At 74.0% G+C, this 57,671-nt stretch carries 45 protein-coding genes and 1 pseudogene (1 of these 46 cut by a window edge); 16 read left to right on the top strand and 30 right to left on the bottom strand.

Annotated elements, in window-relative coordinates; all coding sequences use genetic code 11:
* The 4 genes from ACGF5U_RS17605 to ACGF5U_RS17590 form a co-directional block, all read right to left on the bottom strand.
* On the bottom strand, positions 1-434 hold the 5' portion of the coding sequence (locus tag ACGF5U_RS17605; RefSeq protein WP_392818713.1) for a GNAT family N-acetyltransferase. 46 nt of this gene lie to the left of the window's left edge; only the first 434 of its 480 coding nucleotides appear in the window; it begins with the start codon at positions 432-434; its stop codon lies off the left edge, out of view.
* Between the two features lie 114 nt (positions 435-548).
* Positions 549-1,115: a DinB family protein gene (locus tag ACGF5U_RS17600; protein ID WP_392818711.1), complete on the bottom strand. Its 567-nt coding sequence runs from the start codon at positions 1,113-1,115 to the stop codon at positions 549-551.
* A 293-nt stretch (positions 1,116-1,408) separates the two neighbouring features.
* On the bottom strand, positions 1,409-2,026 hold the full coding sequence (locus ACGF5U_RS17595; RefSeq protein WP_392818709.1) for a hypothetical protein: 618 nt from the start codon (positions 2,024-2,026) through the stop codon (positions 1,409-1,411).
* Positions 2,027-2,295: 269 nt separating this feature from the next.
* A complete protein-coding gene (locus ACGF5U_RS17590) occupies positions 2,296-3,024 on the bottom strand; it encodes a hypothetical protein (RefSeq protein WP_392818708.1) in 729 nt (242 codons plus the stop codon).
* A 338-nt stretch (positions 3,025-3,362) separates the two neighbouring features.
* Between ACGF5U_RS17590 and ACGF5U_RS17585 the strand changes: the two genes are divergently transcribed.
* Together ACGF5U_RS17585 and ACGF5U_RS17580 are read left to right on the top strand one after the other, a co-directional pair.
* Positions 3,363-3,803: a hypothetical protein gene (locus tag ACGF5U_RS17585; RefSeq protein ID WP_392818706.1), complete on the top strand. Its 441-nt coding sequence runs from the start codon at positions 3,363-3,365 to the stop codon at positions 3,801-3,803.
* A 1-nt stretch (position 3,804) separates the two neighbouring features.
* Positions 3,805-4,833 (top strand): hypothetical protein, encoded by a 1,029-nt coding sequence (locus ACGF5U_RS17580; protein WP_392818705.1) that lies wholly within the window; start codon positions 3,805-3,807, stop codon positions 4,831-4,833.
* 101 nt (positions 4,834-4,934) lie between these two features.
* On the opposite strand, the gene ACGF5U_RS17575 is transcribed toward ACGF5U_RS17580, so the two are convergent.
* Entirely contained in the window at positions 4,935-8,045 is a 3,111-nt protein-coding gene (locus ACGF5U_RS17575) for a CHAT domain-containing protein (RefSeq protein WP_392818703.1), read from the bottom strand.
* 217 nt (positions 8,046-8,262) lie between these two features.
* Here ACGF5U_RS17575 and ACGF5U_RS17570 point away from each other — a divergent pair, with 217 nt between their 5' ends.
* A complete protein-coding gene (locus tag ACGF5U_RS17570) occupies positions 8,263-8,808 on the top strand; it encodes a hypothetical protein (protein WP_392818701.1) in 546 nt (181 codons plus the stop codon).
* A 249-nt stretch (positions 8,809-9,057) separates the two neighbouring features.
* Here ACGF5U_RS17570 and ACGF5U_RS17565 read toward each other — a convergent pair whose 3' ends face one another.
* Entirely contained in the window at positions 9,058-9,354 is a 297-nt protein-coding gene (locus ACGF5U_RS17565) for a hypothetical protein (RefSeq protein ID WP_392818700.1), read from the bottom strand.
* A gap of 81 nt (positions 9,355-9,435) precedes the next feature.
* A complete protein-coding gene (locus ACGF5U_RS17560; RefSeq protein ID WP_392818698.1) occupies positions 9,436-12,786 on the bottom strand; it encodes a BTAD domain-containing putative transcriptional regulator in 3,351 nt (1,116 codons plus the stop codon).
* Between the two features lie 121 nt (positions 12,787-12,907).
* Here ACGF5U_RS17560 and ACGF5U_RS17555 point away from each other — a divergent pair, with 121 nt between their 5' ends.
* Both ACGF5U_RS17555 and ACGF5U_RS17550 read left to right on the top strand, forming a co-directional pair.
* A complete protein-coding gene (locus tag ACGF5U_RS17555; protein ID WP_392818696.1) occupies positions 12,908-13,816 on the top strand; it encodes an NAD(P)-dependent oxidoreductase in 909 nt (302 codons plus the stop codon).
* Between the two features lie 207 nt (positions 13,817-14,023).
* On the top strand, positions 14,024-15,082 hold the full coding sequence (locus ACGF5U_RS17550) for a lactonase family protein (protein WP_392818694.1): 1,059 nt from the start codon (positions 14,024-14,026) through the stop codon (positions 15,080-15,082).
* A gap of 50 nt (positions 15,083-15,132) precedes the next feature.
* On the opposite strand, the gene ACGF5U_RS17545 is transcribed toward ACGF5U_RS17550, so the two are convergent.
* Positions 15,133-15,735, bottom strand: coding sequence for a GNAT family N-acetyltransferase (locus tag ACGF5U_RS17545; RefSeq protein ID WP_392818692.1), 603 nt, complete (start codon positions 15,733-15,735; stop codon positions 15,133-15,135).
* A gap of 191 nt (positions 15,736-15,926) precedes the next feature.
* Between ACGF5U_RS17545 and ACGF5U_RS17540 the strand changes: the two genes are divergently transcribed.
* The gene (locus ACGF5U_RS17540; RefSeq protein ID WP_392818691.1) at positions 15,927-17,213 is read left to right on the top strand and encodes a serine hydrolase domain-containing protein; all 1,287 of its coding nucleotides are present in this window, start codon (positions 15,927-15,929) and stop codon (positions 17,211-17,213) included.
* An 84-nt stretch (positions 17,214-17,297) separates the two neighbouring features.
* On the opposite strand, the gene ACGF5U_RS17535 is transcribed toward ACGF5U_RS17540, so the two are convergent.
* The 3 genes from ACGF5U_RS17535 to ACGF5U_RS17525 form a co-directional block, all read right to left on the bottom strand.
* Positions 17,298-19,295 carry a hypothetical protein gene (locus ACGF5U_RS17535; protein WP_392818690.1) on the bottom strand — a complete coding sequence of 666 codons (1,998 nt, stop codon included), beginning with the start codon at positions 19,293-19,295 and terminating at the stop codon, positions 17,298-17,300.
* Between the two features lie 567 nt (positions 19,296-19,862).
* Entirely contained in the window at positions 19,863-22,274 is a 2,412-nt protein-coding gene (locus ACGF5U_RS17530) for an ATP-binding cassette domain-containing protein (protein ID WP_392818689.1), read from the bottom strand.
* 196 nt (positions 22,275-22,470) lie between these two features.
* The gene (locus ACGF5U_RS17525; RefSeq protein ID WP_392818688.1) at positions 22,471-22,602 is read right to left on the bottom strand and encodes a VOC family protein; all 132 of its coding nucleotides are present in this window, start codon (positions 22,600-22,602) and stop codon (positions 22,471-22,473) included.
* Between the two features lie 452 nt (positions 22,603-23,054).
* Between ACGF5U_RS17525 and ACGF5U_RS17520 the strand changes: the two genes are divergently transcribed.
* The 3 genes from ACGF5U_RS17520 to ACGF5U_RS17510 are packed head-to-tail and all read left to right on the top strand — an operon-like array spanning position 23,055 to position 25,947.
* Positions 23,055-24,287: a Gfo/Idh/MocA family protein gene (locus tag ACGF5U_RS17520; protein WP_392818687.1), complete on the top strand. Its 1,233-nt coding sequence runs from the start codon at positions 23,055-23,057 to the stop codon at positions 24,285-24,287.
* Positions 24,284-25,210, top strand: coding sequence for a PmoA family protein (locus ACGF5U_RS17515; protein ID WP_392818685.1), 927 nt, complete (start codon positions 24,284-24,286; stop codon positions 25,208-25,210). The genes ACGF5U_RS17520 and ACGF5U_RS17515 overlap by 4 nt, the downstream gene beginning before the upstream one ends.
* Positions 25,207-25,947, top strand: coding sequence for a cupin domain-containing protein (locus ACGF5U_RS17510; RefSeq protein WP_392818683.1), 741 nt, complete (start codon positions 25,207-25,209; stop codon positions 25,945-25,947). The genes ACGF5U_RS17515 and ACGF5U_RS17510 overlap by 4 nt, the downstream gene beginning before the upstream one ends.
* 19 nt (positions 25,948-25,966) lie before the next feature.
* On the opposite strand, the gene ACGF5U_RS17505 is transcribed toward ACGF5U_RS17510, so the two are convergent.
* Positions 25,967-27,520 (bottom strand): alpha/beta hydrolase, encoded by a 1,554-nt coding sequence (locus ACGF5U_RS17505; protein ID WP_392818681.1) that lies wholly within the window; start codon positions 27,518-27,520, stop codon positions 25,967-25,969.
* 203 nt (positions 27,521-27,723) lie between these two features.
* Here ACGF5U_RS17505 and ACGF5U_RS17500 point away from each other — a divergent pair, with 203 nt between their 5' ends.
* Positions 27,724-29,121: a family 43 glycosylhydrolase gene (locus ACGF5U_RS17500; RefSeq protein WP_392818679.1), complete on the top strand. Its 1,398-nt coding sequence runs from the start codon at positions 27,724-27,726 to the stop codon at positions 29,119-29,121.
* 26 nt (positions 29,122-29,147) lie between these two features.
* Here ACGF5U_RS17500 and ACGF5U_RS17495 read toward each other — a convergent pair whose 3' ends face one another.
* Together ACGF5U_RS17495 and ACGF5U_RS17490 are read right to left on the bottom strand one after the other, a co-directional pair.
* A complete protein-coding gene (locus tag ACGF5U_RS17495; RefSeq protein WP_392818676.1) occupies positions 29,148-30,104 on the bottom strand; it encodes a helix-turn-helix domain-containing protein in 957 nt (318 codons plus the stop codon).
* 223 nt (positions 30,105-30,327) lie between these two features.
* The gene (locus ACGF5U_RS17490; RefSeq protein WP_392818674.1) at positions 30,328-30,735 is read right to left on the bottom strand and encodes a DUF5997 family protein; all 408 of its coding nucleotides are present in this window, start codon (positions 30,733-30,735) and stop codon (positions 30,328-30,330) included.
* Between the two features lie 57 nt (positions 30,736-30,792).
* Here ACGF5U_RS17490 and ACGF5U_RS17485 point away from each other — a divergent pair, with 57 nt between their 5' ends.
* Both ACGF5U_RS17485 and ACGF5U_RS17480 read left to right on the top strand, forming a co-directional pair.
* On the top strand, positions 30,793-31,602 hold the full coding sequence (locus tag ACGF5U_RS17485; protein WP_392818672.1) for a LysR family substrate-binding domain-containing protein: 810 nt from the start codon (positions 30,793-30,795) through the stop codon (positions 31,600-31,602).
* A 35-nt stretch (positions 31,603-31,637) separates the two neighbouring features.
* On the top strand, positions 31,638-33,173 hold the full coding sequence (locus ACGF5U_RS17480) for a bifunctional phosphatase PAP2/diacylglycerol kinase family protein (protein WP_392818670.1): 1,536 nt from the start codon (positions 31,638-31,640) through the stop codon (positions 33,171-33,173).
* A 9-nt stretch (positions 33,174-33,182) separates the two neighbouring features.
* Here ACGF5U_RS17480 and ACGF5U_RS17475 read toward each other — a convergent pair whose 3' ends face one another.
* The 3 genes from ACGF5U_RS17475 to ACGF5U_RS17465 form a co-directional block, all read right to left on the bottom strand.
* Entirely contained in the window at positions 33,183-33,989 is an 807-nt protein-coding gene (locus tag ACGF5U_RS17475; protein ID WP_392818669.1) for a hypothetical protein, read from the bottom strand.
* Between the two features lie 272 nt (positions 33,990-34,261).
* Positions 34,262-34,681, bottom strand: coding sequence for a hypothetical protein (locus ACGF5U_RS17470; RefSeq protein WP_392818667.1), 420 nt, complete (start codon positions 34,679-34,681; stop codon positions 34,262-34,264).
* On the bottom strand, positions 34,668-36,461 hold the full coding sequence (locus ACGF5U_RS17465; protein WP_392818665.1) for a hypothetical protein: 1,794 nt from the start codon (positions 36,459-36,461) through the stop codon (positions 34,668-34,670). Before ACGF5U_RS17465 ends, ACGF5U_RS17470 begins: the two co-directional genes overlap by 14 nt.
* Before the next feature lie 192 nt (positions 36,462-36,653).
* Between ACGF5U_RS17465 and ACGF5U_RS17460 the strand changes: the two genes are divergently transcribed.
* Positions 36,654-37,097 (top strand): nuclear transport factor 2 family protein, encoded by a 444-nt coding sequence (locus ACGF5U_RS17460; protein WP_392818663.1) that lies wholly within the window; start codon positions 36,654-36,656, stop codon positions 37,095-37,097.
* A 106-nt stretch (positions 37,098-37,203) separates the two neighbouring features.
* Here the strand turns inward: ACGF5U_RS17460 and ACGF5U_RS17455 are convergent, their stop codons facing one another.
* Positions 37,204-37,644, bottom strand: a complete 441-nt coding sequence (locus ACGF5U_RS17455; protein ID WP_392818823.1) for a GNAT family N-acetyltransferase — start codon at positions 37,642-37,644, stop codon at positions 37,204-37,206.
* 226 nt (positions 37,645-37,870) lie between these two features.
* On the opposite strand from ACGF5U_RS17455, the gene ACGF5U_RS17450 reads away from it, so the two are divergent.
* A complete protein-coding gene (locus ACGF5U_RS17450; protein WP_392818661.1) occupies positions 37,871-40,087 on the top strand; it encodes a WD40/YVTN/BNR-like repeat-containing protein in 2,217 nt (738 codons plus the stop codon).
* Positions 40,088-40,250: 163 nt separating this feature from the next.
* On the opposite strand, the gene ACGF5U_RS17445 is transcribed toward ACGF5U_RS17450, so the two are convergent.
* The 4 genes and pseudogenes from ACGF5U_RS17445 to ACGF5U_RS17430 form a co-directional block, all read right to left on the bottom strand.
* A complete protein-coding gene (locus tag ACGF5U_RS17445) occupies positions 40,251-41,840 on the bottom strand; it encodes an alpha-amylase family glycosyl hydrolase (RefSeq protein ID WP_392818660.1) in 1,590 nt (529 codons plus the stop codon).
* A 20-nt stretch (positions 41,841-41,860) separates the two neighbouring features.
* Positions 41,861-42,007: pseudogene (locus tag ACGF5U_RS17440) on the bottom strand (diadenosine tetraphosphate hydrolase); the annotation flags it as partial.
* A 34-nt stretch (positions 42,008-42,041) separates the two neighbouring features.
* A complete protein-coding gene (locus ACGF5U_RS17435; protein WP_392818658.1) occupies positions 42,042-42,854 on the bottom strand; it encodes a hypothetical protein in 813 nt (270 codons plus the stop codon).
* A 124-nt stretch (positions 42,855-42,978) separates the two neighbouring features.
* Positions 42,979-43,371, bottom strand: a complete 393-nt coding sequence (locus ACGF5U_RS17430) for a hypothetical protein (RefSeq protein ID WP_392818656.1) — start codon at positions 43,369-43,371, stop codon at positions 42,979-42,981.
* A gap of 184 nt (positions 43,372-43,555) precedes the next feature.
* On the opposite strand from ACGF5U_RS17430, the gene ACGF5U_RS17425 reads away from it, so the two are divergent.
* The gene (locus tag ACGF5U_RS17425; protein ID WP_392818654.1) at positions 43,556-48,241 is read left to right on the top strand and encodes a CHAT domain-containing protein; all 4,686 of its coding nucleotides are present in this window, start codon (positions 43,556-43,558) and stop codon (positions 48,239-48,241) included.
* Positions 48,242-48,283: 42 nt separating this feature from the next.
* On the opposite strand, the gene ACGF5U_RS17420 is transcribed toward ACGF5U_RS17425, so the two are convergent.
* On the bottom strand, positions 48,284-49,276 hold the full coding sequence (locus tag ACGF5U_RS17420; RefSeq protein WP_392818652.1) for a helix-turn-helix domain-containing protein: 993 nt from the start codon (positions 49,274-49,276) through the stop codon (positions 48,284-48,286).
* 53 nt (positions 49,277-49,329) lie between these two features.
* Between ACGF5U_RS17420 and ACGF5U_RS17415 the strand changes: the two genes are divergently transcribed.
* Positions 49,330-49,725 carry a cupin domain-containing protein gene (locus ACGF5U_RS17415; protein ID WP_392818650.1) on the top strand — a complete coding sequence of 132 codons (396 nt, stop codon included), beginning with the start codon at positions 49,330-49,332 and terminating at the stop codon, positions 49,723-49,725.
* Between the two features lie 86 nt (positions 49,726-49,811).
* Here ACGF5U_RS17415 and ACGF5U_RS17410 read toward each other — a convergent pair whose 3' ends face one another.
* The 7 genes from ACGF5U_RS17410 to ACGF5U_RS17380 form a co-directional block, all read right to left on the bottom strand.
* Positions 49,812-50,312 carry a hypothetical protein gene (locus tag ACGF5U_RS17410; RefSeq protein WP_392818648.1) on the bottom strand — a complete coding sequence of 167 codons (501 nt, stop codon included), beginning with the start codon at positions 50,310-50,312 and terminating at the stop codon, positions 49,812-49,814.
* 169 nt (positions 50,313-50,481) lie between these two features.
* Entirely contained in the window at positions 50,482-51,663 is a 1,182-nt protein-coding gene (locus tag ACGF5U_RS17405) for an ABC transporter permease (protein ID WP_392818646.1), read from the bottom strand.
* Positions 51,660-52,829, bottom strand: coding sequence for an ABC transporter permease (locus ACGF5U_RS17400; protein WP_392818644.1), 1,170 nt, complete (start codon positions 52,827-52,829; stop codon positions 51,660-51,662). Before ACGF5U_RS17400 ends, ACGF5U_RS17405 begins: the two co-directional genes overlap by 4 nt.
* Positions 52,830-52,835: 6 nt before the next feature.
* Complete coding sequence (locus tag ACGF5U_RS17395) at positions 52,836-53,909, bottom strand: ABC transporter ATP-binding protein (RefSeq protein WP_392818642.1); 1,074 nt, start codon at positions 53,907-53,909, stop codon at positions 52,836-52,838.
* Positions 53,910-54,049: 140 nt separating this feature from the next.
* On the bottom strand, positions 54,050-54,772 hold the full coding sequence (locus ACGF5U_RS17390; RefSeq protein WP_392818640.1) for a carbonic anhydrase: 723 nt from the start codon (positions 54,770-54,772) through the stop codon (positions 54,050-54,052).
* 254 nt (positions 54,773-55,026) lie between these two features.
* Positions 55,027-56,604, bottom strand: a complete 1,578-nt coding sequence (locus ACGF5U_RS17385) for a protein kinase (RefSeq protein ID WP_392818638.1) — start codon at positions 56,602-56,604, stop codon at positions 55,027-55,029.
* A 19-nt stretch (positions 56,605-56,623) separates the two neighbouring features.
* Entirely contained in the window at positions 56,624-57,388 is a 765-nt protein-coding gene (locus ACGF5U_RS17380) for a serine/threonine protein kinase (protein ID WP_392818637.1), read from the bottom strand.
* Between the last annotated feature and the right edge of the window lie 283 nt (positions 57,389-57,671).

Here is a 57,671-nt window from a genome sequence, read left to right as displayed (position 1 = left end):
ACGGCCGCCGTCGGCCGGAACCCCACAGAGGCGTACAGCGCCGCGGCCACCGTGTTGTCCGGGTGGTGGGACAGGCGGATCACCTGGCAGTCCGCGCGATCCGCCAGCCATCCCATGAGGGTTCGGACCGCCGCCCGCCCGAGTCCCCTGCCCTGCTCGCCACCGTCGATCACCATGCCGCCAATCCAGTACGAGCCGTCTTCGTCGCGGCCCCACATCATGTGCCCCACCACCGTGTCGTCGGCGCACACGGCGAACGAGTTCCATACGCCTTCGCGCAGCGAGAGCAGGAGGTAGCGAGCCGCCAGGGCGGGTACGTAACGGCGTTGGTCATCCAGTGGAGCGACATCTGCGACAGCGCGCCAGTTGTCGTCGCTCACCTCATGCAGAGCGACGCGTCGCCCGGCTCCGTCCACGAATCCACGACTGATCACGGGGTCAGGCTACGAACCGCTCACTCGACCCGCGAACCGTTCACCGCACGATGCGGCGGACCCGGGCCGGCCCGGCCCGGCAGGTCGCGCACCAGCCGGCGCGGCCGGTTCTCCTCACTGGCCCACCCTGCCGTCGACACACTCGCGCAGCAGGTCGGCGTGTCCGCAGTGACGGGCGTACTCCTCGATCCTGTGCACCATCAGCTCCCGCACGGAGATCCTGTCCTTCCCGATCCGCTCGCCCAGGTAGCGGTGCCCGGCCAGGGCGGCGTCGGTCGCGGCCTGCTCGCGCTCCAGATCGGCGTACGCGGCGTCGACCACGGCCTGTTCGGCGACGGCCCCGTCGAAGTCCCCGTCCTTCTCGCCGTACAGCTTCGGCAGCGGGTCACCGTCGGTGATCCAGTTGCGCCAGTCGCGTTCCACCTCGGCGAGGTGCCGGACCAGGCCGAGCAACGACATCGTGGACGGCGGGACCGACCGCCGGGCCAGTTGCCGCGGATCCAGGCCGTCGCACTTCATCCGCAGGGTGATGCGGTAGTTCGTGAGGAAGTCCAGCAGTGTCGCGAGTTCGCCATCGGGGCTGGAGTCGTTGTTGCGCGGGTCGTCCGCCGGATCGGCCCACATGTCGGGGTAGACGGTTGCCTGAGTCCATCGCGCAGGTTGATCGCTCATGCGTCGCATGGTGATGTGCGCAGCCCGAGTCCGCCACCGAGTTATCGATGCGAGGTGACGCCGTGGCGCCGCTGAGGCGCCGGATGGCGGCCGCGTGAGACAGGCGGTCGGCGACGTCAGATCACCACGCTGCCTTCCTCCGGCGCGCACACGCGCGCGCACGCACACGCGCACGTGCACCTGCGGGCCGGTGGGCCGGAACCTGAGTCCCGGGCTCGTATCCACACCGCGTGAGCGCCGCCCTGCCGGGCAGGAACGGGGCAGGGCGGCGCTCGCACCGGGACCGGCGGGCCGGCGGCCGGTCAGTTCGCGACCGGCCACTCCAGGGGCTCCTTGTAGAAGCCCTGCGTCAGCTCCACGGCGGCGGCCTTCTGGCCCTCCGGGATCAGGAACGCCGTGCAGATCCTCTCCGACTGCCCCGCGCTCAGCTTCTTGTCGCGGTCCGGCGCCGGGCAGTCGGGCCACGTGGCCTCACCGAGAATGACGATCAGGGCCCGCGTCCTCTGCCCCCGGTCCGTCCTGACGACCAGGTCGTCGTCCATGTCGCCGACTTCCATGATCTTGCCGCTCTTGTGCGTGAGCGTCGACCACACGTACACGGGTACCTGCGGGCCGTCCTTCTCGTCGGGCTTCAGGCCGGAGTTCTTCATGTCCGCCGGGGTGCCCGTCACCACCTTGGTCGGTGTGACCGTGTACATGGCCCCGGAGGAGGCCTTCATGTCGCTCTCCTTCGGCGGGCTGGCCTCACCCAGCCGGAAGGTCTGCTTGTCCTCCGCCCCCGACGCCCCCGCCGCACCCGAGTCGGACGAGCCGGAACCCCGGCTCTTCTTGCCCGCACCCGAGTCACCGCAGCCCGTCAGCACCACGGCCAGCGCCACGGCACCCGCCACCGCCGGAACGGCACGAGTCCACCTACGCATCGCATCCTCACTTTCCCCGTTGCATGTCCCCGGCGGCGGCAACCCCCGCACAGCCAGGCCCTCCAGGCCTCAAGTCCTCCAGGCCCCAAGGTCTCAAGGCGGCCCTCAGGTGGCGTTCCCGACAGTCCCTTCACGGCCGGGCGCCGGTGACCGGCCCCCGTGCCGTCAGCGGGCGGACCCGCTGACCGCAGGGGTCACGTCGCGGACGATGGTAGCGATCAACGGGGGTGGTGAGGGGCGCGGCCCCGCCCCCGCGGGTACGCGCGAGCTCAGCCGACCCCGTCGCCCGGCGCCACCCGGTGGGCCTCCAGTTCCCGGGCGTCCAGCAGTTCGGCGATCAGCTCGGCTGAGCCTCCGATGTAGGTGCTCACCAGGTCCACGTCGCCGCCCAGGCACCAAGCACGGTCCTGCGGCCACCACAGGTCGGGCAGCTCGGCGAACTCGTCCATGTCCACCGGCGAGACGGCCTCGGCCAGGGTGCCGGTGAGCAGCACCTCGTCACGGCCGGGCGTACGGAACGTGGGCACCCGGTCGAAGTCCCAGCGCCCGTAGCCGTTCCACAGACCGAACCAGCAGCGTTCGGCGGTCCGGGTGTGCCGGGCCAGGAGGGGGATCAGGGCTCGCGCGACACCGGGCGGTGTGGGGCCCTCCGCCGGATGTTCGTCCCACACACCGGGCAGACCGTACTCGGAGGCGTTGTGGTAGTCGCGGTCCATCCCGATCGCCTCGTGCCAGCCGGTGCCCGGCGCCACGACGTGCCCGTAGGCGGCGGCCACCGCCGACCACCGCACCGGCCGTTCCCTCAGGGACGCCGGATGCAGCACCCGCGCGTAGGCGGCGAACCCGGGCGCGGCGACACCTGCCACGGTCCCGAAGGCCCCGTACCCGGCGTCCTGCTCGGCCAGCCAGCGTGCCGGGCCGAGGTCGGCGGTCTGCACCCGCAGGCTTCCGTACCGTTCGGGCGCGGGATCGCGATACACCAGGTCGAAGTCGTCCACCCGCCGAGTGTGCCCCATCCGCCCCGGGCGTGCCCGGCGGCCGCGTCTGGTACCAGGCAGAGGGAGCCGGCCGGGCCTTTCCGGCAGGCTCACGGTCAGGCCCGTCGTTCCGCCGCCGGCGTGTCCGGGACAGGCCGCCGGGCATGGCGCGAGGCGGCCGGGCAGCCCGGAAGGCACCCATCACAGGCGTGACCAGGGGCGTCAGCCGGGGGCGGGCCGTGGACGCGACGGTCGCGGTCGACTCGGCGCCTGACGTGCGTGGTCGGCCCTGGTCCCGCCATGGCGGAGACGGTAACGTCCCGTTGATCGACTGGACGACGCCGTGGGGGTAGGCCGCGATGGCCGACGAGAGCGCAGCGGACCGGCAGGTGCGGATCAAGGACGCGCTGGCCCGGGTGTGCACCGGACTGGAGGATCTGCGAGCGCTCCTCGGCGGGATGGGGGAGGAGGCAGGAGGGGGGAATGGAGGAGGGACCGGAGGGGACGCCGTCCTGGACCGGCTCCTCACCGCCGTACGGTCCGGGGGCGATGTGGAGCGGGAGTTGGACGAGCTCCACCACACGCTGCTCCGCTGCGGTGACGCGATGGGCGCGTACGGGGACGGTTCCCGCGCGGCGGTGCCCCGCGCCGACGTGCTGCCGCCGGCCGAGCCGCTGGACGTCGTGTTCCTCTGCCCCGACGGCCGCTGCTCCCGGCTGTGGTGGCCGGACGACGACTCCCGTGCGGAGCCGCCGGCGTGTTCGCTCTCCGGAGAGGCGCTGCGCTGGGTGAGGACCTGACGTGGGCGGGCTGCTGTCCGAGATCGGCAAGCGCCTGGCCGAGCGCTGGGTGTCCGTCCTGGTGCTGCCCGGAGCCCTCTATCTGGCGGTCCTGGCCGGGGGGCGGGCCCTGGGCCACGGGCACGCGCTCGACGTCACGCGCCTGATCCAGCGCATCGACACCTGGGCGGCCTCGCCGCGCGTGGGCTCGACCGGCGGCCTGGTGGTGCTGCTGATCGCCGGGCTGCTGGGCGCGGCGGCGGTGGGCGTGGTCGCGCAGGCGCTGGGATCCGGTATCGAACGGACCTGGGTGGCGGTGGACTCGGACGCCTGGCCGGTTCCGCTGCGCGGGCTGGCTCGCCGGAGGTCGGCCGTTCGCCGCCACCGCTGGGACGAGTTGACCCGTCGGCGCAGGGCCGACGTCGAGCGGCGCGCGCGGCAACGGGCGCTCGCCCCGCACGACGGCACCGCCGCCGCACCCGCCGCTCCATCGTCAGCGACGGCGTCAACGACGGCGTCGGCGTCGGCGGATCAGCAGCGCCGTATCGAGCGTGTCGCCCTCGAACGGCCCACCTGCCCCACCTGGATGGGCGACCGTGTCGCCGCTGTGGCGGTCCGGCTGCGGCGCGAGTACGACCTCGATCCCGCCACGGTGTGGCCGCACCTGCGGCTCTGCCTGTCGGACACGACACGCGCCGAGGTCACCGACGCCCGTGCCGAGCTCAGCCGGACGACGACCCTCGCCGGATGGGGCGTGCTGTACGTGGGCGTGGGCGTCCTGTGGTGGCCGGGCCTCGTGGCGGCGGCGGTCCTCGTCCTCACCGGCTGGCGGCGCTCCCGGGCCGCGACGGAGCGCTACGCCCAGGTCCTGGAGGCGGCGACACGGCTGCACGCGGTGGAACTCGCGCGGCTGCACGGCCTGGTACGGAGCGAGGAGCCGCAACCGCTCGACCGGCGCGTCGGCCGCGACCTCACCTTCCTGTTCCAGGGACGGGGCCACTTGATCCGGCTGACGGCACCGCGCGGCGAGGCAGTGCCCGACGAGCTGTGAAGTCCGGCCGCCGTCAGACGCGCCTGTGCGTCCCCGGTGGGCCGTTCCGATCCGGGTACGCCGTTCTTCCGATCCGGGTACGCCGTTTCTCCCCGGTACGTCTACGCGCCGGAGTGGAGGTGGGCCGCCCACAGGGACGGGGTCGCCGGGTAGCGGTCGCGCACCGCCCGGACGGCATGGTGCAGGGCCAGGGCGGCCCGGTCGGGGTCGATACTCCCCGGCGCAACGGGGGACGCGCCGCACGCACCCGGCGTACCCGGTGTGCCGGTGCTCAGGTGCCGGTAGAAGGACTCGGCGATCTCGGCGGCCACGCGGTCGTCGATAGGCCACAGGGTTCCGACGACGTGGCGGAACCCGGCGACCTGGAAGCCGCTGGTGAGGTGGATGGCCTCGTCGAGCAGCTCGGCGTTGCCGGGGTCCGCGGTGCTGCAGGCGGACAGATAGGCCAGCCGCGCCCGTTCGAGATCGACACGGGCGAGCGCGGACACCGTCAGCGGCGGCGAGGTGGCGTTGTCGTGGAGGAACAGCCGGCTCCGCGAGGGATCCGTGCGATCGGTGGCCCCGTGGCAGGCGAAGTGGGCGATGGAGCATTCCGGCAGGCGGGCGAGGACGGTGGCCGTGGTCGGGATGTCGTCGCCCGGTACGTGGTGGGCGCCGTCGGCGTCGGCTTCCGGCGCGGTGAGCTGAAGCGGCTGCGGGAGGAGGGCTCGTATCCGGCGTGCCTCCTCGGGGACGTACCGCAGCCGGTCGAGGCCGGGCGCCGCGGGTACGGCGACGATCAGGGACCGGGCGTCGTCCCGCGTCGCGGGCCGGGGGCGCCGGGCGTGACGGAGCATGCGGACGGTGGGGGTGTAGGAGGAGACCACCCGGTCCATGACGGTACGGCGGCGCGGTGACGTCCCGGTGTCGGTGTGGAAGCCCGCCGCGTGCAGGGGCAGAAGGCCGAGGAGTCCGCCCGGCGACCACCACACCCGGGGCAGGGGTTCCCCGTCGTGCGCCGGAGGGATGGCGTGGCCGAGGTCCGTCAGGGCGGAGAGTGCCGGTTGCGCGGCGGCGTCCCAGAGCCATTCCAGCACGCCGCGCAGGGTCCGCTGGGCGGCCACGCGGTCACGGTCGGGTGCTGTCGCCGCCTCCAGCGCCTGGTAGAAGGTCTCGGCCTGGTGGACGACGGCGTCCTGGGTGAGCCGGGGCAGCGGGCAGGAGGTGACGCCGTCCGGGGTGAGGAGGAGCGCGTCACCGCGGTAGCGGCTGACGTTGAACGTCACCACCGGGCCCAGGGCCGCCTCCGCCAGGAGTTCGTCGAGGGTCGGCGGCAGACCGAACCCGGCGAACCCCTCGCAGTTCCTGATGCGTTTCAGCAACGCCGCGAACTCCGCTGCCAGGCGGTGCCGTTCCCGTTGTCCGCCGCTCCCCCTGGTGCCGCCGACGGCGGGCGGCGCCGTGGCGACGTCCTGGTCCAGCGATGCGCGCAGCTCCAGGAAGCGGGCGGCGAGGTCGGGGTGCCGGTCACGCAGGTCGGTCAGATCGCTCCGGGTGTCCAGGGCCTGGGACAGGAGTACGGTGCGTCCCGCCTCCGCCAGGCGCAGCGCGCGCACGGCCCGGTCCGGCGCTTCGTGCGTGGTGTCGGCCAGGGCGAGGGCGGCGGCGTCGGCGGCGAGACCCGCGGCCAGACCGGCGAGCGCGTGCTGCTGGTCGCCGCGCTCGAGGCGGCGTGAGGCCACCTCGGGGAGCGCCTGCACGGCCCGCTCCAGGAGGGCGGCCGCCTGGGCCGGATCGGAGACGGCGATCATCTGTGCGACCGTGCGGGCCGTGGCGATACGGAAGCGTGGGGGTGTCGTCGCGTCCTCGGCCACCTGCCGCACCACGACCAGTGCCCTCTCCCGGTCCTCCGCCGTGCCGGAGTGCTCGGACCGCAGGATCAGGGCGCGACCGAGGTGGGTGAGGTAGACGGTCCTGTGGAGGTGGTCGCCCGAGGTGGCGTCGAGGGCGGCCTCGAGCAGCTCGACCGCTTCGTCCAGGTCCGCCTGTGCCGGGGCGTGTTCTGCCCGCGTCAGCAGGGTGCCGGCGAGGCTGAACCGGTACAGGGCGTGATCGCCGGGAGGGTAGTGGCCGGGGAGGATCCGCACGGCGGCGCGGCTCAGTTCCACCGCCTCGTCGAGGTCCGCCGACGCCTCGGTGTGCGCGAAGCGCGCCCGCAGGGCGGCGGCGAGGCTGGAGAGGTGCGGGGCCGCGTGGGGCCAGCCGTCGGGGAGGGCCCGGAGGGCGGCGCGGCCTCGCTCCACCGCCTCCTCGAGATCCCGCACCGCCCCTGTGCGTTCGTACCGCATCATCAGCGCGCCCCCGAGCTGGGCCAGGTGGTCGGCCAGGTGGGGAGGTTCGTCCGATGCGATACGGAGGGCGGTGCGGGAGGTCTCGACGGCTTCGTCCAGATCCGTCAGCGCCTCCGTGCTCTCGTACCGCACCTCCAGGGCGCGGGCGAGCTGGAGGAGGAAGTTCATCCGGGCGGGGGCGTCCTCGGGCACGGTGCGGACGGCACCGCGCAGGGCGTCCACCGCGTCGTCCAGATCAGCCGGCGCCCAGGTGTGCTCGAAGCGCATCCGCAGGGCGAGGCCCAGATTGTTCAGGGCGGCGGCCCGCACCCGCGGGTCGTCGGACGGGGCGCGTACCGCGGCGCGCGCCACCTCCACCGCCTCGTCGGCGTCCGCCAGGCGGAGCGTGCCTCCGTAGCGGGTCATCAGGGCGATACCGAGGTGGGACAGACAGGGGGCGCGGTCCGGGTGGTGTTCCGGCAGGATGACTGCGATACGTCGGTGCAGGCTCTCCGCCAGTGCCAGGGCCGGAGGATCCAGGGTGTCCCGGGCACGGTTCAGCGTGTCCGCAGCGAACGGAAGCACTCCTTCGGCGATGGGGACGAGCAGCGGCTGCGGCACGTCGTCGAACTCCCTGATGAAGCACCAGGCGAGCAACCGGACGGCCAGTCGGCGGTCGGGGCCGGACCGCTCAGGATCGAGGTATTCGGCACGGTAGTGGTGCAGCCGGCCCAGAGCGTGCTCCGCCGCCAGATCGGCCCCGCTGCCCGCGTCGCACAGGTCCGCGAGACGCCGTGAGAGCGCCAACGCGGCCTGGTCGAGCACCGCGCTGCCGTCCCGCGTGGCGGCCACCCGGTCCACCCGGTCCCGGACCGCCGCGATCAGATCCTCTCGCTCCCCCACGCGCCCCTCCCCCGTGAGTGCCGGGCCTCCATCATGGCGCCACGGGCACCGCCGGGCCGCGTGTTTCCGGCGATGTGGGGCGTGGACGCCACTCGTGGGCGGTGACAGGTGCCGTGACGGGCCGCGGGATCTCCTTCCACACGAGCGGGGCCCGTTCCTCCACGTGCTGCTCGCGCCCGGTCGGCGGCATGGAGGTCGCTCGTGGGAAGATCGGGTGGTGATCGAAGACATCGGCGGCCGGAGCCGCGAGCTCATACTCGTGGACGGGCTGCGCCCCGTGGACGTCGCGCTCGTCCATCGCGAAGCCCTGCGCGTGATGCGGTCGGGCATCGACACGGCCCACCTCGACGCGTACAGCGACGATCCCTGGCCGGAGCCGGTTCTGCCCTCGTACGAGCGCGCGCTGTCGCTCGGACGAGGGCGGGCCGCGGATGGGACCCGTTCCCCGCGCGACGACTCTGGGATGGGCATCGACATCGACGTCCGCGACGACGCGCAGTTCGAGGTGCTGGTGGATCTGGCTCCCTACACGATCAACGCGGAGGGCCGACGGGGGGATCGGCTGGTCTTCAGCGCCAGCGACACCGGAACGTCCCTGTGGATCGCGGTCACCGCAGTACAGGAGACCGTGTTGCTGGCGCGGCTGGACACGCTCGGCATCCCGCGCACCGTGCTGGCCACCAGGGTGCCCGGCGCCCCCGGCCGCTGGGCCGTGCTCAAGAAGAGGTTTCGGCGGGGCCCCCGCGGCGATGGGGCGAGGTGAGAGGGAGCCCTGCTGCGCGGGGGCGGCCGGCCGCTGACGGCCCGTCGGCTGGGCCGCCCGCGTCCGGCCCGGCCGAAGACCGCGAGCCGCCCCCACCCCGCCCCCGCGCCCGGCCTGCGACGACCGGGCACGGGGTGCCGTCGGTGCGGTGGACTGGGGTGAGTCGGGCTCGCTCGGTTCGGCCGGTTCGACCGGAAGGGTCGGGCAGGGCCCGGGACAGAGGTATGGGGTACGGGGTACGGGGGGTACCTAGTGCACGCCGGGTACCAGTCCCAGCAGGGGTGCGACCGGGGTGACGAGCTGGCGGAGTTCACCCAGGCGCTGGACCCCGGAGAGTCCGCCGAACTGCTGGGTGATCCTGGGTACCTGCGAGCGGTATTCGGGAGCGACGGCGATCGCGGACAGGTCCTCGACCTGGTTGAGGAGAGACGGTCCCCGCGCCCCGCGGTCGGCGGGGACGACGGCCGCGTCCGCGGTGGGGGCGGCCAGTGCGGCAGTCCCTGCGGCGACGGCGATGGCGGCGAGAACGCGCTGAGTCTTGGTCATACCCGGACCAACGCCCCAACTCGACCCAGGTCACGGCCTGGGCACATCGAGGACGTGCGTACCGCCAAGGCTGCGACGCCGTCAGAGGCACACCGTCGCATCGGTGTACGCCACGGCGTGGACGCCCTCCCGGTCCAGCGTCGCGCCCTCGGCGTGGGCGGCCGCGTACTCTCGCGGTCCGAGCCCCACGCGGGCGGCGGTCATGACGCGGTCCACGTCACCGCGTTCCGCAGGCGGTAGCGGAGCTCCGACGGACGTGCGGGCGGCCTCGGCGGCGCCCAGCAGCAGTGCCGCCTCCCGATGGCGACCGGCCAGGGCGAAGGCACCGGCCAGGCCCTCCAGCGCGAGGGCACGCGCGCGCGGATCGCCCAGGTCGGTCGCCGCCTCCAGGCCCTGGAGGTGGAGGGCGCGGGCCGCATCGGCGTCGCCCCGGTGTTCGGCGACGAAGCCCAGCTCGGCCGTCACCAGCGTGATGCCAGGCCCGTACCCGACCTTGGTGAACCAGGCGAGCAGGGAGCGCAGACGCGACTCGGCCAGGGCATGGTCGCCCTCCCGGCGCGCGCCGAGCGCGAGACCGAGCTCCGCGTCGACCTCGCCGGACCTGAAGTGGTGCTCCCGGGCCAGCTCACGGGCCCGCTCGTGGTACGTACGGGCCTGGGCGTGGCACCCCGTCAGGAGGGCGAGCCGGCCCAGACCGCACAGGCGCTTCGCGGCCTCCCGCGCCAGGCCGAGTTCCTCCGCGACGGCCAGCCCCTCGCGCTGCAGCCGGCCGGCGGCCTCGTAGTCGCCGCCGATCTCGCTGAGCGCCGCCAGCGGGAAAACGGTCTGGAGCCACCCCCAGCGGTCGCCGGCCGCGCGGAACAGTTTCGCGCTCTCCTCGCCGTCGCGCCGGACGGCCGCGAGATCGCCGCGTGCCATGGCGTGCCGCGCCCGCACACTCAACGCCGCGGCCGTCCCCCAGTCGTCGCCGAGCGCCGTGAAGCCGTCCAGGGCACGGTTCACGAGGGTCTCACCCGCTGTGACGGCTCCGGCGCCCATCTGGGCCGACCCGAGGAACCACAGCGCGGTGGCGTGCCCCTCGGGGTCGGCGACCTCGTCGTAGGCCGCCAGGACCGCCTCGATCCGCGCGGCCGTGTCCCCGTCCCCCTCCGCATCGGCCATCACGGCGATCCCTGTCCGCCAGGCCATGGCCAGGGCCCGTTCGGGTGTCGGCCGGTCGGGCAGGGAACCGAGCACGGTGTCCAGAGCCCGCGACGCCTCGGTGAGCCTGCCGCGCAGCACCCAGTACCAGGCCAGCGCGTTCACCATGCGCGCTGCCCGCTGCCCCGCGTTCGCCGCCACGGTGTGGTCGAGCGCCCGGCGGAGGTCGGCGCCCGCACCGTCCAGCCGCTCCAGCCACCGCCGCTGCTCGGGGCCGCGCAGCAGGGGCGCGGCGCGCAGGGCGAGACTGCTGTGGTACCGGCTGTGCCGCTCGCGTACGGCGCCGCTCTCGCCGGCCTCGGCGAGCCGTTCGCGCCCGTACGCCCTGACGGTCTCCAGCAGGTGGTACACGGTCGTGTCGGGACGGTCCGAGAGGACGACGAGCGACCGGTCGACCAGGCTCTCCAGCAGGCCCCGCACCTCGGCGGCCGGGACACCGTCTCCGGCGCAGACCGCTTCGGCCGCCTCCAGGGCGCAGCCTTCCGCGTGGACGGAAAGGCGTCGCAGTACGGTGCGTTCGGCGGTCGTGAGCAGGTCCCAGCTCCAGTCGAGCACGGCCCGCAGGGTGCGCTGGCGCTCGGGGGCGTCCCGTGCCCCGCCGGTCAGCACTCCGAACCGGTCGCCGAGCCGGTTCAGCAGCCCGTGCACGCCCGCCGTTCGCACGCGGGAGGCGGCGAGTTCCAGCGCCAGCGGGATGCCGTCGAGGCGTCGGCAGAGGAGGGCGACGGCTTCCGCGTCGGGTCCGCCGGGGGCGAGCACGGGCGCGGTGGCACGTGAGGTGAACAGCTGGATGGCGTCCGGGAGGGAGAGGGGCGGCACCTGCCACACCGCCTCGCCGGTGATGCGCAGGGGTTCCTGACTGGTCGCCAGGACCGTCAGTCCGGGGGCTTCGCGCAGCAGTGCCACGACCACGGCGGTCACCGGCCGCACCACGTGCTCGCAGTTGTCCAGTACGAGCAGGATGCGGCGGCCGCCGAGGGCGCCGACCAGCCGCTGTACGGGAGACAGCGTCGCCTCGCCGTCGTCGTCGTGCTCCTCGCGGACGCCCAGCACCTTCAGCACGGCCTCGGCGACCGCCGATGTCGCCGCCGCGCCGCCGCCACCCGGCGGGGCCGTGGACACGGCCGAGGTCTGAGTCGGGGTCTGGGCCGGGGCCGTGGAGGTGGACGTGGACGTGGCCACGCTCGGGGGTGGGGGCGGGGTCGCTCCGCCCGTCGCCGGTGTGGCATCCGGCCCTGTGCGGGCCCCCGGCTCGGGGTCGAGCGACGCCAGTTCCACCAGCCACACGCCGTCGGGGAACTCGTCCGCCGACCGCCGCGCGCTCTCCACGGCCAGCCGCGTCTTACCGACCCCGCCCGGGCCGGTGAGGGTGACCAGACGGGAGGCCGTCATCGTGCGGGCGATGCCGTCGAGGTCGTCGTCACGCCCGACGAGGCGGGTGACGGGCGCAGGGAGGCGAGTGCCGTTGGTGCGGGCCGGTGCGTCCAGTGCGGGATCCTGCCGCAGGATCGCCTGCCGCAGGGAGGCCAGTGCGGCGCCGGGCACCAGTCCAAGCTCCTCGTCCAGGTGGCGGCGCAACGTGTCGTAGCTGTCCAGCGCTTCGGTCTGCCGGCCCGCTCTGTACAGGGCGCGCATGTGCGCGGCGCGGAGCCGTTCACGGAGCGGGTGCGCGGCGACCAGGGCCTCCAGTTCGGCGATGAGCGTACGCCCCTCGTCCAACTCCAGCCGGGTCTCCGCCAGTTCCTCCAGAGCCGTGAGCCTCTCCTCGGACAGCCGGGTGATCTCGGCTCGGGCGAAGGGCTCTTCGGCGAATCCGGAGAACGGCTCGCCCCGCCACAGGCCGAGCGCCTCGGACAGCGCCGCCGCCCTGGCTCGGGGCGCGGCACCCTCCCGCTTCCGTCCCGCGAGCGCGCTGAACCGCCCCGCGTCGACGGCGTCGGCGGTGATCCGCAGCGCATAACCTCCGGCCTCGGCCACCAGCAGCTCCGGCCCGTCCGGCGCCGCGCGCCGCAGCACCCGGCGGAGCTGGGATGCCTTGCCCTGCAGCGTGTTGCGCGGGTGGTCGGGCAGCGCGTCCCCCCACAGGTCGTCCACCAGCCGGTCCGCGGACACCGGGCGCCCGGGATCCACCAGCAGCCGGGCCAGCAGGGTCCGTACCTTCGCACCGGGTACCGGTACCGGGCGGCCGTCCGTCCCCCACACCGTCAGCGGTCCCAGCACCCCGAACAGCACCGCACCCCTCCCTCTCGCACCCGTGTCGCGGTCCTGTCGGCGGACCCGACAGCGCACCGACAGCCAGTCAACAGCGCTCTCGGCGACGCTGTTCCCACACCGACCACCACGGAGGAAGACCATGACCGGGAACGAAGCCACCACCGCGCACGACACCCGCCCCACCGTCACGGTGATCGGCCTGGGCAACCTGGGCCGCGCCCTCGCCCGTACGCTCCTGCGGGCGGGCCACCGCACCACCGTGTGGAACCGGTCGCCCGGCAGGGCCGACGCCCTGGTCGCCGCCGGAGCGGTACGGGCTGACACCGTGGATCAGGCCGTCGCGGCCGCCGACCTCGTCATCGTATGCGTACTGGATCACGACACCGTACGCCGGCTCCTCGGCCCGGCCGCCGGCGCCCTGGCCGGCCGCGTCGTGGTGAACCTGACATCCGGGACTCCCCAGTCCGCCCGGGAGCTGGGTGCGTGGGTCACCGAGCAGGGTGCCGCGTACCTGTCCGGCGCGGTGTACGGGGTGCCTGAGACCATCGGCACGCCCGAGACGTTCGTCCTCTACAGCGGCCCGTCCCACGCCTTCGACACGCACAGCGAGCAGCTCGAACTGCTCGGCGCGAGTACGTTCGTGGGCACCGACGCCGGTCTGGCATCCGTCTACGACATCGCCCTCCTGGGCGGGATGTACGGCATGTTCGCCGGGTTCTTCCACGCGGTGGCGCTGGCCGACTCCGCCGGGATCAAGGCCGAGGAACTCACCGAGCTGCTGGTGCGCTGGCTCACGGGCGCCGCCGGCGCGCTGCCCGGCTTCGCGCGGGAGATCGACTCCGGCGACTACGCCACCGAGACGTCCAACCTGGCCATCAACGCCGCCGGACTGGGCAACATCCTCAGCGCGTCACGCGCCCAGGGCGTGAGCACCGATCTCCTGGCACCGCTGCACGTCCTCTTCCGACAGCAGATCGACCAGGGCCACGCGGCTTCCAGCCTGTCCCGTGCGATCGAGTCCCTGCGCGCCGCGTCCCGTCCGGCGTAACCCGGTCGCCGCCCCGGGCGGGCGCCGGAGGGCGGCGCGGGTGAAGGTGAGGTGACGGCCACCGGTCGCGGCCACCGGCCGCGGTGGGCCGTCACGGTGACCCGTCACGGTGACCGCGGGGCCGGCCGAGCGCCGGCCCCCGTACCCCGTACGGATCGGGAACGACGGAGAGGGCAGGCTGTGGGCGGCGCGCGGCATGGTGACGCAGTGGGCGGACCGGACGGCGACGGGGAGTACCGGGCGTACATCGGCTCGTTCACCTCGGGAGGCGGCCGCGGCATCACCGTCGCGGCCGTGGACCGGGTGACGGGAGGGCTGAGCCCGCTCGCGGCCGTCGATCCGTTCGCGAACCCCTCGTGCCTCACCCTCGCCCCGGACACAGGGGTGCTGTACGCGGTGAGCGAGTCGGAGCGGGGAGCGGCCGGCGCCTTCCGTCCCGGCGCCGACGGTCTGACCCCTCTCGGCCCCCCGGTCGCGGTGGGCGCTTCCGGGCCCACCCACCTCAGCCTGGCGGGGCGCCGCCTGCTGACCGCCAACTACGCCTCGGGGAGCGTCAGCAGTCTCGCGGTGGCCGCCGACGGCGGCCTGTCAGGGCCCCCGGCCGTCCTCACCCACCGGGGCTCCGGACCGGACGCGGACAGGCAGGAAGGGCCGCACGCGCACCAGGTGCTGCCCGACCCCGGCGGCCGCTGGGTGCTCAGCGTGGACCTCGGCACCGATTCCGTACGTGTCTGCGCACTGGACCAGGCCACCGGTGAGCTGCGGGCGCACTCCGACACCGTGCTGCGCGCCGGCTCCGGGCCGCGGCACCTCGCCTTCCACCCGGGCGGTGACGTGGTCTACGTACTGCACGAGCTGGAGCCGCAGCTGACCGTGTGCCGGTGGGACCCGGTGTCCGGTTCCCTGGACGCCCTCTCGGAGGTCCCGGTCGGCCTCGACGACGTCCCGGAGGGTGTGAGGCCCTGCCCCTCGGTCGTCGCGGTCTCCGCCGACGGGCGGTTCGCCTGGGCGGCTGTGCGCGGCACGAACACGCTGGTGACGTTCTCCCTGGCCGACGGGGCCGAGAAGCCCCGGCCCGCGGACACGGTGGACTGCGGCGGGATCTGGCCCCGGGACCTCGTGCCGGATCCGTCGGGGCGCAGGATGTACGTCGCCAACGAGTGGTCGGGAGACGTCACCTGGTTCTCCGTGGACCGGGCGAGCGGAGAACTGCGCCGCACCGGCTCGCTGGCGGTGCCGGCGGCGGCCTGCGTGGTCTTCGGCTGACGGGTCCTACCGGCCTGAGGACTCAGGCCTGAGGACTCAGGACTCAGGACTCAGGACTCGGCGCTCTGTGGCTTGCGGAGTTCCATGATGTGACCGGTGGCGGGGAACGTCTCGTTGCCCGCCAGGCGGCCCTCCTTGGTCTCGACAATGACGAAGCCCTCACGGAGATAGAGGTCGAGGGCACGCCGGTTCCCCGCCAGCACCGTCGTCTCCACCCGTGGCCCGCCGTGGTCCACGGCGTGGCGCAGCAGGGCGGTTCCGGCCCCCTGGCCGTAGCGGGCGGGCTCCACGTACAGCCAGGTGACCTCGTCGTCGGCCAGGGCGACGAAGCCGACGACGCCGTGGTGCGGGCGGGCGGCGGGGTCCTCGGCGACCCAGACGTGGCCGTCGAACAGGCCCTCCTCCTCGAACGTCTCCTCCAGGGTCAGGAACGCCTCCACTCCGGCCGAGTCGCGCAGCTCGTCGAGCCGGGCGGCGTCGTGGATCCGGCAGAGGGCTGCCCAGTCGCCGGAGCGGTAGGGGCGGATCCGCCATCCGGATATCACCGGTCCGGTCTCGGCGTCGGCCTCGGTGCGGCGGCGGGTGCCGGTGGCGACGCCGATATCGGAGTCGGAGTCGGGGACGGGGACGGCGGTTGCGGAGTCGTCGGTCATGCACCGCACTCTGAGGCGACAGCAGCTCCCCTCGCAACACCATTCCCGGCGGTCGATGGCCGCCGTGGTACTCGGCCGGACGGAGCACGCTTCGCTGGCGGAACGCCGGTCCCGCGTCAGGCTTGACTGGCGTCGCCCGCGTCCGGGCGCACACCCCTGAGCGAGCCTGCGCCACCAACGAGGAGCCGACCGTGTCACAGCCTCCACACCCGGGCCGTCATCGGGCCCACGACCACACCCCTCCGGCCCGTCCGCCCCGTCCCGCCCGTCCCGCCCGTCCCGCCGGGAGGGGGCGTCGCGAGCGTCGAGCCGTCGCCCTGCTCACCTCGGCCACCGCCGTCCTGTGCGGACTGATCGCCGCGCCCGCGACGGCGACGACGACGACGGCGACGGCGACGGCGACGGGAGGGGACGGTCACACCGCCGGCGAGCTGCGGGAGCGGCTCGAACGGCTGGTGCGTACGGCCGGAGGGCCCCCGGGCGCGATCGCGGTGCTCCAGCGGGGCGGAAAGCGGCACGTCGTACGGGCCGGTGTGGCGGAGCTGGGGACGGAGCGGCAGCCCCGGCCGACGGACCACATACGGCTCGCGAGCACGGCCAAGATGTTCAGCGGCGCCGTCTCGCTGCGCCTCGTCGACCAGGGGAGGCTGCGTCTGGACGCCACGATCGGGGAGGTGCTCCCCCATCTGCCCGCAGCCTGGCACGAGGTGACACTGCGGCAGTTGCTCAGCCATACGAGCGGTCTGCCCGACTTCTCGCAGAGCCCGGAGTTCGTGGAGTTCGTGACGAGCGACCCGCGACGTGTCGTCGATTCCCGTCGCCTGCTCGACTTCGTCGCCGACGAGCCGCTCCTCTTCCCGCCGGGCACGCGGTACGCGTACTCGAACTCCGACAACATCACGGTCGCTCTGATGGCGGAGGCGGCGACCGGGAGACGGTACGAGGATCTTCTGCGGCGCCTGGTGAACCGGCCGCTCGCCCTGCGCGACACGAGTCTCCCGGCGGGCGCCGCGCTCCCGGAGCCGTATCTGCACGGCTATGACGTCTCGTCGCCGGACCGGCCCGAGGACGTGTCCGAAGCGATCAGCGCCTCCTTCTCGTGGGCGTCGGGCGGCATCGTGTCGACCCCCGCGGATCTCAACCGGTTCATCCGGGGGTACGCGGGAGGGCGGCTGGTCTCCGACGCCACCCGCCGCGAACAGTTGACGTTCGTCGAGGGAGCGGCCTCCAGCCCGCCGGGCCCGGGGGTCAACGCGGGCGGGCTGGCGATCTACCGCTACACCACCCGATGCGGGGTGGTGTACGGCCACACCGGCAACACTCCGGGCTATACGCAGCTGGCCGTGGCGACGGAGGACGGCAAACGTTCGATGACGTTCAGCCTCACCGCTCAGATCAGTGAGCGGAGCCCTGAACTGCTCGCCCAGGTGCGGACGGTGCAGGAGGACTTCGTCTGCGCGCTGCTGGACGACAGGTAGGCGTGAGGCGTCCGGGGGTGGTGGCCCGGCACTGTCCGGCCCGCCCGGCGGCGGGGGCCCGTGACGCACGGGCCCCCGCCTGGTTCAGGAGGTGACGGTCAGCGGCGCGCAGGACGGGTCGAGGCGCAGCCGGGCGAGGTCGCGGCCGGCGAGGGCCCACGCCTGCCACGTCCCCGGCTCGAAGGCGAGCTGGGGGTTGGTATACCACTCGTCGCCGAGGCCGGTGGCGATCAGCTTGGGCGAGGTGAGACCGGGGCCCAGCTGGTGGACGTTGCCGCCGCCGAAGTAGGTCGAGGTGAACACCTTGCCCTGGTGCACCTCGATCTCGCCGTAGCCGGACAGCGTGCCCTTGCCGAGGACCTGGCGTGTGTTGAGGTCCATCGTGAACCAGCCGGCGTTGCGCTTGAAAACGCCGTACAGGATGCCGTTGTGGACCTTGATGTCCTGCAGCGTGCGGTTGCCCGGTACCGGGTCGGTCTCCCAGCGTACGGTCCGGCTGGCCAGGTCGAAGGCGGCGACGCTGGCCGATGTGCGGGTGGGGGTGGTGCCCCCGCCGCCCAGGACGTCGCCGCCCAGGTAGACGACGCCGCCGGGCCCGAGGCTGAGGCTCATGAGGCTCTCGTCGCGGATCACGTCCAGGTACACGTCCTTCGCACCGGTGACGGGGTCGACGACGGACAGGGCACCCTTCAGGTTGGCGCCGAGCGGCGCGCTGGCCACCAGCAGCTTGTCGGTGGCGGGGTCGTACTCGAGGTCCCAGGGGCGCTGCTGGCCGTGGCCGAGTGCGCCGAGATACCGCAGGGTGTCGTTGTCCGACGGGTCGATCTCGATCATCTGGCCGCTCGGATAGACGGCCGCGTAGATCTTGCCGCCGCGCTGGGTCAGCGCCTTGGGCTCGCCCGGTACCCAGATGCGGCGCTTGGTGCCGTTGGAGGGCTGGTGGACCGTCACGGAGTAGTGGCCGCCGACCCAGACCGCGCCGTCCGCGGCCCGCAGGATCGACTGGGGACGCTCCGCCCCTGGCGTGAGGCCGGCGTCCAGCAGGTCGGTGTAGGAGGTCTGTCCGGTGGTCACGTCCATCGTCCACATGCCGCCGCTGCCGGCGAAGCCGGTGAGCGTGGTGCCGTCGAGGACCAGGCTCCGGGTCTCCTCGCCGGGCCGGGGGGTGCCCACCTGTACCGGCGTCTCGGCGGTGCGGTAGCGGTAGACGGTGCCGTTCGGGCGGGTGGAGAGGTACGCGGTGTAGTCGGGGGCGAGACCGATCGCGTCGACCGAGTTGCCGCCCAGGCTGACCTTCCGCAGGTCGGTGCCGTCGGTGCGCACGTCGTAGAGCGTGCTGCCGCTTCCGGCGCGCACCCGGGTCCGGCCGATGGAGACCGTGGAGAACCCGGTGTCGCCCTGGGCCAGTACGCGGACGGCACCGGTGGACCGGTTGATCGCGAGCAGCTTCGCCGTGTCGAGCAGGCCCGCGTAGACGTTGGTGGCGTCGGCGGCCACGGCCCGCACGTAGCGCTCGCCCGTGGCGAGCACCCCGAAGTTGCGTACGGCCCCGCCCGCGGGGTTGTACTCCCACACCCGTCCGTCCGGGTAGGTGCCCGCGTAGATCTTCCCGTCCGGGGCGGCGGCGAGGCTCCAGATGAAGCCGCCGTTGCCTCCGAAGGAGGCCAGGCGCTCGATCTTGCCGGTCGCCGGGTCGAACCGGTAGAGGTCGGGCACGGGGTAGGTGCCCAGGTAGATCTTGCCGTCCGACACGGCCGTGGCCCACGCCCCCTCGGGGGAGCCCTCGCCGGGGCCGTCGGGGATCGGCGTCTGGCGCACGACCTTGCGGGTCGTGAGGTCGAACTCGGCGAGCACCGGCGGCTTCAGACCGCGCGTCACGACGTAGCCGCGGCCCTCGTGGACGGCGGCGCCGACTATCGCGCCGGTCAGGGAGGCGGCGCCGAAGCGCTCCACGCCGGGGCCGGTGCAGTCGGCGGCGTCCGACGCGGCGGTGACGGCGGCCGCGGGCTCGGCGGCCGCGGGCGCCGTGGGCAACAGGACGGCGAGCAGGGCTGCGAGGAGTGACAAGCGCCAGCGGCGCATCTGAGCCTCCAGGGAATCGGTCTTCGGGGTGTGGACCGGGCAGGGTCCTTGAGGTGGCGTCGTCGTGACGCCGGCCATGCGACTGTCGACTCCGTTACGCGGTAAGGAGGCTGCGGCCGGGACGGATGGGCGTCGGGGCGGGTCGGCGACCACGTCCCCCGCCGCCTTCGGCGACTCGGCACAGCCGACGCGGATGACGAGATCGCAGGGGCTCGCCCTGAGACTGGGTCACCTCGCGTACCTCCTCCGGCTCGTGGACCACGCGGCATGCGGCGTGATCGGTCGACGGCCGCCACTCTGACACATCGGGGTCACAGAAAGATCACCAGGCCCGGCGAGCCGTGTACGCGGCCCGCACATGCCGCGCCGGCCCGCCGCGACGCCCTGGGAGGGACGCGTGGCGGGCCGGGCGGAACTGCTCGACTGCACGGCTGCACGACAGCGCGGCTGAGCGGCTGCACGGCCGCACGGCTGCACGGCTGCACGGCTGCACGGCTGCACGGCTGCGCAGGGTGGTCACGACCGCCGGCGGGAGATCGTTGGTCCCTCGGCGTCCACGAGCCCCGGTCAGGCGCCGACGTACGCCGCGAGGTGCTCGCCGGTGAGGGTGGAGCGGGCGGCGACGAGGTCGGCGGGTGTGCCCTCGAAGACGACGCGGCCGCCGTCGTGGCCCGCGCCGGGGCCGAGGTCGATGATCCAGTCGGCGTGGGCCATGACCGCCTGGTGGTGCTCGACCACGATCACGGACTTGCCCGAGTCGACCAGCCGGTCGAGCAGGCCGAGGAGCTGCTCGACGTCGGCGAGGTGGAGGCCGTTGGTCGGCTCGTCGAGGATGTAGACGCCGCCCTTCTCGGCCATGTGCGCGGCCAGCTTGAGCCGCTGCCGCTCGCCGCCGGACAGCGTGGTGAGCGGCTGTCCGATGGTGAGGTAGCCGAGTCCGACGTCGGCGAGCCGCCGCAGGATCTTGTGCGCGGCCGGTGTGTGCGCCTCGCCCGCGCCGAAGAACTCCTCGGCCTCGGTCACCGGCATCGCGAGCACCTCGCTGATGTCGCGGCCCCCGAGGCGGTACTCGAGCACGGATGCCTCGAACCGCTTCCCCTCGCAGTCCTCGCAGGTGGTGGCGGTGCCGGCCATCATGCCGAGGTCGGTGTAGATGACGCCGGCGCCGTTGCAGGCGGGGCAGGCGCCCTCGGAGTTGGCGCTGAACAGCGCGGGCTTCACGCCGTTGGCCTTCGCGAAGGCCTTGCGGATCGGGTCGAGCAGTCCGGTGTACGTCGCGGGGTTGCTGCGCCGCGAGCCGCGGATCGGGCTCTGGTCGATCGACACCACCCCTTCGTCACCGGCCCCCGGCCGTCGGGGCAGCGAGCCGTGGACGAGTGAGCTCTTGCCGGAGCCCGCGACGCCGGTGACCACGCAGAGCACTCCGAGCGGGATATCGACGTCGACCTTGCGCAGGTTGTTCGCCGTCGCGCCGCGGATCTCCAGGGCGCCGGTGGGTTCGCGCACCTTGTCCTTGAGGGACGCCCGGTCGTCCAGGTGCCGGCCGGTGATGGTGTCCCCGGCCCGCAGCCCCTCGACGGTGCCCTCGTAGCATACGGTGCCGCCGGCCGTACCAGCGCCGGGGCCGAGGTCCACGACATGGTCGGCGATCGCGATGACCTCCGGCTTGTGCTCCACGACGAGCACCGTGTTGCCCTTGTCCCGCAGCCGCCGCAGCAGTCCGTTCATCCGCTGGATGTCGTGCGGGTGCAGCCCCGCGGTGGGCTCGTCGAAGACATAGGTGACGTCGGTGAGCGAGGAGCCGAGGTGGCGGATCATCTTGACGCGCTGCGCCTCGCCGCCCGACAGCGTGCCCGCCGCCCGGTCGAGCGACAGGTAGCCGAGGCCGATCTCAACGAACGAGTCGAGGGTGTGCCGAAGCGCGGCGAGCAGCGGCGCGACCGACGGCTCTTCGATGCCGCGGACCCACTCGGCGAGGTCCCTGATCTCCATCGCGCAGGCGTCGGCGATGCTCTTGCGCTTGATCTTCGACGAACGGGCGCCTTCGCTGAGCCGGGTGCCGTCGCATTCGGGGCAGGTGGTGAAGGTGACCGCCCGCTCCACGAACGCGCGGATGTGCGGCTGCATCGACTCCTTGTCCTTGGACAGGAACGACTTCTGGATCTTGGGGATCAGCCCTTCGTAGGTGAGGTTCACGCCCTCGACCTTCACCTTGGTCGGTTCCCGGTAGAGGAAGTCCCGCATCTCCTTCTCGGTGTACTCGCGGATCGGCTTGTCCGGGTCGAGGAGGCCGGACTCGGCGTAGACCCGTACGGTCCAGAAGCTGTCCGACTTCCAGCCGGGAATGGTGAACGCGCCTTCGGCGAGCGACTTGGAGTCGTCGTAGAGCTGGGTGAGATCGATGTCGGAGACGTTGCCCCGGCCCTCGCAGCGCGTGCACATGCCGCCGGTGCGGCTGAAGGTCGCCTTCACGGTCCTGGTCTTGGCGGCACCGCGTTCGACGGTGATGCCGCCGCTCGCCCGGACCGAGGCGGTGTTGAAGGAGTACGCGCTGGGCGGGCCGATGTGGGGCTTGCCGAGCCGGCTGAAGAGGATGCGCAGCATCGTGTTGGCGTCGGTGGCGGTGCCGACCGTGGAGCGGGGATCGCCGCCCATCCGCTGCTGGTCCACGGTGATCGCGGTCGTCAGCCCGTCCAGCACGTCGACGTCGGGCCGTGCGAGCGTCGGCATGAAGCCCTGGAGGAAGGCGCTGTACGTCTCGTTGATAAGCCGCTGCGACTCGGCGGCGATCGTGTCGAACACCAGCGAGCTCTTGCCGGAGCCGGAGACGCCGGTGAACACCGTCAGCCGGCGCTTGGGGATCTCGATGCTGATGTCCTTCAGGTTGTTCTCGCGCGCGCCGTGCACGCGGATCAGATCGTGGCTGTCGGCGTCGTGCGGCGCGGGCGACCGCGTGTCCGACCTGGGGGCCATGCTCATCGTGTCTCCATCTGTCAGGCGGGGGGCGCCTTCACGTTCTCCATGATCGGCCGTGCCGGCTGCGGCGGGCGGGCGGGCGGCGCAACGGCCCGGGTGGGTACGCCGATTGGGTCGTGAGGCCCGGGGCCGGGCCGATCGACGTACCGTGGTTTCGCGGTGCGCGGTTTCGCGGTGCGCGGTTTCGCGGGAGCGCGGGTCACCGCTCGCGCGGCCGGGTGACCCCGAGCACGTGGCCGGCCGGGTCGCGGAACGCGCGGTCGAGGACGCCGCAGGGCTGGTCGATCGGCTCCCGCAGCACCTCGCCGCTCGCGGCGCTCGTGATGTCCATGCGCCTCACGCTACGGGCGGGGGGCGGCGTGCGCTTCTCCATTCCTGACCGGTCGCCTCTCCCGAGCGGGGACGCCTCTCCCGAGCGGGGACGCGGCTCCCGGGCGCGGGCGGCGCGGGCGTGATGTGTGTCACGCGACGGGCTCCGGCGCACCCGCCCGGTCCGGGTGAGGAGAACGCCCAGGCGACGTGTGACGGGGGCGTCACGGGTGTCGCGCGGCCGCCGGAATTCGGCGGCCCGTACAGGCCGGTGGGGGCGGGCCGGGCGGCGCCGCCCCCTTCGCGGCGCCCGCGCGGGAGCCGGCCCGGCGCGACCGGCGCACCATCGGCCGTACGGTGGGACGCCGGTCGTCTCCCCGTACGATCGTTGACGACGTTGTCCCGTTTGACCTAGATTTGCGGCGCTGGTAAGCGCTTACAGGGCGTGTCGACGACGAAGCGGAGCTCACTCCCGTGTCATCCATTCGTACCGCGGAAGGGCGGCCGCTGCGGGCCGCTGTCATAGGCACCGGAGGAATCGCCAGGGACGCCCATCTCCCGGCTCTGCGTGCCCTCGCGCCCGACGTGGAGACCGTCGCCGCCTTCGACATCTCGCCCGACGCGGTCCGTTCCTTCTGCGCCGACGGCGGCGTCCCGCACGCGTACACCGACCTCGACCTGATGCTGGCGGAGCAGCGGCCGGACCTGGTCGTGGTCTGCACGCCGCCCGCGTTCCACCGGGAGCAGACCGTCGCGGCGCTCGCCGCCGGCGCGTGGGTGCTGTGCGAGAAGCCGCCCTGCCCCTCGCTGGCGGACTTCGACGCCATCCACGCCGCGGAGGGCGACGGCGGGCCGTACGCCGCGATCGTCTTCCAGCACCGTTTCGGTTCCGGCGCCGGGCACGTCCGGCGGCTGCTGGGCGAGCGCGCCCTGGGCCGCCCGCTCGTCGCGCACTGCCAGACCACCTGGTACCGCGACACGGCGTACTACGCGGTGCCGTGGCGCGGACGCTGGGACACCGAGGGCGGCGGCCCCACCATGGGGCACGGCATCCACCAGATGGACCTGCTCCTCGACCTGATGGGCCCGTGGAGCGAGGTCCGCGCCATGGCCGGGCGGCTGGTGCACGACGTGGAGACCGAGGACGTCTCCACCGCGCTCGTACGCTTCGAGAGCGGCGCCCTCGCCACGATCGTCAACAGCGTGCTCAGCCCGGACGAGGTCAGCCGGATCCGCATCGACTGCGAGCGGGCCACGGTGGAGCTGACGCACCTCTACGGCTACGCCAACGACGACTGGAAGATCACCCCGGCGGCGGGCGTCGCCGAGGAAGAGGCCGCCGCGTGGCGGGACTTCGGGGCCGACGTGCCCAGCTCGCACCTCGCACAGCTCCGCACGCTCGTGGCGGACATCCGGGCCGGCCGCAGGCCGCGCAGCAGCGGCGCCGACGGCCGCACCAGCCTGGAACTGATCGCCGCGCTCTACAAGTCGGCGTTCACCGACACCACCGTGCGGGCGGGTGAGATCGGGCCGGGCGACCCGTTCCACGCCACCCTGCACGGCCACGCCCCCGGCTGGGCACCGCGCCCGGTGACACCCGGTGTCCCGGCTCAGCGCGCCGCCGCCACCTCCGAGGCGGCCGCCGTGGAGACCGCCCCCGTCAAGGCGGCCGCGTCCGGGGCCGCCGTACCCGAGGCCGCCGTATGAACCCGCATGAACTGACACTGACCCATGTGCACGGCGACCACATCCGGCTGTGCGCCGGTGAGGTCGCGCTGCTGACGTACGTCTACCGGCCGGAGGCCGCCTTCGAGGCGCCCAAGCCGTATCTGCATCCGCTGCGCACCCTGTCCGGCGGGGTCGTCACCGACTACCGGCCGAACGACCACCGCTGGCACAAGGGCCTGCAGATGACCGCCTCGCACCTGTCGGGCCAGAACCTGTGGGGCGGCTGGACGTACCTGCCCGGCGAGGGCTACCGGGATCTGCCCGACCGGGTGGGCTCCATGAGCCACGAGGGCTTCGACGAGGTCGCGGCGGCGGACGGGCGGGCCGTGGTCAGGGAGCGGCTGGCCTGGCGCAACCACGACGGGGACCGCTGGGCGGACGAGGCGCGCACGATCGAGGCGCACGACGTGGACGCGGCCGCCGGTGCCTGGACCCTGACCTGGTCCAGCGCGATCACGAACCGCCGCGACGAGCCGCTGCGCTTCGGCAGCCCCACGACCGCGGGCCGGGAGATGGCCGGGTACACCGGCCTGTTCTGGCGCGGCCCCCGCGGCTTCGCGGGCGGACGTGTGCTCGGGGCCGACGGCGAGGGCCCGGAGCTGATGGGGACGCGGTCCCCGTGGCTGGCCTACAGCGGCGAGTTCGACGGCCGTGACGGCCATGCCACCGTGGTGTTCGCGCACGCCCCGGAGAACGACCACGCGGGCGAGGCCGGGGCGCACCCGGCCCACTGGTTCGTGCGCAACGACCCGTTCGCGGCCGTCGCACCCTCCTGGGCGTTCTTCGACGAACTGGTCCTGGCCCCCGGTGACACGCTCGCCCGCCGCTACCGTGTCGTCGTCGCCGACGGCCGCTGGGAGCGCGCGGACATCGTCCGGCACCTGGAAGGACAGGACTGGTGAGCGGCGCGACCGGTTTCGCGGGGCTGCCGGGCGCCGTGGGCGTCTCGCATCTGAGCGTCTACGACTGGGAGGCGGCCGACGGCTTCTGCGGCGGCACCCCCCATCTGCACCTGACCTGTTCCGAGGGGTACGTGGTGACCGGCGGGCGGGGAGCCGTGCAGACCCTGACGGCCGACGGCTTCGCCTCCACGCCGCTGGAGCCGGGGGCGCTGGTGTGGTTCACGCCGGGGACCATCCACCGTCTGGTCAACGAGGACGGGCTGCGCATCGTCGTGCTGATGCAGAACAGCGGGCTGCCGGAGGCGGGCGACGCGGTGCTGACGCTGCCGCCCGCGCTGCTGGCGGATCCGGAGACGTACGCGCGGGCGGTGCGTATCCCGGACGGCCCCGAGGCCGAGCAGGCGGCCGCCGCGCGGCGGCGGCGGGACCTCGCGATCGAGGGCTTCGGCCGGTTGCGTGAGGCGTCCGCGCGGGGCGACCACGAGCCGCTGCGGGCCTTCCACCGGGCGGCCGCCGCGCTCGTACGCCCCAAGGTGGACGGCTGGCGCGCCCGCTGGGAGGCGGGGGCCGCCGAGGCGGCCCGGCAGACCGGCGTCCAGCTGGACCGGCTGGCGGCGGGAGACGCCTCCCATCTGGGCCAGGCGCGCGTACGCGCGGAGCTGCCCTCCCGTACCGGGGTCTTCGGCATGTGCGGGCGGCTGTCCACGTACGCCCTCACCGGGGACGCGCACACCTGAGCGGTCCCCGGCGCGACCGTCAGTTCGGGCAGTGGGTGTCCCGGTGCGGGCGGCGGCCCGTCGTGAGGAACTCGGTGACGGTACGGTCGCCGCAGGCGTTGCCGTTGCCGAGGTAGAGGCCGTGGCCGCCCTGGTCGACCGTGACGAGGCGGGCGCGGTCGCCGAGGGCCTGGCGCATCTTCAGCCCGCCGACGTACGGGGTGGCGGGGTCCCGAAGGCTCTGGATCATCAGGATGTTGGACGGCCCGTCGGCGGTGATCCGGGTCGGCTCGCCCGCCGGCGCGTGCTTCCAGAAGGGGCAGGGGGTGACGTTCACCGGCATTCCGGCGGTGAGCGGGTGGCGGGCCCGGTCGGCGGTCACCGCGAGCTGGTACGTGGCGAGCGAGCTCTCGGGCCAGCGGACGTCGTTGCAGATGACCCCCAAGGCGACCGCCGCGTCCTCGTCCGGGACGGGACCGGCCAGTTCCGCTGGCAGTCCGGGCGTGGCCGCCGGGTCCTGCGCCTCGGTGACGAGCCGGGCCAGCCGGGCGAAGAAGGCGTCGCCGATGAGGCTGCTCTGGATCGCCTGGCGCAGTCGGTCGCCGGTGAGCGGCACACCGGCGGTCGTCGTGGCCCTGGGCTCCCGGTCCAGTCGCGCCGCCAGTGCCAGGATCGACGGCCGTACGTCCTCGGGGCGCCGCGCCAGCCGCAGCCCCTGCTCGTCCCGCGCGGGGTCCGCCGCCCATGCGGCGAAGTCGGGGAACCGGTCCTCGACACCGCGCGCCATGTTCGCCAGCCAGCCCCGCGCGACCCGCGTCGGGTCCGGGTCGCCGCTGCTGTCGAGCACCCAGCGGTCGGTCCGCCGGGGGTACTTCTGCGCGTACACCGCACCGACGTACGCGCCGTACGACGTTCCCCACGCGGACAGCCGCTCCTCGCCGAGCGCCTGCCGGAGCCGGTCCGTGTCGCGTACCTGGTTCGCGGTGGTGAAGCCGCGCAGGACCGCTCCGCCGTGCCGGTCGCACGCCTCGGCGACCCGCCGCGCACGGGCGGCGTTCTCCGTGATGTCGCCGTCGGGGCCCGGCCAGGACCGCAGGGTCACCAGGTGGCGGTCGTCCTCGGCGAGACGGCAGCTCGCCGTGGTGCTGCCGCCCACCCCGCGCGGGTCGAAGGCGACGAGGTCGTACGCGCCGCCGGTCGCCTCGCGCAGCGCCTCGCCCTTCCGCGTCAGCTCCCGCACGCCGGAGCCGCCGGGGCCGCCGGGGATGACGAGCAGGGTGCCGCGCCGGGCCTCGGGGCGGTCGGTGCGGAGGCGGGAGACCGCGAGGGTGAGCCGGGGCCCGCGCGGGTCGCGGTAGTCGAGCGGTACGGGCAGTTCGGCGCACTCCTGGTCGGCGGGGCCGCCGGGCCGGGCGCAGGGCAGCCACGTGAGGGCGGGCACCCCGCCCCGGCCGCCCGTCCCCCCCGCGGTGTCGTGGGCGCCGGTCGCGGGGGCGGTGGCGGCCTGTGCCGCCGGGACGGCGGCGGTGAGGGCGGTGGCGACGGCCGAGACGGAGAGGGCGAGTGCGAGTGTGCCGCGGGTGCGTAAGGTCATGCGGTACAGCGTCGTCCGGCGCGTGGCCCGCGCCCATCCGGCAGGCACGAGCACCCCGCAGGGGGTCTCCCCCACCCCCGTCCCTGCGGTACTCCGCCGCCGGTCGCAACTCCCGGCGCCGTTCGTCGTTCTCCAGGGCCGGACGGGACGCGCCGGTGAGCTTCACCGGCGGTCCGCACGCGCTTCTCCCCGGAGGTCTGACGTTGGGTTCCCTTGTCCACACCGCCGCCCCGCTCCGGGCACACCGGGCACACCGGCTCGCGCGGCGGCTGGTGTGCCTGGCCACGATGCTCGTCGCCGTCGCGGCCGCCGCCCTGGGTGCGGGCACCGTCCCGGCCGGGGCGGCCGTCACCGGCCCGGTCCTCGACCACGACTTCGCCGACCCCGACGTCGTGAGGGTCGGCGGCACGTACCACGCGTACGCCACCAACGGGGACGGCAGGTACCTCCGGCACGCCACGTCCCGCGATCTGGTCCGCTGGTCCCTCGACGGGGGCGACGTCCTGCCCGCGCTCGGGCAGTGGGCGGTGGACGACCGGGGCCGGGTGTGGGCACCCGAGGTGTTCGACAGCGGCGACGGTTTCACCCTGTACTACACGGCTCGCGACCGGGCGAGCGACAGGCAGTGCGTCGGTGCCGCCCTGTCCTCGTCGCCGGACGGGCCGTTCGTCCCCGTCGGGGACGGGCCGCTGATCTGCCCGGCGGAGCAGGGCGGCGCGATCGACGCGGCGAGCTACACGGAGGACGGCCGACGGTACGTGGTGTGGAAGAACGACGGCAACTGCTGCTCGATGGACACCTGGCTCCACCTGCAGCCCGTCTCCTGGGACGGCACCCGCATCACCGGGCCGGCCGTGCGGCTGATCAAGCAGGACCGCGACTGGGAGCACAAGGTGGTCGAGGCGCCGACGCTCGTCAAGCGCGGCGGCCGCTATGTCCTCTTCTACTCCGCCCACTTCTACGACGGCGACGCCTACAAGACCGCCTACGCGGTGGCGGACGACCTGACAGGCCCGTACACGAAGGCGGCCGCACCGCTGATGACGACGGAGTCGTTCTCCGGGACGGTCCGGGGTCCGGGCGGGCAGGACGTGGTGACCGGGCCTGACGGACGCGACCGCATCGTCTTCCACGGCTGGAGCCCCGACTACAAGCGGCGCCCGATGTACGCCGCCGACCTCGGTTTCGCCAACGGCTACCCGGTGGTGCGGGGCAGCAAGGTGCTGTACCAGGCGGAGAACGCGACGGTGCACCACGCGATCGTCCGCGACGCGCCCGGCGCGTCGGACGGGCGGGCGGTCGGCCACATCGACCACCCGGACAGCTACGTGGAGTTCACGGTGTTCGCCGCCTCCGCGGGCCGTCACACGCTGTCCGTACAGTTCGGCAACGGCTCCCTGGACAGCGCGGGCGTCCCGGCAGGCGCCTCGCACCGCCTGTCGGTCAACGGTACGGACGCGGGCTCCGTCCGCTACCCGCACACGGGCTGGGACACCTGGGCCACGTCCGAGGCGACCGTCACCCTGAACGAGGGATGGAACACGATCCGGCTGTCCAAGGGAGACCTGTACGCGGAGCTGGACAGCGTGGAGGTGGCCTGACCCGCGTCCGCCTCCTGGTTCCCGTCCTAGCCCCACTTCTGATGCTTGCTCAGGTCACAGGGCAGGATGTCGAGTCCCGTGCCACCGTCGTGCAGACACCGCCCTGTGGCCTTGTTGCGGAGTTCGACCGACTCGTCGGACCACGTGGTGACCGACCACAGCTGGGACCTGGACGAGCCGCAGTCGACGGCCCGCAGGCCCGCGGCACCGTGGTCCAGACACGCGCCGGTGGCATGGTTCCTGAGCCGGCGCTCGCTGCCGGTGAACGCGCTGACCGACCACCGCTGGTAGCTCATGCCGTTGCAGGCCAGGGAACGCAGACCGTAGTCGAGGCTGTCGTCCAGGCAGCGCCCGGTGGCCCGGCTGACGAAGATCCTGACCCCCTCGGGCTGCTCCGGCCCCTTGCGGGGAACGGTCCCGCCACTCACCGGGCTGTCGCCCTGGGCGCCGCTTCGCGTCGCGGTCCCGCCCGTCGCCGACGCGGCGACCAGGGCGAGCAGGGCGCCGAGCAGTGCGCCCGTGAGGGCTCCGGCGACGGCACACGCCCAGCGACCGGCCGGCCGGGCCCGTAGCGCGCGGCGCCACGGGCGGGGCCCGGTCTCCGGCTCGGCGGCCGGGTGCGGCTCGGTCGCGGAGTGCGGCCGGGACGCGTGCGGCTCGGTCGCGGAGTGCGGCCGGGTGCCTGGGCCCGGCGGCCCCGTGGTGGGGCCGGTGTCCACGGGCGGTCGGGGCTGGGCCCGGTCGGCGGCCTCCCACAGGGCCCGGTACTCCGCCGGGTCGGCCTTGAGCGCGCGGCACAGATCACGGACCGTGGCCCAGGGAGGGACGGTGCTCCCACGGAAGTACCGGGACAGTGACGAGTCACTGATCATCACCTCGGTCTCCAGGGAACGCAGCGTGCGGCCGGACCGCTGCTGCAGGGCGCGTAACGCGCTGCCCAGTCGCTGAGCCGGGCCCTCCCGCGCCCCCTCGCCCTCGACCATGGCGCTCCCTTCTCCTCGCGGGGCCACAGGCGTGACGCCGGCGGGCCTTCCCTGTCAGGGACCGACACGTCCCAGCAGGTCAGAACCTTAGAGAGGGGTATAACTCCGAAGCAAACGGGACAAACGTGCGAAGGGTGATGCCCTGCCGCAAACAGCACGGCGCCGATCCACGCGACGACGTGGACCGGCGCCGTACCGCACGGTCACCGGGGAGCGCGCCGGGTCAGGAACGCGGCGCGCGGGGCTGCTCGGCGCTCTCCGCCTTCTTCTGCTTGACGCGCTCCGCTTCCTTGCGGACCTCCGCCTGGGTGGCGCGCTCCTTCAGCAGCCACTCGGGGGCGTCCTTCTTCAGCGCCTCGATCTGCTCCGTGGTGAGGGCCTCGGTGATTCCGCCCCGGGCCAGGCCCGAGATGGAGACGCCGAGCTTCGCGGCGACCACGGGCCGGGGGTGCGGGCCGTCGCGTCGCAGCTCCCGCAGCCACTCGGGCGGATCGGCCTGCAGGGCGTTCAGCTCGGTGCGCGAGACGACTCCCTCCTGGAACTCCGCGGGGGTGGCCTCGAGGTACACACCCAGCTTCTTCGCCGCGGTCGCGGGCTTCATCGTCTGGGAGGTGGTCTGGTGCGACGTCATGTGTCCAGGGTATCGAGCATGTGAGCTACCTCTGACCACGACGGGTAGCCTGGCCACGTGACACTCTCGGAAGCACGCACCTCGTTCCGGCTCGCCTACGTCCCCGGGGTGACCCCTGGCAAGTGGGTACGGATCTGGAACGAGCGGCTGCCCGACGTGCCGCTGGACCTGGTGACCGTCTCCCCCGCCGAGGCACCGGACGTGCTGCGGAACGGCGCCGCCGACGCCGGTCTCCTGCGGCTGCCGATCGACCGGACGGATCTCAGCGCCATCCCGCTCTACACCGAGACCACGGTGGTCGTCGTCCCGAAGGACCACATCATCGCGGCGGTCGACGAGGTGTCCACCGAGGACCTGGCCGACGACATCGTGCTGCACCCCCTCGACGACACACTCGGCTGGGAGCGGATGCCGGGCCGGCCCGCGAACGAGCGCCCCGCCACCACGGCCGACGCCATCGAGCTGGTCGCGGCGGGCGTGGGCCTCCTGGTCGTTCCGCAGTCGCTCGCGCGTCTGCACCACCGCCGGGACCTCACGTACCGGCCGGTGTCGGGTGCCCCCGAATCGCGGGTCGCGCTGTCGTGGCCCGAGGACGAGACCACGGACCTGGTCGAGCACTTCATCGGGATCGTCCGTGGCCGGACGGTCAACAGCACCCGGGGCAGGCCGCTGTCCACGTCGCAGCCGGCACCGGAACGCAAGCGCCCCGACGCGGACGGCGCGCGGCGGAAGCCCGCAGGGGGCAAGGCGACGGGCCGGACGGCGGGCAAGGCGGCCGGCGCGGGGAAGAGCGCGCGGAGCGGCTCCGGGGGCGGCGCCAAGAGCGCCAAGGGCGTCAAGCGCGGCAAGCCTCGCCGCCGGTCGTAGAGCGCGCCCGGCGGAAGGGGGCGGCCCGCGCCACAATGGGGAGGGTGATCGACGACCTCGCCGTTCGGCGTCTGCTGCTGCGCCTCCATGCCGTGGACGTTCATGCGTTCGACCGGGTGGCCGGGCGTGCCTGGCCGGGTGCCCAGGCGGTGCTGCCACGCCTGACGAGAACCGCCGACCACGGGGTGCTCTGGTTCGGCGCCGCCGCCGGGATGTGGGCGCTGGGCGGGGTGAGCGGTGGACGGGCGGCCGCCCGGGGCGTCGCGTCGCTCGCACTGGCGTCGGCCACCGTCAACACTCTGGCCAAGGGTGCCGTACGGCGACGGCGACCGATCCTGGACGCGGTGCCCGTGGTACGGCACCTGGCGCGGCAGCCGCTCACCAGTTCCTTCCCTTCGGGACACGCCGCGTCGGCTGCGGCGTTCGCGGCCGGTGTGGCACTGGAGTCCCGCCGCTGGGGCGCCGTGCTGCTGCCGGTGGCGGTGTCCGTGGGCTTCTCGCGGATCTACGTCGGCGTCCACTACCCCAGTGACGTGCTGGTCGGAGCCTCGCTCGGGGTCACCGCCGCGCTCGCCACCCGAGCCCTGCTGCCCGCCAGGGGCGGGCCCGTGGCCGCCGTGCCGCCGCGTGCGGACGCACCGGCGCTGCCCGACGGCCGGGGCCTGGTCGTGGTGGTCAACCCCTCGTCGGGCACCCAGCCGCAGTTCGCCGACCCCGCCGACGAGGTGCGGGCCGCACTGCCGCGGGCGGAGGTGCTGCCGTACGACGAGGGGCTGGGGTCACTGCCCGATGTGCTGGCCTACGCCGCCCGCAGGGCGGCCGATCAGGGCGGGGCGCTCGGAGTGTGCGGCGGCGACGGCACCGTCAACGCGGCGGTGGCGCCCGCGCTGCGGTACGGCGTGCCGCTGCTGGTGCTGCCCGGCGGCACGTACAACCACTTCGCCGCCGACCTGGGCGTGGAGACGGTGCGGGACGCGTGCGCGGCGGTCGCGGCGGGCGACGCCGTACGGGTCGACGTCGGCCGCGTCACGCCGCTGCGCGCGCACCCCGGCGGGGCGGCGGCGGGCCCGGACCCGGCGTACTTCGTCAACACGTTCAGCATCGGCGCCTACCCGGAGCTCGTGCGGCTCCGGGAGCGCTGGGCGCCGCGTGTCGGGGGGCCGCTCGCGGGGCTGATGGGCGTGGCGCACGTCCTGCGGACGTCCCGGCCGGTCCGGGCGGAGGTGAACGGCAGGCGGCGCGCCCTGTGGGTGCTGTTCGCCGGGAACGGCGCCTACCGCAGCCTGGGTCCCGCACCGACCCGGCGCGACGACCTCGCGGACGGGCTGCTGGACGTACGGCTCTTCCACGGCGGTCCGTTCGCCCGGACCCGGCTGCTGCTGACGACCCTCGCCGGGGGGCTCGCCCACGCCCGCGTGTACGCCGCGGCGCAGACGGGCCGGCTGGACGTCGGCGGCCTGCCGGAGCACACCCCGATGGCCTGTGACGGCGAAGTCGTCCCGGCGCCGGCCGCCTTGCGGGTGGACAAGCTGAGGAGGGCCCTGACCGTCTACCGCCCCGCCGGCGGGTGACCCGGCGGCTCAGGAGGGGCGTACGTAGAAGGTCGACAGCAACGTGTCCATGACCTGGCGCTGTCGCGGCCACTCGGTGCTCGGTGCGGCGACCTGGACCTCGTAGGTGGTGTCGTCGGGGGCGGTGAAGACGCGGTAGAGGCCGCGCCGTTCGCTGCCGTCCGTGGTCTCGTACGCGTACTCCACCTCGACCGCCGCGTCGGGCCCCTCGCCGACCGTGCCGATCTCCTTCACCACGTAGCCCGGCCAGACCTGGGCGACGCCCCGGGAGAAGGCGCGGGCCAGCTCCATCCGGTCCGTCACGGCGTTGGTGGGGACCGGGCCGAAGTCCAGGAACGAGGCGTAGTCCGGCGCCGCGTAGGTGACCGCGGTACCCCGGAGCTGATACGTCCAGTCCGTCGGGACCGCCAGGGTGACACCGCCGGGGGCGGTGGTGAGGCGGTAGCCGGGGGCGGCCGAGGTCGGGGACGCGGTGGGGAACGCGGTCGGCGACGAGCCGGTCCGACCGCCCGCCGGATCGTCGGAGACGGCCTGTACGAGCCAGAGGGCTGCGGTCGCGAGCACCACCACGCCGAGGGCGGCGGCCAGGCGCGGGAACCGGCGCCCCGCCGCTCTCGTGGGCCGCCGGGCGAGAGCGCCTTCATCGGGCAGCTCGCGCGGGACGGGCGGCGGGGTCAGCGGCCGCCGGGCGGCGGCGGGCGCGGTGGCCTGGCGGTCGGCCGCGGCGGGCCCCGGCGAGTCGGGGCGAGAGGCCGTGGCGGGCGGCGGCGAGTCGGGGCGACGGGCCGCGGCGGGCCCCGGAGACGGAGGCGTCACCGCGTCCGGGGTGGCAGGCGCGGCCGGGGCGGCGGGGGTACCCGGGGCGGTGGGAGTGTCCGGGGTGGCAGGCGCGTGCGGGGCGGTGGACGCGGCCGGGCCCCCTGGGGTGTCGGGGCCCACGGGTATGTCCGGGCCAGCGGAGGTGTCCGGGCCCACGCGCGTGTCGGGGCCCACGGGGGTGTCCGGGGCGGTGGGTGGGTCGTCGTCCCCGTACCCCCAGCTCTGTCTCTCCGCGTTCCAGCGTGCGGGGAACGACGGCGGGGACACGGTCAGCCGCCCAGCAGGGCCGCGACGGCGGTGGCGACCGCGCCGCCCGAGGCGAGGAGTTCGACCACCGGCGCCGCCGACACCAGGGCGTCGCGCAGCCGGGCGAGCCGACCGGGCGTGACCGGGTCGCCCGACGTGATCTCGTCCTCGACCGCCACGAGTTCTGCGTCCAGCACGGCCACCTGCGCGCGTTCCGCGACGGCGGCCGTCAGCCGGGACAGGTCGGCGCGCAGTTCCCGTACGGCTGCCAGGAGTTCGGCCGCCGCCGCGTCACGGGGCCCGCCGGACGGGGTGTTGACCGTGCTGATGTGGTTGTGGTCGCCGATGGCGAAGGCGCTGCCGGTGACGGAGCCGATGTGCACGGCCCGCTCGGCTCCGGGCCCCTCGGCCCGTGCGGGTCGCTCGGGCTCAGGATTCGTCACGCTTCTTCTCCTTCTCCCCCTTGGCCGTGCCGGTCGACGTGCCGACGGTGTTCCCGTCGCCGATCCCGACGGCGCTGTTGTACATCGCCTGGATGTATACCGCTCCCTGCCCGAGGTGGACGGCCTTCCGCTCGAACTCGGCGGTCTGCCACCCGGCTTCGTCGAGCGCGAGCTGTACTCCGCGCGCCACCCGGTCCTGGATGGTCTTCAGGTAGCGGTCGACGTCCATCGCCTGGAACAGGGAGGCGTCGGGGTCCGCGCCGAGCTCGCGCACCGACGTCTCGGGGCCAGTGGGCGGCTGGCCGGGGTTGGCCACGGTCAGGGCCCGCCACGCGCTCCGCACGCCGCGGCCGAGTGAGAGCATCGCCGAGCCGAGGCCCTGGGGCGTCTCCGCGAGCGCGCGCAGCACCAGGGCGGGCGCGTTCTCCGCGCCGAAGCGCAGGGCCGCGCCGTCCGCGTCCCTGAAGCGGCGCCGTACGGGTCGCAGCACGTGCGGCGCGACCTCCAGCATCAGCATGCCGCCCTGGGTGTGCACGCGGACGAAGACGGTGACGACGATGTCCTCGTCCCAGCCGCCCACGCGGATCCGGAGGAAGTGCCGGCGCTTCTCCCCGCCCTCCTCGATGGCGGCCGCGCGGTGCTCTTCGAAGTCCTCCGGGGCGAGCGGGACTTCCTCGCGCCACCGCAGTCCGTCGACCGGCAGGAAGACGCACTCGTCGACGACGAGTTCACGGAGCCGGTCCAGTACGGCGGCCGCCGCCTGCGGGGAGCCGTGCGGAGACGGTACGCGCAACGACTCGACCAGGGGCACCACGCGGCGCAGGATCTCCTCGTTGTCCACCGCCTGGGGCTCGCGCGCTTCGAGGTCGGTGCGGGGGCGGAGTTCGACGGAGAGGTGCCAGGGGCGGAAGGGCATGCCCGCGCCGCAGAACGGGTTGCCGGTCGCGTACATCACCAGGGGCCAGTGCTGCTCGCCGCGGATCAGCTCCTGGACGAGGCGGAGGCGCGGGCGGTGGGACTGTTCGGCCGGGTCACGCGCGATGTCCGGATACCGCTCGCGGGACAGTGGTCCGGACATCGTCCTGGCGAGGTGCTCACGGCGGAGCCCGGCGAGGACGACGAGCAGCAGGAGGAAGCCGAAGATGACGTAGGGCGTGTGCGCGGAGCTGCCGTCGGGGTCGAAGTAGAGGGTGAACCGCAGGTCGTCGGGCATGAGGCGGTACTGGAGGTCCAGTTCACCGAGCGGCCGGTGCACGAGCCGCACGAACCAGTTGCCGAGCAGGTCCTGGTGCGCGCGGATCAGGGGCGCCAGCGCCAGGGCCAGCAGGAGCAGTGTCAGAAGCAGCCGGGCGTACCACTGGATCAGGCGGAACAGCAGGCGCAGGGGAGGCGTCTTGGCGGTGACCCTGACCAGGTAGGAGGTCGCGCTGAGGAGGAGGAAGGGCAGCAGGAGCTGGACGGCGAAGGCGCCGTCGGTCACGTATGTGGCCAGCGCCCACACGGCGACGACCGCCGCCGACCAGCCCAGTTCGGTGCGCCGGGCGCGCAGGGCGTGCGCGAGGACCCGGGCCGCGTCGATGCCGTAGCTCGGCGCGATGACGCGTTCGTCGTGGACGTACAGCTCGTCGATGACCCGGTCCCGGAAGCGCGGGTCGAGGTACGTGCCGACGCACAGCAGCCGGCCCGCCTCGCTGGCGGCCGGGTCGGTGGGCGCCTTGCCGAACAGGGGACGCGGGTCCGGCGCAACGGCCGGCTGGGAGGGAACCGCCGTCTGGCTCACCCCGGTGACGATAGGGGCGGACGGGGAAGGACGGACAGCCACAATCCAGCCACGATGGCTGCGGGGGGTTTGAGGGTACGAAGGCCTTTCGAGCTGTTCGGGCTCGCCGGGCCCCTGTCCACCGACACCTTCTCCGTGGTACTCAAGAAAATGACTAGTCTGATTCGCGAGTAACACCATGGAGGAGTAGCCGTGACCACAGCCGACCGGTTCCGCGCCGCCGTCGACAGCCGGGACCTCGACGCGCTGGACCCCCTGTTCACCGACGACGTCCGCCTCTACAGCCCGGTGAAGTTCACGCCCTTCGAGGGCAAGCCCGCCGTGCTGGGTCTCTTCGGCGTACTGCTGCGCACCTTCGAGGACTTCCGCTACATCGGCCGCCACGAGGGCGCGTCCGAGACCAGTGCGCCCGGCATCGGCGACGGCATCGAGAGCCCCTCCACGGTCCTGGTCTTCCGGGCCACCGTGAACGGCAGGCAGGTGCACGGCATCGACATGCTGCATGTCGACGGCGACGGAAGGATCAAGGAGTTCACGGTGATGGTCCGGCCGCAGTCCGCGGTGCGGGCGCTCGGCGAGGCGGTCCTCGCCGGGCTGGTCGCCGACGGGCTGGCCCCGCCGCCCGCCGAACAGTGAGCGGCCAGTACGCCGGGGGGTCTCGGTGGACGGCGGCACCCGGTACGGGCCGACGCCCGGTCAGACCGCCGACGCGAAGGGGTGGTTCCACCGGGCCTGCCCGGGCTCAGCCGAGTCGCAGGGTCACCCACGGAATCGTCTCGTCGGGCAGCAGATAGCGCTCGACCTCGCCGAACCCGTGCTTCTGCGCGAACCGCAGGCCGTCCGTGTTGGAGGCCAGCACCACCGTCTCGACGGTCCGCGCGCCGAGCTCCCACGCCAGGTCCAGCCCCCGGACGTAGAGCTCCTCACCGTACCCCCGCCCCCGGTACGCGGGCAGCACGCGGGCGATCACCGTGGCGACGGCCTCGTCGTCGTCCGTCGGCGGCCGCACCGTCGAGCAGCCCACGAGATCACTGTCCGCGGTGCTGCCGGCGTAGGCGACCTCCAGGTGGTAGTGCAGGGCACGCTCCCGGACGTCGTCGAGGGTGAGCACATGGGTGGGGATGACGACATTGTGGACATGCTGCCAATCCTGCAGCATGACGTCGCCGACGGGCCGTCGCATACGAAGCTCTGTCACGGCGTCAATAAACCGGGGAGTGCCACGGCCCGTCAAACCGGTTCGCCACGCCGCCCGTCGGGCGGGACCGCCCCGCCGCACGCCGCCCCCTCGTCCGGCGCGTCCGCCACAACGGCCGACTTGCGTCCTACTGCTGCTCCCGCCCCTCTCGTAACGTCGGCACGGCTCGACACCAGCACCCCAGCCGCCGCCGATGAGAGGGCCCCCGCCCATGCGCAGACGTCTGCTCCACCTGGTGCTCGCCCCGCTCGCGGGCGTCGTGATGCTCACGGCGCCCGCGAGCGCCGCGCCTCCCGAACCGCCCGATGTGTACCGGCCCGTCCGCGGGCCCGCCGCGCCTGCCGAGTACCGGTATCTGCAGAAGACCCTGCCCGGCCAGTCGATTCCGCGCCATGCCCACGAGGACGCCGCGGCACAGGCGCGGCGGCTGCCGCTGGTGGGCGGGGGCTGGAAGGCGCTGGGCCCGACCAACATCGGCGGGCGGATCGTCTCGCTGGCGCTCGACCCGCTCCGCGCCGACACCGTGTACGCGGCGGCGGCGAGCGGCGGGGTGTGGCGCAGTACCGACGCCGGGCAGACCTTCGCGTCCGCGTGGCCGGACAGCGGGACGCAGGCGATGGGCGCGCTCGCGACCGCGCCCGACGGGACGCTGTACGCCGGGACCGGCGAGCCCAACCCGGGCGGCGGCAGCATCACGTACGAGGGCACGGGCCTGTACCGCAGCAAGGACGGCGGGGCCCACTGGAGCCCGATCGGGCTGCGCGACTCCGGGGCGATCAGCGCCATCACGGTCGACCCGGCCCGTCCGGGGCGTGTCTACGTGGCGGCGGCCGGGTCCCTGTACAACGGGGGCGGCGACCGGGGCGTGTACCGGTCGGACGACGGCGGCGACACCTGGGAGCGGATCCTCGCGGGGGCCAACGAGTTCACCGGCGCCACGGAGGTGTTCGTCCGCGGCGACACCCTGTACGCGGTGCTGTGGGACCACCGGCGCACCCCGGAGCTGCGGACGTACGGCGGTGTGGGCTCCGGTGTCTTCCGCAGCCGGGACGGCGGGCAGAGCTGGGAGCGGCTCGGCGGCGGCCTGCCCGCGGCGGGACCCGACGTGGGCCGGATCGGTCTGGCGGTCGCCGGCGACCGGCTCTACGCCCTCGTCAACAAGACCAGCGGCCCCTTCGAGGGCTTCTACACCTCGACGGACGGCGGTGACACCTGGAGCCGTACACCGGCCGACCGGAAGCTGACCGCCTCGCAGTCGTCGTTCGGCTGGTGGTTCGGCAAGGTGTGGGCCGACCCGGCGGACTCCCGTCACGTGCATGTGGCCGGGGTGCCCCTGATGACGACGAAGGACGCGGGCGCCACCTGGTCGGCCGACGACGTCGGCATCCATGTCGACCAGCACGCGATGGTGTGGGATCCGCGCCGGCCGGGCCGTGTGTACCTGGGCAACGACGGGGGCGTCTACCGCTCCGACGCGAACGGCGACGGCGGCTGGGTCAAGGCCAGGCACGAGCCGTACACCCAGCTGTACAGCGTGGCGATCAGCCCGCAGGACCGGTCGCGGATCTCCGGCGGCGCGCAGGACAACGGCTCGCTGCGCTCCTGGGGCGGTGACGGGTTCAACGAGTACCTCGGCGGGGACGGCGAGGAGAACCTCATCGACCCCACCGATGTGAACACCGTGTTCGCCTGCTACCAGTACGGCAACTGCTTCCGGTCGGACGACGGCGGCGACACGCTGACGTACTTCGCGGACCGGACGACGTTCCAGCGGCGGAACTGGTTCACGCCGGTCGTGTTCGACCCGAGGAACCCGAAGGTCCTCTACTACGGGTCCGAGGTGCTCAACCGGTCCACCGACGGCGGCGTGACCTGGCGGGCCATCAGCCCGGACCTGTCGGGCGGCCCCGGCCCCGACCCCGTCTACACCAACTACGGCACGATCACGTCCATCGCTCCGGCGGGCGACGGACGGACCGTGTACGCCGGCACCGACGACGGCCGGGTCTGGGTCACCCGTGACCTGGGCGCGACCTGGACGAAGCTGGCCGATGGCCGGCCGTGGGTGACCCGGGTCGTCGTCGACCCGGCCGACCCGGACCGGGTCTACACCACCCACTCCGGCTACCGCTCCGGCTCGCCGCTCGCCCATGTGTACGGCAGCACGGACGGCGGCAGGCACTGGCGGAACCTGTCGGGCAACCTGCCCGACGCACCGGTCAACGACCTGGTCATCGGGCGCGGCGGCGTGTTGTACGTGGGCACGGACCAGGGCGTGTTCACGTCCGTTTCGGGCGGGCGGCTCTGGTTCCGCCTCGGCCGGGGCATGCCGGCGGTCCCGGTGGACGACATCGAGTACGCCGCCGGGCACCACCGCCTGGTCGCCGCCACCTTCGGCCGGGGCTTCTACGAGCTGACGGTGCCCTGACCCAGGCCCGGGGCCGACGGGGGGCCGGTGGGAGTCCGGTCCCGGCCGTACGGCGCCGTGCGTACGGGCGCCCCGCCGATCGTCGCGCGGGGCGTCTGTACGGTGGTACCGCTTCAGGCGTGCCGCGTGGGGCGTGCGCGCCAGGCGTGCCGCCTCGGGCGTGCTACTTGAGGTACGGGCCCGCCGCGCCGATGCGGCCGGGACCGTCGAGGACGTAGACCCGCAGGTTGCCCTTGCCGGGTGCGGCGACGGTGAGGGTGCCGTCGGTGACGGTCCGCCGGTCGCCCGTGACGGCGTCGGTGTAGACGCCGTTCGGGATGCCGCGGTATCCGGCGCCATGGGTGACGGTCACCAGGGCGAAGCTGTCGGTGGTGCCGCTGGTCCAGCGCCGCTTGAAGGCCATCTCGCCGGTGACGCCCTCGGTGGAGTACTGGCCCTTCTGGAGGGCGGGGATCGCCCGCCGGATCAGATTGAGCCGCTGCACATGCTTCACCAGCGGCTGGGCGAGGGTCCGCGCGACCGGACCGGTGGCCGAGTCGACCGTGCCGAAGCCGGACGCCTCGACCTCTCCGGCGATGTGGTCGCCGTAGTAGGCGCGGCCGGTGGTCGCCAGGGGGCAGGCCGGACCGCGGTCGATCCTCATGCCCTTCCGGAACTCGATCTCCGAGCCGTGGTAGAGGGTGGGGATGCCCCGGAAGGTCCACATCAGCGACATGTTCTCGGCCCAGGCGTCGGTGCCGCCCGCGTACCGTTCGGCGCTCTGGTTCGGGCCGTAGTCATGGCTGTCGACGTACACGACGTTGTACGTGGCGTCGTGGTAGCTGTCGTCGGAGTCCTTGCCGTTGTGGAAGGCGTTCACGGCGTCACCGAAGTTCATGTGCATCCGCATGTCGATGACGTGCATCCCGGAGAAGCGGCTGCGATCCGGGGTGTGGTACGTGTTGCCGCGCAGGAAGGCGTTGGTGGAGGTCGGCTGGCCCGAGGGGCCCTCGGCCTGCTCCCTGCCGTACATCTCCAGAGCGGCCTTCGCGTCGTCGGCGCTGTACTCCTGGCGTTCCTTCCACGTGTAGAACTGCGCGGAGTGGTTGACCGAACCGCGGTTCCACTTGTCGTTGACGAAGGACGCCACCTCGCCGAACACGAAGAAGTTCCTGGCGGCCTCCGCGCCGTGCTTCTGGGTGACGCGCTCCTGGATCGCCGGGAGGAAGCGGCGGTTCCAGGTGGTACGGGGGATGTGGACGGCCGTGTCGACGCGGAAGCCGTCGACGCCCATGTCGATGTACTTGCCGTAGGCGCCGATCAGGTGGTTCTGCACGGCGGGCGACTCGGTGTCGAGGTCGGCCAGGTCGTCGTGGAGCCAGCAGGGACGCGAGTCCTCGCCCTCCCAGTTGCCGATCCAGCAGGTGTGGTAGTACGCCGTGGGCCAGGTGCCCGATGTGGGGCTCGGCCACTGGCAGTTGTAGATCCGGTAGCCCTCCGGGGATGTCCACTGCGTGGGCCTGCCCCAGTCGACGCAGGTGTTGCCGGCCGGCTGCTCGGTCGACCACAGGTCGCCGTTGTAGTACGACTTGCCGGACTTCGGCTCGACGGAGAGACCGTCGTACGCGAAGTCGGGGTTCGGCTCGTCGTAGTGCGGGCTCCACTGGGCGTCGCGGACGCCGAAGTGCTTCGGCGTGAACAGTCCCCTGGCTCCCCAGCGGGAGGTGTGGTTGTAGACGACGTCCTGGTAGATCTTCATGCCCTTGGCGTGCACGGCGTCGATCAGGTCCTGCCCGGTTCGTCCACCAGGAGCACCGAGTACCCGGGCAGGAACTGGACGTCCCCGATCACCGCGAACGCGGTATCCAAGCGCCGCATCACCATGGGGTTCTGGCCCCTCAGGGCGCTGCCGATCCGGTCCGCCCGCCAGTCGACCGCCATGGCGGGAGCGTACGGGAAGGTGCCGGACGGCCGGTCAGGCCCCGCCCTTGCGCAGCATGTCGTCCATGTTCCTGCCCTCCGCCTCCGTGACCCCGGCTCCGTCGAGGGGCATGCCCAACGCCTCGGCCAGCGTCCGGTGATGGACGTCCACGACCGCCTCCACCAGGGTGGCGAACTCCTCCAGGCCGCTGCGCGCACGCGACCAGCCGGTGAGGAGCACTCCGGCGCCCACGACGAGCGCGGGCCACCAGAAGAGCCCGGCGACCAGATAGAGACAGCCCCATCCGGCGAGCGTGACGGCGTCGGCGAAGCCGGTCCGCGCCTCCACGACGGGCCGGCGCGTCTCGTCGCCGATGAGCAGCCAGAGGCGCGGCCACACCAGCGCGACGTCGAACCAGTACTGGGCGCGTATCCGCGCCTCGACGAGCCGCACCCGGTCGCTCATCCAGGTGGGCCGACGCGGCAGGTACGCCTCGACCACGGTGACGCCGTCCCGCTCCGCGACGGCGAGCGCCCGCCCGCGACGGCGGCGCCCGGACCCGGGTCTGCCGGGGCGCAGCCACCAGCGCTCGATCGCCCGGCCCAGCGCGCCCGCCGCCGTGCCCGCGAGTCCGGCGGCGAGCAGCACCAGCGCGATGTCCACCACGGTACGGGCCGGCCGGCCGCGCCATCCGGCGGCGACCCCGTCCGCCCATGCCGTCAGCCGGCCGGAGTCGAGGGCGTCGCCGTGGCCGAGGCGGAAGCCGGCCACCGTGACGAGGACCAGGAGCAGGCCGGGAAGCAGTACGGCCCTGAACCAGTGGGTGCTGACGTGCTTGCCGACCTCGGAGAGGATGCCGGTCACCATCGCCCGCCGCCTCCGGGGCGGCCGGGCGCTCCGGCGGCGCACGCGTACGCCCGCCCCGGGGGCGGGGCGGCCGCCGGAGACCACGGCTCCGGGGCAGGGGGCGGGGCGGCCGGTCCTGGGCGCCTCATCCGCTCGGCCGCATCGTCGCGCCGAGGGCGTGGCAGACCGGCGCATGCCCTTGCGCGTCCCGCCCGGCCACGCGGTCGCACCGGTCGGCCGGGCAGGCGTACGTGCCCGCGCTCACGACCGGGGCGCGTACGGTGCCCGGGATTCCGACCATGCCGGGGCTCCCCCGGCCGGACCAGCTCCGGGTGGTCTCGGTGGTCCCGTCCTGGAGCCATTTGCGTACGGCGCGCAGCGCGGATCCGCCCTCGCGCACCCGGGTCGCGTCACGGTCGAGGCGTTCGGTGACCCCGTGGGCCCGTGCGTGGTCGCGCAGCCCCGGCAGCCCGGCGCACCACAGCGCCAGGGCCTCGGCCTCGTTCGGTTCGTCCCCCGTCACCGTCTCCCCCGCCACCGTCTTCTCCGTCCTCGCCCCGGCCCGCCGCCGCCCGTGCCGGTCTTCGCTCGGGTGCGGAACCGGCGGGTGCGGGACCACCGGTGACACTACCCCGATCGGGCTCTGTCTCACGGCTCGCGCGGACGGCTCGCACGACCCGCCGTTACGGTGACGGACAACCACCGAGGGAGGGGCGTACGGCATGTGGTCGCGGCGGGGGAACGGTCCACGGGAGCGGATCGACCGGGGTGTCCGGAAGTACCTGCGGACCGGGCGGACGGCCGCCGTGGCCGGTGACGGACTCACGGCCGACGCCGCGCGGTTGTTACGGGACGCCGGCCCCGAGCCGCCGGGGTCGCCCGGCAGGCGGCAGGCGTTCCAGCTCGCCGGGTGGCTGTACCTGTGCCGTGCGGAGCTCTTCGTCCGGCGGAACGGGCTTCCCGACTTCTCCGGCACGGTGACGCTCGTCGGTCTGCTGCACGACACCGACCCGGACGCGCTCCCTCCCGGACTGTGGGAGCTGGCCGTCGAGTTCGGCGCCGATCCGGAGAGCCGCGTGAAGGCGGCCCGCGCGGCCATGGAGGTGTCCGAGCGCCAGGGTCTCGACCCCGTCGCCGGGCTCACCGCGCTGCACAGGGCCGTCACCGATCTGCCGGCGGACCATCCCCAGCGGGCCGAGGCCCATCTCTTCCTGGCCGCCGCGTGGCTGGAGCGGCACGAGGGGTCCGGCGACCCGGACGACGTCGAACGGGCCGTGGCGGCGGGCCGGACCGCCCTGCGCCTGTCCACTTCCACCAGCGCCGCGCGCCCGCTGCTGCTGTACACCCTGTGCGTGGCCCTCACCCGGCGGCTCTCCGCCGACGACACGGCGGAGAACGCCCGGGCCGCCGTGGAGATGTGCCGGAAGCTGCTGGCGGTCGCCCCGGACGGCGGCACGGAACAGTGCGAGGGCCGGCAGCTGCTGGGCGAGGCACTGACGCGGCGCCACGACCACGGGGAGGCCGCGGACGATCTGGACGAGGCCGTGGAGGTGCTGCGGACGGCGCTGGACGACTGCCGGCGAGCGGGCGACGTACAGGCCGTGCGACTGAGGAGCCTCACCGTGGCGTTGTACCGGCGCTACCGGCGGACCGACTCCCGGGAGGACCTCGCCGAGGCGCTGCGGGTGCTCAGGGAAGCCGTACGGGTCGCGGAGCGCGCGGAACCGGCGCGGGCGGCGTCGCTGCGCGCCGAACTCGTCGCCCTGGAGCGGGAGGCCGCCGCGGGCCGTCCGGGGCGCACCCTGTCGTCGGCGCCGCGCCCGGCGCCCCCGCCCGCACCGGAACGCGCCGAACGGGCACGGGTGCTGATCGAGCGGGCGGAGACGGAGGAGGACCCGCTCGCCCGTGACCGGGGGATCGAGTCGCTGGGCGCGGCGTTGCGGGACCTCCCGCAGGGGTTCGCCGACCGCGTGCCGTACACCGCGCTGCTGGCGACCGCGCTGCACCAGCGCTACCGGTCGGGCGGCGGCGACCCGGTGGACCTCGACGCCTCCGAGGAACTGGCCCGTGAGGCGCTGCGGCTGTGCCCGGAGGGGGACCCTAACCGTGCGCAGTGCCTCCTCCTGCTGGGCGCGACGGCGGAGGTCCGCCACGAACGGGCGGGCGGCGCACGCGAGCAGCTCGACGCCGCGGTCGACACGTACCACCGGCTGCTGGGGTCGGGCGTGGCGACGGCGTGGCACCGCCGTCAGGCGCTGCGCCGACTGGGCCGGAACCTCGCCGAGCGGTCCCGCGCGACCGGCTCGCTGCCCGATCTGGACGAGGCGGTCGACGCGCTGCGACAGGCCCTGGAGGCCCCCGGCGCGCCACGTGCCGAGTACGGCTCCACCGCGCTCGATCTCGCCGCTGCTCTCCTGCTGCGTGAGGAGCGCACCGGCGCGGCGCACGAACTGGACGAAGCCCGTGAGCGGCTGCTCGCGGCCCTGCGGGTCCTGTCCGCCGACGACCCGCTGCGCCGCCGGGCGGACGCCCTGCTGGCCGAGGTGACGCGGCGCCGGGAGCGCCACCGCGCATGGCGGGAGGACGCCGTCGCCCCCGTGCTGCGCCGCACCCATGTCGTCCCGGGTCAGCAGGACCGGCCGGAGGTGCCCCCGGAGGACGCCGGGCGGACCGGCGGCTCCACGGTCGTCCACCAGTACGGCCACGTCCTCGCCGAGCTGGCCCGGCGGTTCGCCGATACCGGCGACGCCACGGCACTCGAGCGGGGCGTCGACATCGGTCGCCGGGTGCTCGGCGGCATGCCGGACGACCATCCGGAGCGCGCCGCGATCTGCCGTGATCTGGGCGTGCTCCTGCTGCGGCGGTTCGAGCACGCCGGTGACCGCCGGGACATCGACGCGGCCGTCGAACACCTCCGGTACGGCGCCTACGGTCCGCTCTCCCTCGTCCAGCAGTTCCGGAACGCGCTGGGGCGGCCGGACGCCTCCCTGGAGGAACTGCGGCAGGCGGGCGGCGAGGACGTGGACACGCTGCTGAGGCTGGGCTCCGATCGCGGCCGCGAACTGTCGGCGCTCGCGGCCGCCCATGTGGTCCGCTTCGGCCGCGACGGCTCGGCGGCCGACCTGGACGAGGCGGTCGCCGCGGCGCGCCGTGCGGTGGAGGCCACCCCGGCCCACCATCGCACCGAGCTGAGGACCCGTCTGGAGACCCTGGCCGTCGTCCTGGTCACCCGGTACCGGCACACCGGCGACCCGGGGGACCTGGACCGCGCCATCGAGCTCGGGCGCCGGGTCCTGGGAACGCTCCGGGTGAGCCTGACGACCGGCACCTGGTCGGAGTCCGTGGCGGAGACCCGGCGGATCACCCTGGCCAATCTCTGCAACCGCCTGCGCGCCCGCTACCTCCTCACCGGCAGCGCCGCCGACCTGGAGGAGGCGATCGGCCTGGGCCGGGAGGCGGTCGCGCTGGGTCGCGGCGGCCGGGCGTCCGCGCAGGACCGGGTGAATCTGGCGCTCGCCCTGGCGGACCGGGCGGCGCTGCGCGGCGATACGGCGGACCTGCGCGCGGCGATCGACGAGGTGGAGGCGGCGGCGGACGCACTGCCCCCGTCGTCGCCCCGGTACGCCCGTTCCCGGCTGCTGCTGGGCAGTCTGCTGCGGGACCGGAGCGAGGCCGGCGCGTCGAGGGCGCGCGAGCGCGACGCCTCCCGCGCGCTGGCGCTGTTCCGCGAGGCGGCGGAGGCGGCCCTGGCTGCCCCGCAGGAGCGGCTGGACGGCGCGGTCGCCTGGGGCCGGTTCGCCGCGGAACGCGCCGTCGCGGGGCGCGCCGGCTGGGAGGAGGCCGCGGACGGCTTCGCGGCGGCCGTGTCGCTGCTGCCGCTGACCGCGTGGCGGGGGCTCGGGCGGGCCGACCGCGAACGGCTGCTGGCGCCGCGTTCGCACCTCACCACCGAGGCCGCGGCGTGCGCGGTCTGCTGCGGGCGGCTGGAACAGGCCGTCGAACTGCTGGACCAGGGGCGTTCGGTGCTGTGGGGGCAGGCACTGGACACGCGGACGGACCTGACGGCGCTGCGCGCGGCGCATCCGGAGCTGGCGGAGCGGCTGGACACCGTACGGTCGGGGCTGGACGCGACGACCACGATCGACGCGACCGACGCCCGGGCCGACGCCCGGGCCGGTGGTCCGCCCGGCGCCCGGGCCGGCGGTCCGCCCGGCGATCCCGACGGGGAGCGACAGCGTCGGCTGGCGCGCGAGTGGGAGGAGCTGCTCGCCGAGGTCCGCCGCCTGCCGGGTTTCGCGGGCTTCCTGCTCCCCCTGCCCTTCGCGGAGCTCTCGCGGGCGACCGCCGACGGCCCGATGATCATCGTCAACGTCAGCCGCTACCGCTGCGACGCGCTCGTCGTGACCCCGGGAAGGGTGCGGCTCGTCCCGCTGCCCGGCCTCACAGCGGACGAGGCGCAGCGGCGAACGGAGCGCTATCTGGCGGCCCTGGACCGGCTGGACCGTCCGGGGGCCGCGCCGGGGCCCGCGCAGCAGACCGTTCTCGCCACGCTGGAGTGGCTGTGGGACACGGTCGCCGCCCCGGTACTCGACTCGCCGGATGCCGCGGGCTGGGAGGGCGGGCGCGTGTGGTGGTGCGCCACGGGGCCGCTGGCGCTGCTGCCGGTGCACGCCGCCGGGTACCACGACCCGGACGACGGCCGCGAGCGGGACGCCGTCCTGGCGCGGGTGGTCTCCTCGTACATGCCCACCCTGCGCGGACTGCTGCGGGCGCGACGGCCGGTGGCGCCGCCCGATCAGGTGCGGCGGCTGCTGATCCTGGCGCTGGGCGACCGTCCCCCGTACGCGCCGGACCTGGCGCCGCTGCCCGGGGCCCGGCAGGAGGCGGAGTCCCTGCGGCGCCGGTTTCCCGGCCGGCACACGGTACGGCTCGACTCGGAGGCCACGTACGAGGGGGCGCTCGGGCTCCTGCCCACGCACACCTGCGTCCACTTCGCCTGCCACGCGGGCCAGGACCTCGCCGATCCGGGCCGGGGCGCGCTCTATCTGTACGACAGGCCGCTGAAGGTCACGGACCTGGCCCGGCTCGACCTGGAGACGCCCGAACTGGCCGTGCTGTCGGCCTGTCAGACGGCTCTGGGTGGCCGGGACCTGCCGAACGAGGCGATCCATCTCGCGGCGGCCCTGCTGCTCGGCGGGTTCCGCCATGTCGTCTCCACGCTGTGGACGGTGGGGGACGACAGCGCCCGTGGCATCACGGAGGAGATGTACGAGGTGCTCGGCGACGCCCATGGGCGTCTCCACCCGTCCCGTACGGCCAGGGCGCTGCACGAGGCCGTCGACCGGGCGCGCAGGAGGGATCCCTTCCGGCCGCTGGCGTGGGCGGCGCACGTGCACTTCGGTCCCTGAGCCCCGGCCCGCGCACCTCGGCCAGGGGGCGCCCGGGGCGGGTCAGACGGTCGCCGGGCCGAACCTGCGGCGGTACGCGGTCGGGCTCAGGCCCGTCTCCCGTCGCATCAGGGCCCGCAGGTTGGCGGCGGTGCCGAGCCCGCTGCGGCGGGCGACGACGTCGAAGCGGGATTCGCCACGCTCGATCAGCCGGCAGGCGAGGGCGAGCCGTTCACCGGTGAGCCAGGCCAGCGGCGTCGTGCCGAGCTGTGCGCGGAAGCGGCGGTGCAGCGTCGCCGCGCTGACCGCGGCGCGCGCCGCGAGGTCGGTCACCGTCAACGGGGTGTCCAACCGGGCCTGGGCCCAGGCGAGGAGGGGGGCGAGGGACTCGTCAGACAGGTCGGGTACGGGGCGTTCCACGAACTGCCGCTGCCCGCCGTCCCGGTGCGCCGCGAAGACCAGCCGCCGGCTCACCGCGTTGGCGGCCTCCGCGCCGTGATCGCGGCGGACCAGGTGCAGGCCGAGGTCGAGGGCGGCGGCGCTGCCCGCCGCGGTGAGGATGTCGCCGTCGTCGACGAACAGGACGTCCGGTTCCAGCCGGACGGCCGGGAAACGGGCGCGGAAGGAGTCCGCCCACTGCCAGTGCGCGGTGGCCCGCCGCCCGTCGAGGACACCCGCCTCGGCGAGGGTGAAGGCGCCGCTGCAGAAGCCGACGAGGCGGGCGCCTCGGGCGTGCGCCCGCCGGACGGCGTCCAGGACGGCCGGCCGGCGGGGTACGTCGACGTCCGGTCTGTTCGGCACGATCAGGGTGTCGGCCGTGTCGGCCGCGTCCAGTCCGGCGACTCCGGTGAGGGTGAAGAACCCGTCCCGCATCGGCGTGGCGGGCTCCGGTGAGCAGAGCCGGAAGTCGTACAGGTCCCGCCCGATCTCGGGTCGGCGCAGTCCGAAGACCTCGGTCGCGCACCCGAGTTCGAACGGGTTGGAGTTCTCGTCCACGATCACCACCACGCGGTGCGGTGCCGTCGTGGCGCTCGACTGCGAGGAATCTTGCGTCATATGCGATTCCTAGCACTCACGCCGGTCTTCGGGAACACCGGAGGATGGTCCGCATGAACACGGAACCCCTTCCGCTCGACGAGGCGCTGGCCTCCTTCGACGCCCTGTGGAGCCCCCGCGTGGTCACGCGCGTCAACGACTACGACGTACGGGTCGCGAAGGTCCGGGGCGAGCACCTGTGGCACGCCCACGACGACACGGACGAGTTCTTCCTGGTCCTCGACGGCGAACTGCGCATCGCCCTGCGCGAGCCCGCCGGGGAGCGCACCGTGCTGCTCCGCAAGGGCGCGGTGTTCACGGTCCCCCGGGGTACGGAGCACAAGCCTTCGGCGCCGTCAGGCGCGGCGATCCTCCTCTTCGAACCGACGGGCACGTCGAGCGTCGGCGACCGGCACGACGACGTCCCCGACCATGTGGACGCGACCACGGGGCACCCCCTCGGCTCCTGACCGCGGCCCCTCGGGCGGTGCGCCGCCCGAGGGGCCGGGCCCGAGGCCGCCGGAGCGCCTCCGGACGGCCGGCGGTCGCGGGGCGGTCAGTGGAAGAGCATGGACGCGTCGCCGGCGGCGGTGGTGACGGAGCCCGGGCAGAGGAAGCTGCCGGAGGTCCTGGTCGCGGTGAAGGCCCGGTTGACGTACTTCCTCGTGGTGCCGTCGCGGTCCCACACGATCCCGGTCGCCTTGTAGCGGCAGGAGATGAAGCTCTGCTGGCCGGAGATGTCGATGACGTCGGCCCTGGCCGTGCCGGCGGTGTCGTCGAAGGTGAACGCGGGGTTGTTGTTGAGGGTGGCGGTGATGCCGCCGTCGCAGCCGAGGTCGCCGCCCGGCCTGTTGACGGTAGCGCGGTCGACGGTCAGGGTGTTCGGCGGGTCGGCGCTGGTCGCGGCGTTCGTCCAGGTGCAGGTGTTGCCGGCGACGACGATGACTCCGTCGACCCGCTGCTCGGCGGTGGGGCCGTGGGCGACGGCGGCGGTCGTCGTGGCCAGGGCGGCGGCGATCAGGCCGGTGCTGACGGACAGTCGCGCGATGCGTCTCATATCGCTCCTCCTCGCACGTCCTTGTGGGGGGACGGCAGCGTGACACAGGGACCTTGAAATGTCAGGGTCACGTCAATTCCTGGCTGGTTCGCACCCATGACCGGTTCACGACCATAGCCGGTCCACGACCACGGCTGACGTGCGGCACGGTGCCGCGGCGACGCCCCGGTCAAGGGCCAGTCAGCCGACGGCGCAGTCCGATGGCGGCCAGGGCGAGGAGTCCGGCGGCGAACGCGGCCAGCACGGCGAGGTTGCGCGCGATGTCGAGGACACCGCCGTCCTGCGAGAGCAGCACGGTCCAGGAGTCCACGGCCCAGGCGTGCGGGACCGTGTGCCCCACGGTGCGCAGCCAGTCCGGCACGATGGCGAGCGGCCACATGCAGCCCCCCAGCATGCCCAGGCCGATACCGACCGCCGGTCCGATCGCGCCGGCCTGCTCCGGCGTCCGGAACACCGCGCCCGACAGCATGCCCGCCCCGGTGCCCACCAGCGCCCACACGCCGACGAGCAGCGCGGCGGCCAGGGGGTCGCCCCAGGAGACGCCGAAGGCGAGCGCGCCGATACCGACGATGAGCGCCGACTGGATCAGCGCCAGGATCAGATACGCGGCGGTCTCGCCCAGGACCAGCGTCCCGGCCCCGGCGGGCGACGCCAGGGCCCGCCCGTAGACACCGGAGCGGCGGGTCTCGACGATCGCGGCGCCTCCGGCGAGCGCGTTGATGAACACGAACAGCACGAGCATCGTGGGCGTGCTGTAGCCGTACCCGAGCGGCAGGTACTGGCTGCGGCCGCTCACGGCCTCCGTACCGACCTCGATGGGCGTGACGTGCCGCCCGGCGGCGCGGGCCTGGTCCAGCCGCTGGTCGAACGTGCCGCCCGCCTCGTCGGCGGCGAACCGGGCCGCCTGTACCTCGGCCGCGTGCCGGGCGACCGCGGCCGAGACGGAGGAGACGGCCGCGCCGCCCATGGCGGCCGATTCGGGTACGAGCACCGGAACGGTGACCGGGCGGCCCTCCCGGGCGGCGGCGTCCAGCCCTGCGGGCACCAGCACCACCGCGTCCGTCTCGCCCCGGCGCAGCGCGGTCCGCGCGGCCGCCTCGTCGGCGTACGTACGGGTCTTCAGGCCATCGGCCCGCTCCAGTTCGCCGGCGAGCGCGGCCGCGACGGGCGCCCGGGACGGCTCGTCGGCGTGGACGACGCCGATCCGGAAGCCCCCGAACCCGCCGACGACGGCACCGATCACGACGATGACGGCGACCGGGAGGAGCAGCATGAAGAACAGGGCCGTACGGTCGCGCAGCGTCCGCAGCACGGTCGCGCGGGTCACGGCGAGGGCCGCGGGGGCGTTCATGACGGCCTCCGTGCGCGCGTGAGCAGCGCCGCGAGTGCCGCCGTCACCACGCAGAAGGCGGCGATGCCGAGGAGCGGCCGGCCCACGGCGGCTAGTCCGCCGACCCCGGTGCCCAGGTCGGTGAAGCCGCGCAGGGCCCAGCCGTTGGGGGTGAACAGGGCCAGTTTCCGCAGCAGTTCCGGCCCGGCGGGCGAGAAGACGAAGTTGCCGCCCAGCAGGACGAGGGCGAAGACCAGGATCGATGACAGCCCCTCGGCCTGCCGTTCGCTGCGCGCGAGGGAGATCACCAGCGCGGTGAGGCACACCACCGCCATGGCGGTCGCCGCGCACAGCGCCACGACGCCCAGGGGGTCGGCCCAGCGGGCCCCGAACAGCAGCCAGGCGGCCAGCAGTGTGGCGCCGAGCGCCGCGAAACTGTGGAAGAACGCCGACAGCGACTTGCCGAGCAGGATCGAACCCGCGCCGACGGGTGTGGCGGCGACGCGGTCGAGGGTGCCGTCCCGCTGTTCGGTGAAGTAGCCGCGGGCTCCCGCGCCCACGGTGAACAGGACGAAGAACATGCCCATGCTGGGCGCGAAGTAGCTGACGGCCTTGAGCGGGTCGTCGGGCAGCCCCTGCGGCTCGACGGTCTCGGGCAGCCGCAGCGCGAGGGACTTCTCGGTGAGGCGCGGCACCTCGCTCTCCGGGACGCCGGCCGCGATCGCCGTGGCGACGGAGAGCCGGTCGGCGTCGATCTGCGCCACGAAGGACTCGCTCACCGCGCGGGCGAACTCCGCCTGCAGGGGGTTGTCGACGCTGTCGTACACCGTCAGCGCCGCCGGTGCGCGGCCGCTCAGCGACGCGGTGAACCCCTCGGGCACCACCACGGCGGCGTCGACGTCTCCCGCGTCGACCGCGGCGCGGGCCTGCTCGGCGGAGGCATAGGAGGTCAGCGACGTGCGCTCGGCGAGCTCCGGGCTCTCCAGGGTCCGCCTGAGTCCCGTGGCGGCGGCTCCCCTGTCCAGGTCGACGTAGCCGAGATCGGCGCGGAAGTCGGCGGTGCCGCCGAACGCCAGCGCGATCACGGCGGTGATGGCGAGGGGGCCGAGGAACACGGTGATCCACGCGGAGCGGTCGCGGAACCTCTGGCGCAGGTCCTTCGCGGCGATGGTGAGGGCGGCGCGCACGGGCGGTCACTCCCTCAGAGCCGTGCCGGTGAGGTGCAGGAACACCGCTTCGAGGTCCGGTTCGACGATCTCGACGCTCTTGACCTGGACGCCGTGCTCATGCGCCAGGTCGAGCATCGAGGGCAGCAGGCTGCGCGCCTCCCGTACCACCACCTCGACCACACCGCCCTGTTCGCCGCCCACGTCCGCGCTGTCGACGCGCGGCAGCGCACGGCACGCGGTGGCGTACGGTGCCAGATCACCGGAGGCGGTGAGCCGGACGCGGTCGCGTTCGGCGACGAGGGCCACGAGTTCGCGCCGGGTGCCCTCGGCGATGAGACGGCCGTGGTCGATGATGCCGATGCGGTCGCACAGCCGCTCCGCCTCCTCCATGTAGTGGGTGGTGTAGAGGATCGCCATGCCCTGCGAGCCGAAGCGGCGCACGCTGTCGAGGATGGCGTGCCGGCTCTGCGGATCGACGCCGACCGTGGGCTCGTCCAGGATCAGGAGGGTGGGGGCGTGCACGATGCCCGCCCCGATGTTGAGCCGCCGGCGCATGCCGCCGGACAGCGACTCCACGCGGTCGCCCGCCCTGCGGCGCAGGTCCACCAGGTCGAGGACCTCGTCCACCCGGCGGTCGAGCGCCCGTCCCGAGAGCCCGTACAGCCGGCCGAAGAACCGCAGGTTCTCGGCGACGCCGAGGTCCTGGTAGAGCGCCACGTCCTGCGGTACGTAGCCGATGAGCCGTCTGGTCCGGGCGGTGCCGCCCGGCCGGCCCGAGATCCGTACGGTGCCGCCGTCGGGCCGCAGCAGTCCGCAGACCAGCCGGATCGTCGTGGTCTTCCCCGCCCCGTTGGGCCCCAGCAGGCCGTAGGTCTCGCCGGGCTCGACGCGGAAGCCGACACCGTCCACGGCGGTGCGGTCGCCGAACCGCCGCACGAGGCCCTCGCACCGCAGGACCGGGCCGCCGTCGGCGGTATCCGTCGCGGGCCCCGGTCCCGAGCGGTCCTTGCGCGGGGCGTCCCGCCGCTCGTCGGGCCGGTCGTCCCGCTGCGGGGCCGGGGGGCCGTCGAAGGCCGTGCCGCGCCTGCTGCGCTCCACTTTCGCCACTCCCGTCCGCCGTGTCATCGTGCCGCGGGTCGTGCCGTACACCGGTCACGATGCCGCCGGACGGGGGCGGCCACGAGGGCCGACCGGCCCCACGCCGAGGGACCGGTCGGTTCCGGGGCGCGGCCGGACCGTCAGGCGATCCGGTGGACGAGCTGGCTGCCGAGCTCGTACCGGGCACCGACGATGGCGAGCTGACCCGTCGCCACCTTGGCGGCGAGGTCGGGCTCGGCGGCGAGGCGCGACCGGACGAGCCGTACGTTCGCGGTGACCGTGGCGTCGACGCGGTCCTGACCGGTGTGGCCGTGGTCGATGGCGGGACGGATCTGGTCGGCGACGTACGCGATGTGCGCGGGGAGCTGCTCGCCGGTCTCCTCCGCGTGGACCGCCGCGCTCACCGCGCCGCAGGACTGGTGGCCCAGCACCATGACGAGCGGGATGCCGAGTTCCAGCACGCCGAAGGCGACGCTGCCGAGGACGGCCTCGTCCAGTACCTCGCCCGCCGAGCGGACGGTCATCAGGTCGCCGAGGCCCTGGTCGAAGACCACCTCCGGCGGGACCCGCGAATCGATACAGCCCAGGATCAGGGCGAACGGGTGCTGACCGGAGACCGCCGCGAGCCGGTCGGCCATCGCCTCGTGCGGGTGCACCTGCCGCAGGGCGTGCCAGCGGCGGTTGCCGCGCGTCAGCTCGCGCAGGGCGGCCGCCGGGGTCGTGGGCCTGGTGCGGGTCCTGGTCGCCCCCACGGCCGGCGGGGCGCCGAGCGCGAGGCCGGCGCCGGCCACCACCCCGCCGCCGAGGGCGGCGCGGAGGAGTGTCCGGCGGCCGGTGGGTATGAGGTCCGGTTTCGTTGTCACGCCCGGCAACGTACGCCCTTGACTTCGGCCTCCCTCCGGCTTTGACCATCGCGAGCGCAGTCTTTTGACCATCGATGACCGGGAGTTGGCCGAACCGTGGGCGTCCCGGTTCGGGCGCCGCGCCGTGGCCGCGACGCCGTGGCGGTCCGGCGCCACGCCTCGGCCCGGTCGGTCCTGCGGTCCTGCGGTCCTTATCATGTCGCGTCCCTGAACGGTCCAGACATCTGTCAGGACCGCCCGGGAGCACGCGTGTGTCAGGTTGTGTACTCCTTCAGGTAGCGGAGCACCTCGTCCACGTGAGGACGTGTGCGCTCCGGGACCCCGCGGGCTTCGATGACGGTCTTGTCGCTGGTGCGGTAACCGGCGGCGATCAGAGCCGGCAGGTTCTCGCGCAGCCCGTTGTCCTTGAAGCGCTGGTCCAGCCAGCACGCGAACACGGCCATGGTGGCGATGGCGTCCGGAGGTGACAGGTGGTCCTTGTCCCCGTCCTCGTCGCCGTCCACGGCCCAGGCGTTGAACACCGAAGGCGTCCACATCGCGATCCCGTACTCGTCGGACGCCGGCCGGGACGCCCGCGCGTCGAATCCGCTCTCGGCCTTGATCATGGCGGCGAGGAGCGCCGGGGTGACCTCGTCGTCCGAGCAGAGCTTCGCGGCGTCGGTGATGATGCCCCGGAGGGCGACCGGCACGTCGGAGTCCGCCGGGATCGCCCCGGCGGCGGCGACCGGCGGCGCGGTGCTCGTGACGGCCTTCGGCGGCGACGGCGGCGCGCCGGCCTTCCCCTCGGGCCACAGCGCCACGGTCGCGGCCGTCACGGCGGCGAGGCCGAGGCCCGCGCCCGCCAGCAGCCCGGGGCGCCGGACGCGCGGCAGGACCCGCGATCCCCTGTCCAGCGCGCGGACGCGCCGGGCGAGTTCCCCGGCGTCGAGCGCGGCCGCCCGGGAGGCGTGGTCGGGCGCGAGGCAGGTGGTGATCAGCGTGCGCCAGTCCGGCTCCAGGGCGTCGTCCAGGCGGAGCTGCGCCGATCCGTTGCCGTAGGCCTGGGCCGCCAGGGCCCGGGCGCGCGCGGTACCGCCCGGGAACGGGTGGAGGCCGCCGGTCAGCGCCTGGTGGGCGAGGACCCCGAAGGCCCAGATGTCGGCGGTCGGCCGGACCGCGGTGCCGTGCGGCCCTGTCCGCTCGGACCACCACTCGGGCGGTACGTGGTCGAGGGAGCCCATCGGCGGGATGTAGGCGTGCGTGCCGTCCAGTTCGACGGTGAGCCCGAAGTCGGCGAGCCACACCTCCCTGTCCGGGCCGAGCAGGATGTTGGCGGGTTTGAGGTCCGCGTGGACCCAGCCCCGGGTGTGCATGTGGGCCAGGCCGGAGGCCACGCCGCTGAGGATGTGCCCGGCTTCGGGCACCGGGGTGCCGGCCTCACCGGCCGCGATGAGCTCCTGGAGGCTGCGTTCCGCCCGGTCCATGACCAGGGCGATCACCCCGTCCAGATCCGGCCGGTCGGGATCGCGCAGGGTGACGGCGGTGTGGGTGCGGACGAGGTGGGGGTGGTTCGCCTCGCTGCTGAACCGTACCTCCCGGCGGACGAGTTCCTCCATGGACGCGCGCTGGCCGGGGGTGAGCCGGTCGGTGCGGAGGAACTTCACCGCGACCCGTGCCGGGTCCGCCGTCGGCCGGGCGCCGCCGCCGGTCTGCGCGGAGGGTCCTTCGGTGGCGCGCTCGGCGGCGTAGACGGTTCCCCAGCTGCCGGATCCGATCAGGCTGGTGACGGTCCAGTCGGCGATGCGATAGCCCTCGGGTATGTCGAGTGTGGGGGAGGTGTGGCGTGGGTCCATCCGCGATGGGCCTTTCGGTTCAGCGTCTGACGGGTGGGGGGAGGAGGCTCAGGTGTTCTTCACGGACCAGGTCGAAGCGGAGGGCGAGGGCGACGAGCCGGCTCCGCTTGGCGCCGCCGGTGGACGGCTCGTCCGGGTCCTCGCGCAGCCGCAGCTTGGCCTCGGCGAGATAGTCGATGTGGTAGTTGACGGCCGACCGGGTCAGGTTGGCGCAGGACGGCAGGGCGGTGAGCCGGTCGACGACCTCGCCGACGCCCGGTACGGCCGCGTCGGACGGGGAGCGCAGCCTCGGTTCGCACAGGGCCAGCAGGACCAGGAAGTACTTGGAGGTCGGGTCCAGTGAGAAGGCCGTGGTGGTCGGCTCGCCCGCGCCGGGATCGCAGTCCGGTTCCTTGTACGCGTGCTGGGGCGCGAACACCTTGAACTCGACCGCTCCCTCGACCCCGGGCAGCACGACCCGGGACAGCTCGAACGGCACGGGCGCGCCGATCCGGCCCGGTGCGACCTTGATGTGCTCGCCCGCGCCCTCCAGGTTCTCCACGACATAGGTGGCACGCGCGCTGTAGTTGGACAGCCGCCAGTAGTCCTCGGTGGCGATGATCTGTCCGGCGCAGCGGGAGACGCCCGGGTCGTGGAGCGGGATGGCGGGCGGGGCCCCGGGCGTTCCCCGCCCGAACTCGGCGGTCTGGCCGGGGCTCATATGCAGCAGGCGCGGCTTGTTCCGCTGAGCCCCGTCCGAGCGCCGGGGCGCCGGTTCCGGCAGCTGAACAGTCACTGTCGTCACTCTGTCTTCGTCCGTCGGTCAGTGCACACCACGTGCAGAAGGATGTGTGTGAGGGCGGATCGGTTCGGGACGTGCCGGACGGAATCCGTGGAAGGTGGGGGCATGACAATAGCGACTGCCCGCGATCGGACGCACCACCTCCGCCGGCCGCACGCCCGGAGGTGGCGAACACCACGGGGGCGGCGGGGGCGGCGCCCCCCCCCCCCCCCCCCCCCCCCCCCCCCGCCCCGCGGACCACCCCCCCGCGGGGCGGGGCCCCCGCCCCCCGGCCCCGGCCCGCGGG

Source organism: Streptomyces sp. NPDC047886 (assembly GCF_043204435.1).
Taxonomy (GTDB): domain Bacteria; phylum Actinomycetota; class Actinomycetes; order Streptomycetales; family Streptomycetaceae; genus Streptomyces.
This window is presented reverse-complemented; position numbering and strand designations above follow the sequence as displayed.

Bases quoted from the DNA above. Each gene is read 5' to 3' on its own strand.
- ACGF5U_RS17405 (WP_392818646.1), bottom strand. From the start codon at position 51,663: ATGAACGCCCCCGCGGCCCTCGCCGTGACCCGCGCGACCGTGCTGCGG.
- ACGF5U_RS17525 (WP_392818688.1), bottom strand. From the start codon at position 22,602: ATGGACATCACGAGCGCCGCGAGCGGCGAGGTGCTGCGGGAGCCGATC.
- ACGF5U_RS17420 (WP_392818652.1), bottom strand. From the start codon at position 49,276: ATGACGCAAGATTCCTCGCAGTCGAGCGCCACGACGGCACCGCACCGC.
- ACGF5U_RS17530 (WP_392818689.1), bottom strand. From the start codon at position 22,274: ATGAGCATGGCCCCCAGGTCGGACACGCGGTCGCCCGCGCCGCACGAC.
- ACGF5U_RS17545 (WP_392818692.1), bottom strand. From the start codon at position 15,735: ATGACCGACGACTCCGCAACCGCCGTCCCCGTCCCCGACTCCGACTCC.
- ACGF5U_RS17600 (WP_392818711.1), bottom strand. From the start codon at position 1,115: ATGCGACGCATGAGCGATCAACCTGCGCGATGGACTCAGGCAACCGTC.
- ACGF5U_RS17515 (WP_392818685.1), top strand. From the start codon at position 24,284: ATGAACCCGCATGAACTGACACTGACCCATGTGCACGGCGACCACATC.
- ACGF5U_RS17435 (WP_392818658.1), bottom strand. From the start codon at position 42,854: ATGGTGACCGGCATCCTCTCCGAGGTCGGCAAGCACGTCAGCACCCAC.
- ACGF5U_RS17565 (WP_392818700.1), bottom strand. From the start codon at position 9,354: ATGACCAAGACTCAGCGCGTTCTCGCCGCCATCGCCGTCGCCGCAGGG.
- ACGF5U_RS17555 (WP_392818696.1), top strand. From the start codon at position 12,908: ATGACCGGGAACGAAGCCACCACCGCGCACGACACCCGCCCCACCGTC.
- ACGF5U_RS17480 (WP_392818670.1), top strand. From the start codon at position 31,638: ATGGGGAGGGTGATCGACGACCTCGCCGTTCGGCGTCTGCTGCTGCGC.
- ACGF5U_RS17495 (WP_392818676.1), bottom strand. From the start codon at position 30,104: ATGGTCGAGGGCGAGGGGGCGCGGGAGGGCCCGGCTCAGCGACTGGGC.
- ACGF5U_RS17410 (WP_392818648.1), bottom strand. From the start codon at position 50,312: ATGAGACGCATCGCGCGACTGTCCGTCAGCACCGGCCTGATCGCCGCC.
- ACGF5U_RS17415 (WP_392818650.1), top strand. From the start codon at position 49,330: ATGAACACGGAACCCCTTCCGCTCGACGAGGCGCTGGCCTCCTTCGAC.
- ACGF5U_RS17595 (WP_392818709.1), bottom strand. From the start codon at position 2,026: ATGCGTAGGTGGACTCGTGCCGTTCCGGCGGTGGCGGGTGCCGTGGCG.
- ACGF5U_RS17490 (WP_392818674.1), bottom strand. From the start codon at position 30,735: ATGACGTCGCACCAGACCACCTCCCAGACGATGAAGCCCGCGACCGCG.
- ACGF5U_RS17505 (WP_392818681.1), bottom strand. From the start codon at position 27,520: ATGACCTTACGCACCCGCGGCACACTCGCACTCGCCCTCTCCGTCTCG.
- ACGF5U_RS17455 (WP_392818823.1), bottom strand. From the start codon at position 37,644: ATGCGACGGCCCGTCGGCGACGTCATGCTGCAGGATTGGCAGCATGTC.
- ACGF5U_RS17425 (WP_392818654.1), top strand. From the start codon at position 43,556: ATGTGGTCGCGGCGGGGGAACGGTCCACGGGAGCGGATCGACCGGGGT.
- ACGF5U_RS17585 (WP_392818706.1), top strand. From the start codon at position 3,363: ATGGCCGACGAGAGCGCAGCGGACCGGCAGGTGCGGATCAAGGACGCG.
- ACGF5U_RS17450 (WP_392818661.1), top strand. From the start codon at position 37,871: ATGCGCAGACGTCTGCTCCACCTGGTGCTCGCCCCGCTCGCGGGCGTC.
- ACGF5U_RS17535 (WP_392818690.1), bottom strand. From the start codon at position 19,295: ATGCGCCGCTGGCGCTTGTCACTCCTCGCAGCCCTGCTCGCCGTCCTG.
- ACGF5U_RS17385 (WP_392818638.1), bottom strand. From the start codon at position 56,604: ATGGACCCACGCCACACCTCCCCCACACTCGACATACCCGAGGGCTAT.